This is a genomic window from Brevibacillus choshinensis (assembly GCF_016811915.1).
GTDB lineage: Bacteria > Bacillota > Bacilli > Brevibacillales > Brevibacillaceae > Brevibacillus > Brevibacillus choshinensis_A.
Map to the genome: position 1 here is coordinate 4,423,015 of NZ_CP069127.1, position 57,671 is coordinate 4,480,685.

48 protein-coding genes (2 of these 48 only partly in view) are annotated in these 57,671 nt (G+C 51.6%); 12 read left to right on the plus strand and 36 right to left on the minus strand.

Annotation, left to right across the window (positions count from 1 at the left end; genetic code table 11):
- On the minus strand, positions 1–2,891 hold the 5' portion of the coding sequence (locus tag JNE38_RS22275; protein WP_238933418.1) for a DNA translocase FtsK. Its footprint begins 289 nt before the window's first position; only the first 2,891 of its 3,180 coding nucleotides appear in the window; the start codon lies at positions 2,889–2,891; its stop codon lies beyond the left edge, outside the window.
- A 138-nt stretch (positions 2,892–3,029) separates the two neighbouring features.
- On the opposite strand from JNE38_RS22275, the gene JNE38_RS22280 reads away from it, so the two are divergent.
- Entirely contained in the window at positions 3,030–4,301 is a 1,272-nt protein-coding gene (locus JNE38_RS22280; protein ID WP_203353317.1) for a hypothetical protein, read from the plus strand.
- A gap of 145 nt (positions 4,302–4,446) precedes the next feature.
- Here JNE38_RS22280 and cysC read toward each other — a convergent pair whose 3' ends face one another.
- The 14 genes from cysC to JNE38_RS22350 form a co-directional block, all read right to left on the minus strand.
- Positions 4,447–5,052, minus strand: coding sequence for an adenylyl-sulfate kinase (cysC, locus tag JNE38_RS22285; protein WP_203353318.1), 606 nt, complete (start codon positions 5,050–5,052; stop codon positions 4,447–4,449).
- Positions 5,053–5,073: 21 nt separating this feature from the next.
- Positions 5,074–6,216 (minus strand): sulfate adenylyltransferase, encoded by a 1,143-nt coding sequence (gene sat, locus JNE38_RS22290; protein WP_203353319.1) that lies wholly within the window; start codon positions 6,214–6,216, stop codon positions 5,074–5,076.
- A gap of 41 nt (positions 6,217–6,257) precedes the next feature.
- Positions 6,258–6,977: a phosphoadenylyl-sulfate reductase gene (locus JNE38_RS22295; RefSeq protein ID WP_203353320.1), complete on the minus strand. Its 720-nt coding sequence runs from the start codon at positions 6,975–6,977 to the stop codon at positions 6,258–6,260.
- On the minus strand, positions 6,974–8,059 hold the full coding sequence (locus tag JNE38_RS22300) for a sulfate permease (protein WP_275296596.1): 1,086 nt from the start codon (positions 8,057–8,059) through the stop codon (positions 6,974–6,976). Before JNE38_RS22300 ends, JNE38_RS22295 begins: the two co-directional genes overlap by 4 nt.
- Positions 8,060–8,063: 4 nt before the next feature.
- A complete protein-coding gene (cobA, locus tag JNE38_RS22305) occupies positions 8,064–9,614 on the minus strand; it encodes a uroporphyrinogen-III C-methyltransferase (RefSeq protein ID WP_238933419.1) in 1,551 nt (516 codons plus the stop codon).
- Positions 9,615–9,624: 10 nt separating this feature from the next.
- On the minus strand, positions 9,625–9,864 hold the full coding sequence (locus JNE38_RS22310) for a DUF3906 family protein (protein WP_203353321.1): 240 nt from the start codon (positions 9,862–9,864) through the stop codon (positions 9,625–9,627).
- A 37-nt stretch (positions 9,865–9,901) separates the two neighbouring features.
- Positions 9,902–11,518, minus strand: coding sequence for a nitrite/sulfite reductase (locus JNE38_RS22315; protein ID WP_203353322.1), 1,617 nt, complete (start codon positions 11,516–11,518; stop codon positions 9,902–9,904).
- The gene (locus JNE38_RS22320; RefSeq protein WP_203353323.1) at positions 11,484–12,302 is read right to left on the minus strand and encodes a sirohydrochlorin chelatase; all 819 of its coding nucleotides are present in this window, start codon (positions 12,300–12,302) and stop codon (positions 11,484–11,486) included. Before JNE38_RS22320 ends, JNE38_RS22315 begins: the two co-directional genes overlap by 35 nt.
- Before the next feature lie 174 nt (positions 12,303–12,476).
- Positions 12,477–13,268, minus strand: a complete 792-nt coding sequence (locus JNE38_RS22325) for an ion transporter (RefSeq protein ID WP_203353324.1) — start codon at positions 13,266–13,268, stop codon at positions 12,477–12,479.
- Between the two features lie 40 nt (positions 13,269–13,308).
- Positions 13,309–13,746 carry a DUF350 domain-containing protein gene (locus JNE38_RS22330; RefSeq protein ID WP_203353325.1) on the minus strand — a complete coding sequence of 146 codons (438 nt, stop codon included), beginning with the start codon at positions 13,744–13,746 and terminating at the stop codon, positions 13,309–13,311.
- A 19-nt stretch (positions 13,747–13,765) separates the two neighbouring features.
- Positions 13,766–15,007: a glutathionylspermidine synthase family protein gene (locus JNE38_RS22335; RefSeq protein WP_238933420.1), complete on the minus strand. Its 1,242-nt coding sequence runs from the start codon at positions 15,005–15,007 to the stop codon at positions 13,766–13,768.
- 8 nt (positions 15,008–15,015) lie between these two features.
- Positions 15,016–15,294: a hypothetical protein gene (locus JNE38_RS22340; RefSeq protein ID WP_203353326.1), complete on the minus strand. Its 279-nt coding sequence runs from the start codon at positions 15,292–15,294 to the stop codon at positions 15,016–15,018.
- Positions 15,295–15,305: 11 nt separating this feature from the next.
- A complete protein-coding gene (locus JNE38_RS22345) occupies positions 15,306–15,752 on the minus strand; it encodes a hypothetical protein (RefSeq protein WP_203353327.1) in 447 nt (148 codons plus the stop codon).
- Between the two features lie 121 nt (positions 15,753–15,873).
- Positions 15,874–16,653, minus strand: coding sequence for an inositol monophosphatase family protein (locus JNE38_RS22350; RefSeq protein WP_203353328.1), 780 nt, complete (start codon positions 16,651–16,653; stop codon positions 15,874–15,876).
- 115 nt (positions 16,654–16,768) lie between these two features.
- Here JNE38_RS22350 and JNE38_RS22355 point away from each other — a divergent pair, with 115 nt between their 5' ends.
- Positions 16,769–17,146 (plus strand): hypothetical protein, encoded by a 378-nt coding sequence (locus tag JNE38_RS22355; protein WP_203353329.1) that lies wholly within the window; start codon positions 16,769–16,771, stop codon positions 17,144–17,146.
- Between the two features lie 62 nt (positions 17,147–17,208).
- Here the strand turns inward: JNE38_RS22355 and JNE38_RS22360 are convergent, their stop codons facing one another.
- Entirely contained in the window at positions 17,209–17,679 is a 471-nt protein-coding gene (locus tag JNE38_RS22360) for a PaaI family thioesterase (protein ID WP_203353330.1), read from the minus strand.
- A 221-nt stretch (positions 17,680–17,900) separates the two neighbouring features.
- Here JNE38_RS22360 and ilvD point away from each other — a divergent pair, with 221 nt between their 5' ends.
- The gene (gene ilvD, locus JNE38_RS22365) at positions 17,901–19,577 is read left to right on the plus strand and encodes a dihydroxy-acid dehydratase (protein WP_203353331.1); all 1,677 of its coding nucleotides are present in this window, start codon (positions 17,901–17,903) and stop codon (positions 19,575–19,577) included.
- Positions 19,578–20,238: 661 nt separating this feature from the next.
- Here the strand turns inward: ilvD and JNE38_RS22370 are convergent.
- Entirely contained in the window at positions 20,239–20,739 is a 501-nt protein-coding gene (locus tag JNE38_RS22370; RefSeq protein ID WP_203353332.1) for a C40 family peptidase, read from the minus strand.
- A 521-nt stretch (positions 20,740–21,260) separates the two neighbouring features.
- On the opposite strand from JNE38_RS22370, the gene trmB reads away from it, so the two are divergent.
- Entirely contained in the window at positions 21,261–21,905 is a 645-nt protein-coding gene (gene trmB / locus JNE38_RS22375) for a tRNA (guanosine(46)-N7)-methyltransferase TrmB (RefSeq protein ID WP_203353333.1), read from the plus strand.
- A gap of 57 nt (positions 21,906–21,962) precedes the next feature.
- On the opposite strand, the gene JNE38_RS22380 is transcribed toward trmB, so the two are convergent.
- The 7 genes from JNE38_RS22380 to JNE38_RS22410 all read right to left on the minus strand — a co-directional run bounded on the left by JNE38_RS22380 (position 21,963) and on the right by JNE38_RS22410 (position 29,601).
- Positions 21,963–22,688 (minus strand): response regulator, encoded by a 726-nt coding sequence (locus JNE38_RS22380; RefSeq protein WP_203353334.1) that lies wholly within the window; start codon positions 22,686–22,688, stop codon positions 21,963–21,965.
- Entirely contained in the window at positions 22,669–24,297 is a 1,629-nt protein-coding gene (locus JNE38_RS22385) for an ATP-binding protein (protein WP_238933421.1), read from the minus strand. Before JNE38_RS22385 ends, JNE38_RS22380 begins: the two co-directional genes overlap by 20 nt.
- A 116-nt stretch (positions 24,298–24,413) precedes the next feature.
- Complete coding sequence (locus JNE38_RS22390; protein WP_203353335.1) at positions 24,414–25,715, minus strand: CitMHS family transporter; 1,302 nt, start codon at positions 25,713–25,715, stop codon at positions 24,414–24,416.
- A gap of 308 nt (positions 25,716–26,023) precedes the next feature.
- Positions 26,024–26,887: an ABC transporter permease gene (locus tag JNE38_RS22395; RefSeq protein WP_203353336.1), complete on the minus strand. Its 864-nt coding sequence runs from the start codon at positions 26,885–26,887 to the stop codon at positions 26,024–26,026.
- Positions 26,859–27,821, minus strand: a complete 963-nt coding sequence (locus JNE38_RS22400) for an ABC transporter ATP-binding protein (RefSeq protein ID WP_203353337.1) — start codon at positions 27,819–27,821, stop codon at positions 26,859–26,861. The genes JNE38_RS22395 and JNE38_RS22400 overlap by 29 nt, the downstream gene beginning before the upstream one ends.
- A gap of 89 nt (positions 27,822–27,910) precedes the next feature.
- Positions 27,911–29,080, minus strand: a complete 1,170-nt coding sequence (locus JNE38_RS22405) for a zf-HC2 domain-containing protein (protein WP_203353338.1) — start codon at positions 29,078–29,080, stop codon at positions 27,911–27,913.
- Positions 29,077–29,601, minus strand: coding sequence for an RNA polymerase sigma factor SigX (locus JNE38_RS22410; protein ID WP_203357692.1), 525 nt, complete (start codon positions 29,599–29,601; stop codon positions 29,077–29,079). Before JNE38_RS22410 ends, JNE38_RS22405 begins: the two co-directional genes overlap by 4 nt.
- Positions 29,602–29,924: 323 nt before the next feature.
- Here JNE38_RS22410 and JNE38_RS22415 point away from each other — a divergent pair, with 323 nt between their 5' ends.
- A complete protein-coding gene (locus JNE38_RS22415; protein WP_203353339.1) occupies positions 29,925–31,346 on the plus strand; it encodes a L,D-transpeptidase in 1,422 nt (473 codons plus the stop codon).
- A 125-nt stretch (positions 31,347–31,471) separates the two neighbouring features.
- Here the strand turns inward: JNE38_RS22415 and JNE38_RS22420 are convergent, their stop codons facing one another.
- The 3 genes from JNE38_RS22420 to tkt all read right to left on the minus strand — a co-directional run bounded on the left by JNE38_RS22420 (position 31,472) and on the right by tkt (position 36,730).
- Positions 31,472–31,819, minus strand: a complete 348-nt coding sequence (locus tag JNE38_RS22420; protein ID WP_203353340.1) for a hypothetical protein — start codon at positions 31,817–31,819, stop codon at positions 31,472–31,474.
- A gap of 100 nt (positions 31,820–31,919) precedes the next feature.
- Positions 31,920–34,448, minus strand: coding sequence for a PBP1A family penicillin-binding protein (locus tag JNE38_RS22425; RefSeq protein ID WP_203353341.1), 2,529 nt, complete (start codon positions 34,446–34,448; stop codon positions 31,920–31,922).
- Between the two features lie 275 nt (positions 34,449–34,723).
- A complete protein-coding gene (gene tkt / locus JNE38_RS22430; protein WP_203353342.1) occupies positions 34,724–36,730 on the minus strand; it encodes a transketolase in 2,007 nt (668 codons plus the stop codon).
- Between the two features lie 134 nt (positions 36,731–36,864).
- Between tkt and JNE38_RS22435 the strand changes: the two genes are divergently transcribed.
- On the plus strand, positions 36,865–37,020 hold the full coding sequence (locus tag JNE38_RS22435) for a hypothetical protein (protein ID WP_203353343.1): 156 nt from the start codon (positions 36,865–36,867) through the stop codon (positions 37,018–37,020).
- 16 nt (positions 37,021–37,036) lie between these two features.
- Positions 37,037–37,495 carry an NUDIX hydrolase gene (locus JNE38_RS22440; RefSeq protein WP_203353344.1) on the plus strand — a complete coding sequence of 153 codons (459 nt, stop codon included), beginning with the start codon at positions 37,037–37,039 and terminating at the stop codon, positions 37,493–37,495.
- 58 nt (positions 37,496–37,553) lie between these two features.
- Here JNE38_RS22440 and JNE38_RS22445 read toward each other — a convergent pair whose 3' ends face one another.
- Positions 37,554–38,132, minus strand: coding sequence for a DedA family protein (locus JNE38_RS22445; protein ID WP_203353345.1), 579 nt, complete (start codon positions 38,130–38,132; stop codon positions 37,554–37,556).
- 279 nt (positions 38,133–38,411) lie between these two features.
- Between JNE38_RS22445 and JNE38_RS22450 the strand changes: the two genes are divergently transcribed.
- The gene (locus JNE38_RS22450; RefSeq protein WP_203353346.1) at positions 38,412–38,867 is read left to right on the plus strand and encodes a CBO0543 family protein; all 456 of its coding nucleotides are present in this window, start codon (positions 38,412–38,414) and stop codon (positions 38,865–38,867) included.
- A 181-nt stretch (positions 38,868–39,048) separates the two neighbouring features.
- Here JNE38_RS22450 and JNE38_RS22455 read toward each other — a convergent pair whose 3' ends face one another.
- Positions 39,049–39,630 (minus strand): DL-endopeptidase inhibitor IseA family protein, encoded by a 582-nt coding sequence (locus JNE38_RS22455; RefSeq protein ID WP_203353347.1) that lies wholly within the window; start codon positions 39,628–39,630, stop codon positions 39,049–39,051.
- Between the two features lie 256 nt (positions 39,631–39,886).
- Between JNE38_RS22455 and JNE38_RS22460 the strand changes: the two genes are divergently transcribed.
- On the plus strand, positions 39,887–40,786 hold the full coding sequence (locus JNE38_RS22460; protein ID WP_203353348.1) for an ArsR/SmtB family transcription factor: 900 nt from the start codon (positions 39,887–39,889) through the stop codon (positions 40,784–40,786).
- A gap of 22 nt (positions 40,787–40,808) precedes the next feature.
- Positions 40,809–42,068 carry an MFS transporter gene (locus tag JNE38_RS22465; RefSeq protein ID WP_275296597.1) on the plus strand — a complete coding sequence of 420 codons (1,260 nt, stop codon included), beginning with the start codon at positions 40,809–40,811 and terminating at the stop codon, positions 42,066–42,068.
- Positions 42,069–42,170: 102 nt separating this feature from the next.
- On the opposite strand, the gene JNE38_RS22470 is transcribed toward JNE38_RS22465, so the two are convergent.
- Positions 42,171–42,755 (minus strand): hypothetical protein, encoded by a 585-nt coding sequence (locus JNE38_RS22470; RefSeq protein WP_203353350.1) that lies wholly within the window; start codon positions 42,753–42,755, stop codon positions 42,171–42,173.
- A 160-nt stretch (positions 42,756–42,915) separates the two neighbouring features.
- Positions 42,916–45,357, minus strand: coding sequence for an EAL domain-containing protein (locus JNE38_RS22475; RefSeq protein WP_203353351.1), 2,442 nt, complete (start codon positions 45,355–45,357; stop codon positions 42,916–42,918).
- A 328-nt stretch (positions 45,358–45,685) separates the two neighbouring features.
- Here JNE38_RS22475 and JNE38_RS22480 point away from each other — a divergent pair, with 328 nt between their 5' ends.
- Complete coding sequence (locus JNE38_RS22480; protein WP_203353352.1) at positions 45,686–48,754, plus strand: ATP-binding protein; 3,069 nt, start codon at positions 45,686–45,688, stop codon at positions 48,752–48,754.
- Between the two features lie 9 nt (positions 48,755–48,763).
- Here JNE38_RS22480 and JNE38_RS22485 read toward each other — a convergent pair whose 3' ends face one another.
- The 5 genes from JNE38_RS22485 to JNE38_RS22505 form a co-directional block, all read right to left on the minus strand.
- Positions 48,764–49,897, minus strand: coding sequence for a response regulator (locus JNE38_RS22485; protein ID WP_203353353.1), 1,134 nt, complete (start codon positions 49,895–49,897; stop codon positions 48,764–48,766).
- A gap of 386 nt (positions 49,898–50,283) precedes the next feature.
- Positions 50,284–55,209: a collagen binding domain-containing protein gene (locus JNE38_RS22490; protein ID WP_203353354.1), complete on the minus strand. Its 4,926-nt coding sequence runs from the start codon at positions 55,207–55,209 to the stop codon at positions 50,284–50,286.
- A gap of 51 nt (positions 55,210–55,260) precedes the next feature.
- A complete protein-coding gene (locus JNE38_RS22495; RefSeq protein ID WP_238933744.1) occupies positions 55,261–55,863 on the minus strand; it encodes a class D sortase in 603 nt (200 codons plus the stop codon).
- 364 nt (positions 55,864–56,227) lie between these two features.
- A complete protein-coding gene (locus JNE38_RS22500) occupies positions 56,228–56,431 on the minus strand; it encodes a YqgQ family protein (protein WP_203353356.1) in 204 nt (67 codons plus the stop codon).
- Positions 56,428–56,826, minus strand: coding sequence for a hypothetical protein (locus JNE38_RS22505; protein WP_203353357.1), 399 nt, complete (start codon positions 56,824–56,826; stop codon positions 56,428–56,430). The genes JNE38_RS22500 and JNE38_RS22505 overlap by 4 nt, the downstream gene beginning before the upstream one ends.
- A gap of 187 nt (positions 56,827–57,013) precedes the next feature.
- On the opposite strand from JNE38_RS22505, the gene JNE38_RS22510 reads away from it, so the two are divergent.
- Positions 57,014–57,671: the 5' portion of an MFS transporter gene (locus JNE38_RS22510; RefSeq protein ID WP_203353358.1), read on the plus strand. 512 nt of this gene lie beyond the right edge of the window; the window shows 658 of its 1,170 coding nt (coding positions 1–658); its start codon is at positions 57,014–57,016; the stop codon falls past the right edge of the window.

The window sequence follows — 57,671 nt, forward strand, 5'->3', positions numbered from 1 at the left end:
TTTCTTTGTTTTTTGATGACTTGCGTGATTCGTTCAATCTCATCATCGGAGACGAAGTTCCCTTGCAGACGGACAGGAGTCGTGCCGCTTTCCAGGAAGAGCATGTCTCCTCGTCCCAAGAGTCGTTCTGCACCGGACTGGTCGAGAATCGTCCGGGAGTCCACTTGGGAGAATACCGCAAACGCCAGTCTCGTAGGCACATTTGCCTTGATGTTCCCCGTAATGACATCCACGGACGGACGCTGCGTCGCGAGCAACAGATGAATACCGCAAGCTCGAGCTTTTTGGGCGATCCGGATAATGCAATCCTCCACATCCTGCGGAGACACCATCATCAGGTCTGCCAGCTCGTCGATGACGATGACGATGTACGGCAGCGTATCATCCGTCGTCTGGTTGTAGCGGTCGATATCTCGGACCCCTGCATCCACGAAGAGCGCGTAACGCTTCTCCATTTCCTCCACCGCCCATTTGAGAGCAGCCGTCGCTTGCTTCGCTTCGGTAACGACCGGCGTCACCAGATGCGGCAGGTGATTGTAAGGAGCGAGCTCCACCATTTTCGGGTCGATCAGGAGCAAGCGGACTTGCTCCGGTGTTGCCTTGTACAACAGGCTGACGATGATCGAGTTGATACAAACGCTTTTTCCTGATCCGGTCGAACCGGCGATCAAACCGTGCGGCATTTTCTTGATGTCGGCGACGATCGGCTCGCCTCCGATGTCCATGCCCAAAGCGACTGCCAATGGGGAGCTGTGCTCCTGGAATTTGTCAGAGCCGATGATCGTGCTGATCATGACCGGACGGCTGGACAGGTTCGGCACTTCGATCCCGATCGCATTTCGTCCAGGAATCGGTGCCTCGATCCGGATGTCCTTGGCTGCCAGATTGAGCTTGATGTCATCGACCAATCCGGTAATCTTGTTCACTTTCACACCCGGTGCTGGCTGCAGCTCAAAGCGCGTCACGGACGGCCCTTTGACGATCCCGACCACTTGGGCGCTCACATTGAAGTTGGACAGCGTCTCTTCGAGCAACAGCTTTTGCAGCTGAGTATGCTCATCATCGTCATCGCTCGGGATCGGGCTCGGATTTAACAGATCCAGCTGAGGCAAGCTGTACGCTGGCTCTTCTTCTTTTGCCGGAATGACAGGCTCTGCCGGATCATTGGCGGATGGCGTGGCCGCCGCGGCCGGCTCAGGCGCCAACGGTTGGCGGATCGGCAAATCCAGCTCCTGAACCTTTGGCATATCCGCTTCTGCACGCTCCAATAGGCGGGTCAATGCAGGCTTGTAGGCTGCTTCTTCCACCGCATCGGAAGCTCCCTGAGAGACATTCGCTGCCGGGGACTCGGCAGTAAGATCATCGAGGTCTTCTGCAACGGCTGGAGGTTCTTCTGCAGCTGATAGAGGTTCTTCCGTATGGATATTGGACTCTTCCCGTTCTGATGGCTCATCACCATCCACCTGGTACTGCACAGCTTCCTCCTCGGTGAAGGAACTGATCACAGGCGATGGAAGAGGGTCATGTGTGTCCCCAGTTGCGATAACCGCCTCTTGCTCTGAATCCGGCTCGGGCGCGGAGTGTTCCTGAACTGACTCTGGCCCCGGGATCGACGATTGCTCCTGCGCCGATTCCTCCTCGGATACTTCCACGAGCTCCCGTTCGGCTGCTGACTCCAGAGCTGTTTTTGGCTCCTGTATTTCGGCTGGTTCCTGAACAGATTCATGGGCAGATTCATGGGCAGTTTCCGGCCCTGCTTCTTCTCCTACTGGCTCTTCCATTCCCTCTATTTTGGTTCCCTCGGCCTCTACTTCCTCAGCCATATCGGGGGCTTCTGCTTGGTCGCAGCTTTCAGCCGGGGTGTTCCCATCTCCAAGCGCAAGGGACTCCGTTGAAGATTCCAATCCCATCGCTAGCGGCTGCTTCGTGTCATTTCCCACTTCGGCATGCGCCGTAGCTGCTTCTTGCTTCAGTCCTCTGCCAATGGCGCTCCACCCGAACTCGTCCTGCTCGCTAGCACCGTCGCGCTGCTCCTGCTTCTCATCAGAAAGCACTGGGGCCTCATGATGGACGAACGATTCACTCGCGGCTGCTACTTCATCTTCCACGATCGCCGCAGGTTCTTCGACCGGCAAGGAGACAGCCGCTTTTGGCTCCACAGCTGCTGGCACAATCTCCTCCATAGCTGGTGCTCCTGCGGTGATTCCGCCTTCTTTTTCAAGGTTTCGCTGCTGTTCCCATTGCTTCAGCTGGTTGAGATGCTCTTCCTGCTCGAGACGTGGATACACGATCCCTGAAGTCGTGTGGATCCGATGCTCCTCTTCCCGCGTAGAAGACGTAATTTTGCCGTAGACGGGAGAGACGATCTCGGATGGCTTGTACACCTTTTTGGCGTCCTCCGCCTGACGGGGGCGAACAGGCTGCTCCGCGCGCGGCTCGGTTGGACGAACGGCTCGCTCGATTGGCTTGTCCGGCACTGCCTGAGGCTTCTGCTGCTTTCTCGGTGTTTCTATATTCCTGCCAGTGAAGGTTGCAGGACTACTCTCACGGACGGTAGAGCCCGTATCACGCGCCGTGCCTTGCTGACGCTCTCGCACAGACACCGCATCGTCCGCCTGCTTTTCTTTTCGTTTTCTTTCCGGATATTCATCAGGAACGACGGGAAAGCGAAAATGCCGCTCTTTTTCCTGTCGAAACTCGTCCCCAGACCTCGTGTATGCCCGCTCTTTCGGGTAGATGCTCTTTGTTTTCGCCTGGAGCTGACGGGGAGCTGATTGAACGGGGGGACGTACATCATTGTCTATCCGTTGCTCTTCTTCGCCCTGAAAAAAACTCATCAGCTTTTGAAGCCACGACCACATGCTGCCAACGCCCTTTCTTTCGCTTACCATCTTTACCCTCTCATCTTACCATGAATCACTCAGGAATTATGCGAGATTGTGATTTTTTTCCGTTTTTGCGAAACCTTTTTCCAATTCTTGCGTAATACAGAGAGGGACTGAAAAAGATACATAGGGGAGGAACAGCACATGTGGAAAAAAGGAAGCGCCCTGCTCGTTGCGGGGATGCTGGTGCTGACTGGATGTTCTGGTGAAGCATCTTTGGTACGCGATTCTATCGTAGCTTCTATCGAAAAGCCAAACTACGATTATCAAGGGACATTGAAGCTGACAGGTGACGTCGATAAGCTGCCGGCAGCATTCGGCGAAACCGAAACGGACAAAGAAGATGCTGCCGTGTTTGCAGCACTCAAAGCTGGCGTGACGATGAAAGGCTCCCAGCTTGACCTGAAAAATACAAAAGTAGCGTTTGAGGTAAACGACGACAAATTGCTTCGCGATAACAAGCTCTGGGCTGGCGACAAAAAGGCATCTGTCGAACTGATCGTAGCGGGTGACAATTTCTATGCGAAATCGCCGCTCGACAGCAAATACCTGAAAGTCAGCGCGGATACAACCGCTCTAGGCGGCTTTGGCGGATCCGATGCGGACCCTGCCAAACTGAAAGAGTATCAAGACAAAATGAACGACCTCACCATCAACTTCATGAAAAAATACATCGCGAAATACGGCTACACGCTGTCCAACGCGAAAAACCTGGGCGTAGAGACCGTCTCCCTGCCTAACGGCGAAAAGGTACAGGCCACTCACATCAACATCAAGATCGACGCCAAAGAATTGGTGAAAATGTTCTTCTTCACTGCAAATGATGCAGTAGCAAGCAAGGATGTGAAAAACTTTGCCATCGACATGATGGTTCTCGCCACCTCCCTCGAGGAAGAGATGAACCCTGAATTGGGCAAAACGACTGAAGCCGAAAAACGCAAGCTGGCAGAAACCACTGTAACGGAAGGAATCAAGTCCGCAAAAGAATGGCTTGATGAAACCACCAAAGTCTACACGCCTGAGAAAGTGGTGGAAGAACTGAAGAAGGAAGGCTTCCACGGCCTCGCCTGGAACCTCGACTTCTACATCGACAGCGCGAAAATGCCCGTGCACCAAAAGAGCGAGCTGAGCGTCACTTTCCAAACGGATGACCTGAGCCAGCCTCTGACTGTTGGTCTGGCTGCCGATCAATACGTATACAACTTCGGTAAAGCTACCAAGTATGACATCCCTGCGAAGGATGCTGGTTTGACTGTAGAGCAGCTTTATGAAGATGAAAAAGCAATCAACAACTTCAGCGACAAAGGCTTCATGCGCCCAATCGCAGAAAGCTTGCTGGAGCAGCACAAATGGCAAGTGGAATGGGAAGAAGAGCTGGAAGACGCTGATGCGACTGCTGAACCAGTAGCCCCTTAATACATGTGAAGACACAGCACACACCCATACGTGTCCTCTCACCATGAAGAAAAGCCCCGTTGAATGCGGGGCTTTTTGTTTTGCATGCTAGTAAAAAAGGCTAACCCTCACCATAGCTGCGGTGTGGGTAGCCCCTTGCCTACTGCTAGATAATCCCTTTTTGCCTCAAGTAATCGATAACCACCTGAACCGATTCCTCGACAGACAGCTCTCCGCTCTCAATCACCAGCTCCGGCGATGCAGGCTCCTCGTACGGAGACGAGATCCCCGTAAACTGACCGATTTCCCCGGCCCTCGCCTTTTGGTACAGGCCTTTCACATCACGGCGCTCGCATTCTTCCAGCGGGCACTTGACATAGACCTCTACGAACTCTCCGTCTTCTACCAGGCTGCGCGCCAGGTCGCGATCCTCCTGGAATGGAGAAATAAAGGCAGTCAGCGTGATGACGCCAGCGTCTACAAACAGCTTTGCCACTTCCCCGATTCGGCGAATGTTTTCTTTACGATCCTCTGCCCCAAAGCCCAATCCTCGGTTGAGCCCATGCCGGATATTATCGCCATCCAGCACGTAGCTGGCTAGTCCTCGCTGATGCAGCTCATATTCTACTGCATTGGCCAAGGTCGACTTTCCTGCACCTGACAGACCCGTGAACCAGATGACGCAGCTTTTATGCCCAGCCCGTTTTTGCCGCTCCTCTTTGTTCACGGTAGCCGCGTGCCATACGATGTTGGCGGTCAACTCTCTCGACATTCTGCACCCCTCCTTTCACCTTCAGACGGAAACGGTCTGTAAACCTTCGATCAGAACCCGAGCTACTTCATGGCGGCTGAATTCCGGCGGCGGCGCTTCCCCTCTCGACAGCATTTCTCTCACTTTGGTACCAGACAGGGCGACGTGGTGCTCGGCATCATGCGGGCACGTCTTGTTTGACGCCATGTTTCCGCACGTCCGGCAGTAAAAGCTGTTCTCAAAGAACAACGGTGTGATCCCCAGCTCCTCTGGCGTAAAGTTGCGGAATATGTGCTGCGCATCGTACGTCCCATAATAGTTGCCGACTCCAGCATGGTCCCGCCCAACGATAAAGTGCGTGCAGCCGTAGTTTTTCCGCACCATGGCGTGGAAAATGGCTTCACGAGGACCTGCATAGCGCATGGCAGCCGGGAACACAGCCAGTTGGACGCGCTTGGCAGGGTAGTATTTCTCCAGCAGGACCTGGTAGCTTTTCATCCGGACATCTGCCGGGATATCGTCTGCTTTCGTCTCACCCACGAGCGGGTTGAGGAACAGGCCATCTACGATTTCCAGAGCAGATTTCTGAATGTACTCATGCGCACGGTGCACCGGATTGCGCGTCTGGAAGCCAACGATCGTCTTCCAGCCCTTTTCAGCAAACCGTTCTCTCGTCTCGGCAGGATCGTAATGATGGCTGGCGAATTCCCCTTTGTCCGTTCGCTTCACGAGGATGATGGGGCCACCGAGATATACGTTTGGACGCTCGAGCAGCTTCTTCACGCCAGGATGGTTCACATCCTCCGTCCCATACACTTCACGCGCCTCTGCCGCTTTATCCGGCTGATAGATGTCTGAGATCGTGAGCAGGCCGTACACGGCGTCCTGGTGAACGAGGCGCACCTGTTCACCCACCTGCAGCCCACCAGCCACGGCCTCCGTTACCGGAAGCGTGATGGGAATGCTCCATACCGTACCGTCAGCCAGTCTCATCCGCGTCACGACGGACTCGTAGTCACGACGATCCAAAAATCCTGTGATCGGGCTGTATGCGCCGATGGCGATCAGCTCCAGATCGGACAGGGCAAAAGCGTCCAGCTCCACCGCTTTTGTCGCCTGCGTCAGATCTGCCTTTGGATCGTAACGATTGATCAGGATCCCTCCATGTGGCGTGCTTCCACTCATTGCTTCCACTCCTCATCCGTGTTAGTATCGTCGTATTTCCCTTATTTCGCCAAGTGAAGTCCGCACTCCGTTTTGCCAGAATGACCCGCCCATCTGCCAGCGCGGGAATCCTCCCCTGGCGCTACCGCACGGGTGCACGGCGCACAGCCGATGCTCGGATAGTTTTGATCGTGCAGCGTATTGTAGGGCAGCTCGAAAATGCGTATGTACTGCCACACCTCTTCTGACTTCCAGTGAATCAGCGGACAAATTTTCAAGGATTCAAACTTCTCGTCGCGGTTGACGAACTGGACCTGCGCGCGAGTCGGCGATTGCTCTCTGCGCAGACCGGACATCCAGGCCACAGCTCCGCGGAGTGCCTGATCCATGGGCTCTACCTTGCGGATCTGACAGCACAGATCCGGCTGACGGAGCCACAGCTCATCCCCGTGAGCAGCTGCCTGCTCGGCAAGTGTCAGCTCTGGTTCCCGTACGGAGATGTTCAGGAAGGGATATCGCTCACGCACTCTCTCAATCAAATCGTACGTTTGCTGAAAATGCAGATGCGTATCCAGGAACACGATCCGGGCATCCTTTTTCACATCGCTGATCATATCGATGAGCACCATGGCTTCCGCTCCAAAGCTGCAGGAATAGACCAAATCGTCCTGAAATGTCTGGTACGCCCATTTGATGACATCGAGGGTGTCCCCCTTGCCCAATTCCTGATTGATGACCGCGAGACGTTCATCTGATGCCGTTCTATAATTCCAGTTGCTCATATGCCCCCTCCTTGATCATTGATCGAACTATTTTCCCTGCGAATGAGACGAATCAGCCCTACGAAGCCCAGCGTCGCTACAAAAACACTGATCAGCACAACCAGCATGTACAGGTCCGAGCGCAGGAACACGTGCACGAAGGCAAAGGATACAACCAGCGAAGAAACGGGAGAGACAATCCAGACCATCAGGATCTGCTTGATAATCCCTTTTTGCCATAGCTTCAAGCCGTTTTCCGCCGTCCCCACTCCGAGAATGGCGCAGGTCGTTGCTTGCGTGAGCGGGACGGGTATGCCAAATATGGATGCCACGATGACCAAGGTCCCTCCGGTGGCCGACACCGCACTGCCCTGAAGCAGGGAGAGCGACGTAATTTTCTTCCCGTTTGTCTCCAACACTTTTCCACCCAGCAAAAGACAACCGATGGCTACTGCGACTCCACCCAGCCAGATGCCGGATGTCGTGCTCATCAAGCCTGCCCCCACCAAAGGACCAACCGCATTCGCCACATTGTTCATTCCTGCGGAAAAGGCTTCATAGACGCCACACGCAACCAGCAGCCAACGAAGCCAACGTTCACTTGCGGTGCCCGGTCTTTGCAAGTCGGGGTAGCGGTGGTCGACCCGATGGATCAGCTTCCCTATGAAATAGGCGCCGAAAAAGGCAGCGGCTGGCACGAGTATCCAAAAGCTCACGATGATGAGCAGTTTGACGAGATAGATCGATTGATAGGCAAGGCCGACTCCCACGATGGACCCGACCGTTACTTCACTCGTCGAGAGCGGTACGCCCAGCAGATTAGCTCCAAACAAGGTGATCGTAGCCGAAGCCAATACGATGACGACCGTCTCCACGATCATCAATTGGGACGGAATGATACCGCCACTGATGGTTTTGACGACTTCCCCGCCGCCTATGACCGCACCGAGAAACGCCGCTACGGCTACCAGCACCATCGCGATCCGCTTGTTCCGAACCGCACCACTCCCATAAGCTGCTCCCATCGAAGCGGCGGTTCCGCTTGCTCCGATATTCATGGCAAAAAACAAGGCGATAGCAATCGCGACATAACTCCATCCCACGGGATCAACCACCTCCCAACACGCCCGTCTGAAAATTACGAACAGAGGCTTCGCCTGATATATTTCGTTGCTCGAGTGCTTCTGCAAGATGCTCCGCCTGCTCACACTCGATTCTCTCGATCCATCCGAGCTCTCTTGCCCGCTCGCCCGTATCCGCACCTACACAAACGAGCCGCTTGCTTCTCCCATCCGGGCCGGCAAACTGTGCCAATGCTTCCAAGGCGCATGCGTCGTCGGCAGCAAACCAGTCAAAAGAATCGGGATGGAACCACTCCGCTGCCGGATGCGAACTGTCCCACTGCAGATCACCTCCCTGCACCGCATGAATCAAACTGCCATGTGCATGCCGCATGGCGGCGCTCGGACCACGGCTCACATGGAGGATTCTCTCTCCTTTGTTCAGATGCAAGACGTGCGGAAGCGCAGACGAAACAACGGGGGCTTCGAGTACTAGCTGCGGGTATAGGCCCTTCTGCTCGAGGGCGAGTGCTGCCGCCCGATCACCCCCTACGATTTTGGCTTGGAGCTGGCGCAGATCGAATCGTCTTGCCGCAAGCTCCCGGAAAAAGAACTGCACCTGCAGCTCGCCATCCAATACAAGCCACTCATACGCAAAAAAGTCGTTTGGAAATCCATGCCCTTCCGCCTCGTGTGAAGCGAGCGGAGGTTGGACCAGTGGAATCGGCCAGACTTCAGCGCCGAGCTGCTCCAATACACGCTCCAGGGACCGGCCCCGTGAAGCGACCGCGACTCTTTTCCCAAACAGCGGTTTGCTGTCGTACCAACGAAGAGACTCACGCAGTCGAACGACTTCGCCGACCACGATGATCGCCGGCGCTTGAAAACCAGCTTTCGCCGCCGCTTGATCAATCGTCTCCAGCCTGCCTTCCAGCGTTTCCTGCTTCCCGAGGGTGCCCCATCGCACGAGGGCGACGGGCGTGTCCGGGCTTTTTCCATGGCGGAGCAGCTGCCCTCGAATGTGCGGAAGATTTTTCACTCCCATGTAGATGACCAGTGTCTCCACTGATGCCAGAGCCCGCCAGTCCGGTTCTTTACCGGCATTTTTCTCGCATAAATGGCCCGTCACAAATGCGACCGATGAGTTGTACTCCCGATGCGTGAGCGGAATGCCTGCATAAAGGGGGGCCGCCATGCCGGAGGTGATTCCCGGAATGATTTCGAACGGGATACCGTGGTCCCGGCACATCTGCGCCTCTTCCCCGACTCGTCCGAACATGCTCGGATCGCCTCCTTTCAGCCGCACGACGATCTGCCCCTTTTGCGCTTCACGAACTAGGAGCAGGTTGATCTCGTCTTGAGGCAGCGTGTGCCGATCGGCTTCCTTCCCGCAGTAAACCAACCGCGCCTCTTGTCTGACGTGTGCCAGAAGCAGCGGATTGGCCAGGCGGTCATAGACCACGACGTCCGCTCGCTGGAGAGCCTCCATTCCTTTGATCGTCAATAATTTGGGGTCACCAGGTCCTGCCCCGACAAACAAGACGCTGCCTGTCTTCATCGTGATCGCTCCCTTGCTGCCAGTTCTTTTGTGCCACACGCCCAATCCCCTATTCGAAGCGGGATGTCTCGATGACGTATCCTACACCCTGCCTGCCGATCGGCTTCTTTTCCACCAGGCTTAGCTCCTTGATCACCGGCGGTGCCACTGTATGCCGCAGGATGTTGTTTTCCGCTGTGATAAATGCCCTCTCGTCTGACTTTGCGAGGACGACGGCTGTCAGCAGCCGCCCTCCCTCCAGTACAGCCTCCAGTTTGTACAAAAAGCTTTCCGCTTGCTCTTCCGCCATGGGGCTTCCCTCTTTTCTGATATGATCGTGCGTTTGATTAAGCGGTTTGCAAAATCGAATCCACCTGTGCCTGGATTTTTTCCAGACCGACCCGTTCTACGTAACGCCAGTACTGCTCTCCATCCAGACGATCCTCTTTGTAGAGGGTGATCAGTTGAGCAAGGAACGGCCCCAGCATGTCAACGGTAATGCGGGCGTTCAGCTTGCGGTTGAATTGCGCTTCTTCCAGCGTGCCTCCTACGTGGATGTCAAAGGCCTCGACCATTCCCGCAGGTGTTTTGACCAACGCTCCCTGGAGCCCGATATCCGCGATTTGCCGCTGTCCGCACGAGTTCGGGCAGCCAATCATGTGGATGCGCAGAGGTGTATCGAGCGTCACGGTGTCGTCGAGGTAGAGCGCGAGTGAACGCATCCGTTCTTTTGTCTCGACAATGGCCAGGTTGCAATACTCTGTGCCTGTGCAGGAGACGGCATAGCCCACAAATGTGTTCGGTTTGAGCTTGAAGCGGTTGACGATGATCGGTTCTGCCTGGAATGCTGCTACCCTATCCTGCGGAATGTTGCGAATCAGCACATTTTGCGTGTTGCACGTACCGATGGTTCCATCGCCGTACTCATCCGCGAGGCGCGCAAGCTCTACCAGCTCGCCGGCATTCATGCGCCCTACCGGTACGGATAGCCCTGCGTAGTAGAGTCCCTTTTGCTGCTGCTCGTGAATGCCGTAGAAATACCCGCCATTCCAGCCTTTCAAGAGGTCCTCGCCCTGCGTTTCCAGTTCTCCGACGAGATGGATCAGCTCTTCTTTAAACTTCTCCGCTCCCCAGTCGGCGACGAGGAACTTCAGGCGTGCGTGGGTCCTCTTTTGACGGTAGCCGAAGTCACGGAACAGTGTGGTGACACCTTCCGCCACTTTGACCACTTCTTCAGGACGGCAGAACACGTCGAGCTTTTTCGCCAGATGAGGCTTCGCCGACAATCCTCCTCCTACCCACACATGGAAGCCGATGACTTCCTCGCCTTCGATCGTCTTCTTCGCTGGGGTGAAGGCCAGGTCGTTGATTTGCGCGTGGGCAGCATTGTGAATATTGGCGGAAATCGAAATTTTATATTTGCGAGGGAGGTTGGAAAACTCCCGATTCAACAGGAAAAACTTCTCCAGCTGGTTTACGAGTGGGCGCGTATCCAGCACTTCATGCGGATCAATGCCTGCCAACGGGTTGCCCATGATTGTCCGCGGGCAGTCTCCACAAGCCTCAAAGGAAGAGAGCCCTACGGAAGCGAGACGCTCGAAAATGTCTGCCAGCGACTCTACCGTGAGCCAGTGAAACTGGACAGCCTGCCGGGTGGTTACATCGACCAGGTCACGTCCGTAATCTTCAGCGATTTTGGCCAGCACGCGAGCCTGCTCGCTGTTCAGGATGCCTCCGGGGATGCGCACCCGCATCATGAAATGTCCATCCTTTGGTCGCTGCTGATAGACGCCGGCCCATTTGAAACGGTCCATATCAGAAGATTCGATCGATTGGAAACCTTCTTTGGAATAGGTGTTTACGATCGTCTCGATGACGTCCAGTCCGTCCTTCTCCAGCTTGGTGAGCTCCATCTTGTTCAGAGATGGATCATCTGCCCATTTCCACTGTTTTCTCTCTGCCATTTGCATACACGCTCCTTTTGGTAAAGTGGTCGGTTACGATTGCCGCCCGTACCGATTGATTGATCCATTCGGCCATCAGCGGGTGTGGAAGGTACGCACTTCCGTCATAGCGATAGTCCATGCCCTCCAGCCTTTGCGGAATGGCCTTGCGCGTGAAATACCCCGTACTTACGAAAAGCGGCACGACGACAAGCTCTCCTTTGTCTGCCAGCATCTGGGCTTGTTCACGCAAGGTATCTGGCCGCAAGGTGCCGTAGCCGGCGGCAGCAAAGCCAAACCGGTTTTGCAGTCGGAGAGTCATGCGGTGCAGCAGTCTCACCCACCTCGCTTGGCCACCTTCCCTCTCATTCCCGTGCCCTACCAGCAGCAAAGCCTGCGCATGCGGATGATGGGCAAGTTCCTGCACGCGGTTTGCGACGATCTGCTCGACGACGGGGTGATCCTCCAGCGGAGAACACCACACGATCCTTGCCCGTACGGCGATCCGCGGTATCTCGATGTCCTCCCGCAGCCATGGATCCGAGGACAATCCCAGCATGGTGCGAATTTCGCCCACGTGTGAGCTCCCTGCGGTAACAAAGAGGGGGATCACGATAATCCGCTTGGCACCCGACTCCTCCAGACGTTTCCACTCCTGCTCGATACTGCGGCCTTCGACTCCACCGAGGAATGCAACCCGAATGGGCAAGTCAATTTGACACTGCCGAACCGCCGATTCTACCAACTCCAGCCATTTTGGATCAGGTGAACCGTGTGCAATTAACAGAACCGCGGTTTCTCCCACCGGATTTCCCTCCTGTCCACCTAATAAAATAAATCATATGCGTTTACTCGGAATTATAGATGGGTTCAATTACCCCGTCAACCAAAAAATGATATTTCCTTTCTGTATAGAATCGGCGAAATTTTATTCCGTCGATGACGAATGACAAAAAGACGAAAACCGCCAAGCATCCGCTTAACGGTTTTCGTCTTTACGATCTTTGTCCGCTTTTTCTTCCCTTGAGCGACGGTACAGCACATCGATCGTCTCTCGCAGCGTTTCGTATTCCTTTTCCGTCAACTGGTCGATATCCTGAATGTGCCGCACAGCCTGCTTTTTTAATTCCTGCGTCAGCCGGTCCTGCTCTTTCCCCGGCCTGGCATCGTGCAGTTCTGTCCAATGCGTGGCGAAATTCGCTGTGAGCGCCCCGAGCATGCCGATCCCGGTAAGCATCAATATCGTCGCCATGATTCTGCCGCCTGGCGTTACGGGCGAAATGTCTCCGTACCCAACCGTCGTCGTCGTCACGACCGACCACCACAGCGCATCGCCAAAGCTTTGGATATTGTCGTTGACGCCATATTCGAGCAAATAGATGGCAAGGGAGCTCCAGATCATGATCATCGACACGACACCGAATACGCGGCGCATCGAAGGAGATTGAACGATGCTCCACAGAAACGGTGACGCACGCAGAATACGGATCAGCCGCATAATGCGCATGAAGCGGGCCAAATAAAAATAATGATCCAATGGAATCATGGCGATCAGATCAAACCAGTTGCTGATGACAAACCTCTTCTTGTCTTTGGCTCTCCACAAACGAATGAGGTACTCCACGACCAAAAAGACGATGAGAAAAAGGTCCACCTGGTTCATCAATTCGTCCGTCAGCAAGGGATGAACGGAAAAATCGGCTGACAAAAGGATCGCATAGGTAATTACGAGCATGATGACAAAGATTTCATACAACACGCGCCAAAACACAAAGACTCCTCCCGAGGGCAAGCACCTGATGACCAGGTCTTCAGTAGCTGATGAGTGCAGCCATCAGCAAACCTGCCGCGATGCTCAGCCTCGAAGCGAAGATCCCGACCGATACGTTCCCGTTCGGAATTTCCGATACCACTTTAAATGGGGTGATCCATTCAAACAAATAGAAGACCAGCACTTGAAAAATCATCCCGACGACTCCCCAAATGGCGAGATCCCACAGACTCACGGAATGATACACAGCAGAAGCAAGCACAATCGCAAGACCGATGATCTTCCCGCCCAAATCATGAGCGGCCGCTTTGGCTGCTGCCATCTTCTTCGGATCGTCCGTCTGCGAGCCGTTCTTGATAAGCTCGAACTCCTTGTAAGGGGTCGTCAGTACGAAGACGAAAATGCCAATCGCTAAAATAGGAATCGTCACAACCAAATACGATAAAAAGTTCAGGATGTAACCAAATTGTGAATCCACGTCGTTCCCTCTCCTCTCGCTATCCTTTGATCCCTACCGGCAAGTAGTAGGACATGTTGTTGGTAATGGGTCCTCCGACACGGGCGACGATCGCGGACGGCTCTCCTCCGATCAAAAAGGAGCCCCACAGCAATCTTCCGTCATAGGCACCCGCTTCCGTGTTGACCGTTATTTTCGGAAGCTCCACCCGCTTTTGATAAATCATTTGCTGTTCCCAGTAGCTGTCCTCCTGATCTTTCTCCGCGATACCGCCATCCGCGTCAAATAGGACGACTCCTCCGCCCTCACGCCCAAACACAGGCTTGGTGACGTAGTCTGTCCGGCCCAAAAAACGGTTCTCGAAATAGGTCGGAAGCATGTACCTGGCTATGGTGTCGCGCTCCTCATCGTGAAAAAACTGACCCTGCTCGTGCAAATTCCAGATCAATGCCTGAAGGGCTTTGGTCTGAATCAGAAAAGCGCTCGGCGGGTTGATGATGGCGAGCTTGCGATCGGCTATGAGCGAGAGGACGTGAGCCCCTGTCTGGTAGCCTTCTTCGTCCTGCTCCTCAGCGAGCTTTTCCAAGGCGTGCAAGCGATAAAGCACATCGACGGGCTGCATCTCTTGACCGTCCAGCACGTACAGGCGATCGTTCCAGACACGCAGGTGTTCCAGCGGGGAAAACCTTGCCTGAAGACCTGACTCGCGCAGCAAATACAGTGTGGTTCCTTTGTCCTCTTCGTGCCAGTCCAGCGAACTGAACCAGATTTTCTCCGTCGGATATCCCCGCCGGCGGTAGGCTTCGATCACATTGCCAAAGGCACGCGCAAGCTGCGTGTTCATTCCCTCGTTGGGATCCTGACGATCAAAAAAGCGGCAGGCGCGCCCGTTTACGCAAAAGGCCTCTACAATCCCCGTAGGTGTATCGCTGTTGTATTCAAGCATTTTGAAGCCTTCATCGGTCTGGGCAAAATCAAAGCGCCCTATGATCGTGGGCATGTTCTGGGAAACGACGGTGCGGACTGCTGCCAGCGCCTGGCTTGGCACGCCCAATTCGAGAAGGAGTGCATCTTCTGCCTGCTGGAGCACCGGCACCACTTTCGCAAAAAGGCGGCCCAGCCTCTCGGTCGCATCTGCCAGCTCCCGGCGAAATTCCCGCGTAATGAGATGGATGTCAGCCAGGGCGTACTCTTCCCCGTACATCCTGTCCCACGTAAACACGCCTTCCTCGCGCATCGGACCGTACAGCTGCTCGCGGCTCGTCTTCATCGGATCTGCCATGTTCGCCGTCACCCCGAGCTTGATCCAGAGCTTCCAATGCCGCCCTTAGACCCACTGGTAAAACTGGAGGAGCCGGTACTCACTCCAGAGGAACTGCTTTTGTACCTTTTGCTTCCATTGGAATAGTAGGTGGATGAACTCCCCCCGGATCCACCGCCGCCATCGTCACAATATCCATCATTGTCCTGATCGTAGCAATCGTCATCATAGTCAGACGAACAACCGGTGACCGTCAATGTGGCAGCCACGAACAGCCCCACCATCTTGGCCGTCTTGGTTAGTGCCATTTTTCTTCCCCCTACACTGGCCGCGCGTAGTACACATACACGCGCCTGTCTTCATCGACTTCAGCAGATGTTTTCTCCCACTCGCGCCCATCCAGCAGCAGATAATCGCTTTGCAGATACAGCAAGGCGTCGTCATCGTCCTTGAAGTAGTACGTATGCACAAGCGGGTAGGTCATGGTCCCGTCCTTGTACTCCCGCAGTTCCATCTGGATACTGCCCCAACGCGTAGAAGCGGTGTGGGAGTAGTCGATTGCCTGCTCATCCGTTGAGCGCTTCACGTAGATCACGTAGCAGCCAGGCTCGACCGCGCAGGACGTCTTTTCATAGACGACATGTCCTTTCACGAGATAATCGCAGGCAAATCGCAGGGAGACCTCATCTTTGTCAATTCGGTCGTAGTAAAAAAGGACCGGATAGCCGTTTTTTTCGTCTAGCCACCGGTATTCCAATCGTGCCATTCACTCCACCTCAACTTCCCATCATACAGACTATCAATTTATACGCAAAAGGGAAATAATGGTTTCTCGAATAGGAACAAAAAACGGCAGTCCAGCAAACGGATTGCTGCTGCCGGGGGCTTTACGCTTCCTGAATCAAATCGCGAACCGTCTCATGCAAATGCCCGTTGCTCGCAAGCAGCGAACGGAAGGACTCCTGGTGGAACGGCTCGTGCTTGTACGGCTCGCCCTGCCAGTCTGTGATGGTCGCACCGGCTTCCTTTGCAATGACGATTCCTGCTGCCACATCCATGATGCCCGAGCGCTGCATGACGATGTAGTCCAGCCAGCCGTTCGCGAGCAGGCACCAGTCGAGAGCCGGTGCCACGTTCCGCAGCAGACGCTTGGTATGGATCATAAAGGGCTTGGTAAAATCCAGCTCCTGTTCTTTTGTCACCGTATTTCTCCCGCGGATATAGGTGCCCACTGCCCGGGTCAGATCGGTGCGGTCATTAATGGAGATGCGCTTGCCGTTCAAATAGGCGCCCTTCCCTTTTTCTGCCCAAAACATTTGGCCTGCTACCGGATTGTACACGACCCCGAGCACCAGCTCTCCCTTGTGCTGAAGGGCAATAGAAATAGAAAAGTAAGGAAATCCAATGAAATAGTTATTCGTCCCATCCAGCGGATCGACTATCCACATATATTCCTCTTCTCGGGACACCATCCCCACTTCTTCGGAGTAAATGGTATGAGTCGGGAAATGGCGGTGGATCACCTCGATGATCCGTCGCTCGCTTTCCTTGTCTTCTGGCAATTTCACGTCATTGTGCAGTTCTTCGTCCGGCACGAGCTGCTCCAGGAATCGTTCTCTCAAATACGCTCCCGCTACGCTTGCAGCCTCTTTTGCGATCTCCAGCATCGTCTTCCATCTCCTTCATTTCTCTGATGTACCATTGATTTCACTTGCACTCTTGTCTGCACCCTGCCTATGATAGAGAGACACCCGATCCGACTATTGAGACAGGAGGGGAAAAATGAACAGCGACTTTATTCGTCTAAAGAATATGGAAGGCGAATTGAAATTCACCCAGATGAACCATAGTCTCGGTTGCTCAGTCACAAGCAAGGAGCTGGTATTCTTCAAGCCGCACATGACATACCACCTGTTCTTGCACGACATCGTCAGCATGGTCCCGGTCAAGCTGGACACAGCTCCCGTATCCTTTCGATATCAAAGCGAAACGATCCATTCGACCTTTGGCTCCGATTATTACAAGCTGTCAGTGAAGTGGGCACGCATCGTTTCCCGTTCCGGGATCGTCGAGAGGGAGAACATGGAGTTCATCGTGCCACTCTCTTCCAAAGTGCTGTCGTACATCTCTCAATACAGCGGGCTTGTTTCCATTAAATGAGCGGGCCCGCACACATCGAAAAACCTCTGATCACGCATGCCGTGCCAAGAGGTTTTTCCTTTTCACCGCTTGCGCACAATAAACGTCCCTGTTCCATGGGCAATCCGTTTGTTCCGATCGTCGTAGACGCTGCTCTCCATCACGACCAGCGTCTGTCCGCGGTGGAGGAAAGTCGCCTCCGCTCGCAGCGTTTCCCCTCTGCCTGGGCGCAAGTAGTTGATCTTCAGCTCCGTCGTCACCGCATATTCTTCGGGCGGGAGCGAACGGTTAATCAGCGAGCCCATCACCGAATCGATGAGTGTTGCCAAAATGCCGCCGTGAACAGCCCCTCCGGAATTGTGCATGAACACGGTGAGGGGAATTTCAAAGCGATAGGTGCGTTCATCGACGAACTCCCCTTGCAAGCCCAGAAAACCCGACAGAAAGGCGCTTTTCCGCTCCCGGCGCTGGCGAATGGACGAAAGGGCAAGCTGCAGGATTTGCTGCTCCTCTTCACTGCCTTCCTCGCAAATGTTTTTTAATTCCTCTATCATTTTGTTCACTCCAACGTAAAAATTTTCGATTCCTCTATTGTAGCCCAAACGAGTTGGAAATTCTATTCTGCCCGTGATTATCACGGTCGTGAGCGGTGTTGCCCGCGGGCAACTCTGAACGAATGTTCAGACTTTTACGGTTGTTTCTATTAATAAAAAAGTGATAAGATAGTTCAAAACCAAAAGACAGGCATCATCTATATGGAAGGGAGATTTTTCAATTGGCCAGACAACGCAGTGATATGATCAAAAAAGGTTTCGACCGAGCGCCACACCGCAGCTTGCTGCGCGCAGCCGGCGTAAAAGACGAGGATTTCGATAAACCGTTTATTGCGATCTGCAACTCCTACATTGACATCATTCCGGGTCACGTGCACTTGCAAGAATTCGGAAAAATCGTAAAAGAAGCGGTTCGTGCAGCAGGCATGGTGCCGTTTGAATTCAATACAATCGGCGTAGATGACGGAATCGCGATGGGCCACATCGGGATGCGCTACTCCCTCCCCAGCCGCGAAATCATCGCGGACAGCTTGGAAACCGTAGTAGCCGCCCACTGGTTCGACGGGATGATCTGTATCCCGAACTGTGACAAAATCACGCCTGGCATGATCATGGGTGCCCTGCGCGTCAACATTCCGACCGTATTCGTCACCGGCGGCCCGATGAAAGCAGGCAAAACCAGCGACGGTCGTTCCATCTCCCTGTCCTCTGTATTCGAAGGGGTAGGCGCGCACCAAGCAGGTCTGATCGACGACAAGCAGCTGCAAGAGCTGGAGCAATACGGCTGTCCGACTTGCGGTTCCTGTTCCGGCATGTTCACCGCCAACTCGATGAACTGCCTCCTGGAAGCCATCGGTCTGGCCCTCCCAGGCAACGGTACGGTTCTCGCCGTTTCCCCAGAGCGCAAAGAACTGGTGAAATCCTCTGCTGAAAAATTGAAGCATCTGATCGAGCAAGACATCAAGCCTCGCGACATCGTGACTCTCGAAGCGATCGACGACGCATTCGCTCTGGACATGGCGATGGGCGGTTCTACCAATACCGTTCTCCATACACTGGCGATCGCTCAAGAAGCCGGCTTTGAATATCCAATCGAACGCATCAACGAAGTAGCAAAACGCGTTCCTCATATTTGCAAGCTGGCTCCATCCTCTGACTACCACATCGAGGATTGCCATGAAGCAGGCGGCGTTTCTGCCGTACTGAAGGAAATCTCCCGCAAACCCGGTGCGATCCACCCTGATCGCATCACCGTAACCGGTAAAACCTTGGCAGAAAATATCGCGGAGGCAGAAATCAAAGACGACAAAGTCATCCGTCGTCTGGAAAACCCATACAGCGAATCTGGCGGACTGTCTGTTCTGTTCGGCAACCTGGCTGAGAAAGGCTCCATCATCAAAACCGGTGGCGTCGATCCTTCCATCAAACGCCATGAAGGTCCAGCGATCTGCTTCGATTCTCAGGAAGAAGCCCTGGAAGGCATCGCTTCCGGTAAAATCAAACCGGGCCATGTCGTGGTCATCCGCTACGAAGGACCAAAAGGCGGTCCAGGTATGCCGGAAATGCTGGCTCCTACCTCGCAGATCGTGGGTATGGGACTCGGTAAGGAAGTTGCCCTCGTCACAGACGGACGCTTCTCCGGTGCATCCCGCGGAATCAGTATCGGTCACGTGTCCCCTGAAGCTGCGGAAGGCGGCCCGATCGCTTTCGTGCAGGACGGAGACATCATCTCGATCGACCTCGAAGAGCGTTCGATCCAGCTGCATGTAGACGATGCGGAATTGGCTCGCCGTGCAGAAGGCTGGCAGGAATTTGAACCGAAAGTGAAAACCGGTTACCTGGCTCGCTACTCCAAAATGGTTACCAATGCGAGCAACGGCGCTGTGTTGAAAATCTAATAGAAGAGAGCATATCCTCTCTAGCAAACGAACCCCCTTACGCACTGTAAGGGGGTTTTGCCGTCCGACTGTTTCGTTACATCGCCAGGATCCTACACCTGCGAGACATAGCACGATCTAAAGCCTCAGGGAAGGTCTACGCGTGCAGATTGAAATGACAGCCGTTTTGTAAGGAAGGATAAAAAATGCACCCCCTGAAGTTCATCGGTGAACCACGGGGTTTTCCAATGTCTACTTTAAGGGGTGCACATCAAAATGCCGCGACTCGATTTAACATGCTTTTCTTGTTTCGATGAATCAATGTGATGGCCATATAAAAAAAGAAATATGTAGGCAGTAGAATGGCTAAGAAATCCATAAAAAGATCGTTCATGCGCACGTACCCTATCGTGTTCCCTATTGAATTGATCCAGGTCAAAATTCACCAAAATCTACATCTATTATAGCTTGTATTAGCAATGATTTACCTGGATAAAATCCCCAACGAGATTCATCATTCCACTTGCCATTTAGGAGACGTTCCTGTAACTTTCTCACAAAAAAAGGAAGCTCCCTTTCTATCAACCGGGAACTTCCTAGGATTTACAAGATTTACTTTCTTCCCCTTCGCAACTAATGCGAAAGAAATACGTATAAGTAAGTAGAGAGCCAGACGAGATGGTTACAACATGCGGCGTGCGGAAACGAAGCGTTTTTCCCAGGACGTCCCTTTAAACGCCGAATACGTCACACCCGGTTTCCCGTACGTATGAAGAATCCTATTGTTTCCTGCATAAATGGCTACGTGCGTGATCCGCTTGTTGGTCGTGGTCTTGCTCGCTTTAAAGAAAATCAAATCTCCCTTTTTCAAATTACTCTTGGAGACACTGATACCTTTTTTCGCTTGATCGCGGGATGTGCGCGGCAAGGATTTGCCTACCGCCACTTTGAATACACGTTGGGTAAAGGAAGAGCAATCAAATACTCTTGTCGTACTGCTGCTCGCCCCAAATTTATAAGGTGTGCCTAAGTATTTATTCCCAGTGCTGATGACTTTGTCAGCTTTGGCTTGCGTCCAAGCTGCGTGTGCCACATTTTGTTCTCCTGGAAGCGGAGCTGCGATGGCTGTGAATCCGATTGCGAGACCCATCATTACCCCGATTAATCCTTTATGTAGTTTCATGCTGTTCATCCTCCCTTTTGATCGTGTAGGAATGTTCTGAATTTTTCATCTCATTCCGTTACGCATAAAAGCTTCTGCGAAATCGTACTTACTTCTTTTTCGATGACTTCGAGATGGGGCTTTTGATATGCAAAGTTTGGCTGACCTCTCACTTGTTCTCTACTTTACCATTGCTCTGGACTCTATTAAATTCCCAAATTATTACCAAATCCCGCAACCACTTCTGGATAACTTTTCCCCTTGACGCCTTCACGCCTGATTTTACGGGCATTCCTCAAATTTTCAGTTAATTTTCTTGCCAAGATGTTCCTCTCAAATCCCCCAATTTTAACCACCCGTTTTTTGTTCCCCTCCGCATTACATGCGACTTATGTCCTAGTTTCTTTTACATAAACTCCCTATTCCCTCTGCAAATTCTCTCATCTGACTCGTTTCTAGCGACTCTCTCTTTCTACGTGCTTGCAACCTCGCGAGAGTCATCGTAAAGTAGATAGGAGTTCGTTCGTTTAAAGGAGGCACATATGCGACTGCGCAACATCCCAGGTGCCGAATCGGCCCTGCGCGAATATCCCACGTTCGTGGACAACCCTGTATCCTTCAAGGGAAGATGGAGAGAGAAGTTCGGGAACGACAATCCGATCCACGTAGAGATTGGCTGTGGAAAAGGACGTTTCATTAATACACTGGCAGAGCGCCACCCTGATGTGAACTTCATTGCGGTGGAGCTGAAAGCGGAGGTCGTTCTGCGTGCTGTCCAGCGCACCGAGTACCGCGAGATTCCCAATCTGGCGTTCGTCCAGTTCAATGCTGCGGTATTGACAGACTTGTTCGCCGATCATGAAATTTCCCGCCTGTATCTCAATTTCAGCGATCCGTGGCCAAAGTCTCGCCATGCTAAACGCCGCCTGACTTACTCCAGCTTCTTGAATACGTATCGTCAGGTCCTGAAGTCAGATGGAGAGATCCACATGAAGACAGACAATGAAAAGCTGTTCGAGTTTTCCCTCAATCAGTTTGCCAGTGAGCGTTTTCAGATGCACAACATCACGTTTGACCTGCATCAGTCCAAGCTCGCTGCAGACAACGTCATGACTGAGTACGAAGAGCGTTTCTCTTCACGCGGTCAGCGAATTTATCGGGTGGAAGCAAGCTGCAGCTTTTCCTGAGCCACTTAAAAAGGAAGCCCGGCCTCGTCGCCGGACTTCCTTTTTTTAGTAATACCGTTATCCTTTTGCTTTGCTATCTCTGCGATAGACCCTCTCCGGGCGTCCAACCACCCCGTAGGACAGATCGGCACTTGCTTCGCCCATCGCAACCAAGTACTCCAGGTAACGCCTTGCCGTGGATCGGCTAATTCCCGTTTCCTTGCTCACTTGATCCGTCGTGGCTTCTTCTGTTTGCTGCAGATAGGCAGTGATCTTCTCCAATGTAATCCGGTCGATGCCTTTTACCGGTCTGTTCTCTTTGGCGCCCTTCAAGCCCGATCCATGAATCAGCTGATCGATTTCCTCCTGATTGATCGACTCCCCCTCTTTTTTCAGTGCGTACACCTTTTTTCGGAAGTCCTGATAACTGCGCAGCGTTTGCTGCAGCCGGGAAAAAATAAGGGGCTTGGTGATGAAATCAAAGACGCCATAGCGAATGGCATCAACGACAGCATCCACCTCCTTGGCAGCGGTCAGCATGATCACATCGCTAGTCGGGTGCTGATCTTTGATGTAAGTAAGAAATTCGAGTCCGTTCATATCCGGAAAGTACACATCCAGCAAAACGAGCTCGGGCTGCAAAAGCTCCAGCTGATCCTTTGCTTCTTCCTGATTGGCCGCGATTCCAACCACTTCAAAGCCGTTCACCTTTTCCACAAAGCGCCGGTTTACCTCTGCAATCCTCAGATCATCTTCTATAATAAGCACACGAATGTGGCCTCCTTCATCGCTCACGTGATTCATTGTATCGATCCTCCCCCTCCTTCACCGATTCCTCCCCTTGCGGAAGCATGACGGTAAAGATCGTACCGCCCTGGGGATTTCCCGCGTGCGAAATGGTTCCATGCAGCTGCTCCACAGCCTCTTTTACCAAATAAAGACCATAGCCGTGATTTTGCAATTGCTTAGTGGAAAACCCGCGCTCGTACACCCGCTGCGCAAGCTCTTCCGGGATCCCGGGTCCGCGGTCCTCCACCTCCACGAGCAGTAGCTCGTCCATCTGTCCCAGATAAATGGAAATTTCTTTGGCAATGGCTCCAGGTGCGCTGACTGCATCCATCGCGTTATCAATCAGATTCCCCAGGATCACGATCAGAAGAGATCGGTCAATCGCAGCGGAAAGATCGCGAAAATGACTGTCCGGATCAATGGTGAGCGCAATTTTTCTCTCATTGGCCTGATTCACTTTTCCAAGCAGCAGTCCCCCAATCAGTGGGTCAGGGACCATGCGCATGATCATCTGCGCATTGCTGACATGGACGTTGACTTCAGCAGAGATGAAATCCACCGCTTCCTGATACGATTCCAGCTGGATCAAGGCGGATATCAAGTGCAGCTTGTTGGAATATTCATGGGTCTGAGAACGAAGCGCCTCCGCGTATTCTTTGACCCGCGAGAGCTCCTGCGTCACGCGAAACAGCTCCGATCGGTCGCGAAAGCTCGCCACGGCACCCGTGACCCGGCGATCTTTACCCATGATTGGGACACGGTTTACGACCAGAGCCTTCCCACCGACAAACGTCTCTTGGTCAAACTCCGCCTTTCCCGTTTCCATGACTTCCTTCAGCCGCAGAGAGCGCAGCCACTCTGTATGCTCGCCGTCCGACAGATTCTGCTTGCCGGTTAGTCCGAGCAAGCTCATCGCTGTCGGGTTGGCCATCGTGATCACACCATCTGTCCCCACCGCGACGATCCCTTCCCGAATGGATTCCAGCACGGCATGGTTTTCCTGGTACATGCGACCGATCTGGACCGGTTCCAGTCCGAAAATGGACTCCTTCACATTCCGAGCAATCAGCAGGGTCCCGATGATCCCTACCACGAGGATTCCAGCCCCGATCAACACGATGCGATCGCGGTACAGCTCGATCGTCTCCTGAATATCCTCCAGCAAAAACCCTACGGAAACTACGCCAATCACGTTTCCGGCGTCATCTCGGATCGGGGTCTTGCCGCGAAGGCCGGGGCCCAGTGAACCGACTGTCTCTGAAATGATCGATTGACCGGCGAATACCGCTTCATTATCGCCACCGACCATCGGTTTTCCGATCTGTTCCGGGTCGGGGTGAGAATAGCGAATCCCTTGGCGATTTCCCACTGTGATAAATGCAGCCCGCGTCTCCAATCGGATGGGTTCCACCAATGGATTGATCGTATGGGCTGGGTCTGGCTCCGAAAAAGCTTTTTTGATCTCCGGCATCCGTGCGATCGTCTTCGCCGTATTGAGCGCCCTCGTTCCAATTTCCTTGCGCAGGGCGCCGTCCAGCATCTGTTCAAACGATACCCCGAGCAGCACGATCACCCCGAGCAAGAGCGATCCCATCATCATCAGCAGCTTTGTGTGAAACCGCACGGCCTTCCCTCCTCTTCTCCATTGTAGCCAAGCAAGGGATGATATTTCCACTTTCCTCCCTGCAACAAAAAGAGGCCTCAATCGGCCTCTTTCTCCAGAACACAGGAAGGATAGGATTACAACGTGATGACTCCCGTCAAGATGGCAATGACGATCATGACGATCGACGTCCCGAACGCCCATTTCAAAATGAAGCGCTGTGATTCACCGTAATCCACACCGACCATCCCGATCAGCAAATATTGTGCTGCAAACAAAGGGCTGAGCACGTGCAGCGGCTGACCCAGAATCGACGCCCGACCGATTTCCACAGGATCCACGCCATAAGCAGATGCCGCATTGGCGAGGATGGGAACGACACCGAAGTAATACGCGTCATTGGACATGAAGTACGTGAATGGCATGCTGGTCAGCGCGACAAGCACAGGCATGTGCGAACCGAGTGCATCGGGAATCAAGGAAACGATGGTATTCGACATCGCATCGATCATTTTGGTTTCTGTCAATATCCCAGTGAAAATACCCGCTGCGAACACCATGGATACGGTCGCCAAGGCATTCCCGGCGTGCGCCGAAATCCGCTCCTTTTGCTCCTCCATCTTGGGATAATTGACCAGCAGAGCCACGGCAAAAGCGAGCATGAACAAGATCGGCAACGGCAGAATGCTCATCACCAGACAAACCATCAGGACAACGGTCAAGAGCAGGTTAAACCAGAGCAATCGCGGGCGCTTCAGCGGATCGGCCGCTGCCGCTATTTCCCCTGCGGCGTGGCCAACCTGAAAATCCTGCCCCAAATCGATGATCCCGAGACGTTTTCGCTCCCGTTTGCCCAAGATGTAAGCAACGAAAATCACCCAGGCAAGTCCACCGATCATCGCCGGTACGACCGGTGTGAACAGCTGCGAGGCATCCAGATTCAAAACACTCATCGCGCGGGCAGTCGGACCGCCCCACGGCGCCATGTTCATGACCCCCAGCGCGAGCGTCGGAACAACGGCCAAAATCATCGGCTTTATCCCCAGCCGCTGATAGAGCGGCAGCATGGCGGAAACCGTAATCATGTAGGTGGTGGTTCCGTCTCCGTCCAATGCCACCAGGCTGGACAGGATAGCGGTTCCGACGATGACCTTCAGCGGATCGCCTTTGACTATTTTTAATATTTTGCCAACCAATGGTTCAAACAATCCGGCATCCATCATGATTCCGAAGTACAGGATGGCAAAGAGCAGCATGATCCCCGTAGGTGCAATCTGCTTGATACCGGTCAGCATCATATCTCCGATGTTTGCCCCGAAGCCGCCAATAAGCGCAAAGATGACTGGTACGACGATTAAGGCCACCAGAGCGGACAGCCGTTTGGACATAATCAGGTACATAAACAGTGCGACCATTAAAAATCCGAGCCATGACAGCATGATCAGTTCCCCCTTGGAAGAATACGCTTTCAAAACGTATGCGTTTTCATACGAATGCGCTTTCATCAATGTGCTGTCATTATAACAATGTTCAGTCAACCGGAATAGAAAATGGCCATAAACGACATTAGCCGCTTTATCGCTATTAACGTCATAAAAATCACGGGCGCATTTTGGCCAGTTTCAGACTGTAATGCTGGATAGGAAAAAGGAGAAAATGCTCCAGAGAAAAAAACGAAAAGCCGGACCCATTGATCCAGCTTCTCAAAGACCGAGAACGAAATTTCTGATTCGATTCTCTTTTTCATTTACACATCTCGTTTCTTGAACAACCGCAACGCCATCCATAGAGCCGCTGCGCCGTACAGGATCGTATAGATCAGCATGGCATCGCTCGGTGCGGAGGCACTTCCAAAAAAGCCTTGCGAAGCGAACGAAAGGGGATCGTCTGCCGTATCGAACAGGGAGATCGTCGTTTTGCGGAACAGCGAATCCGTCGGAAACAACAGACTGGAAACGATCCCGATGTTGACCAGGGAGGTCTCGCCTACCACCGTCCCTAGCTGCTCAATGAATCCGCCGATAAAGCTGATCCCGTACAGAATGATGAGGATAATCCCGCCTGTGACGGTCGTCGTGATACTGCTGAGCAAGAGGGATACGCAGACGAGAATGATCGGCATCAGCACAAAAAAGCCGAGCGCTGAAAAGACCTGCCCCATGCTGACATGCACCGCCAGGGCACCACCACCCACAAACTGATTGATCGATAGCAAGCCGACAAACATCAGGATCGCATAGAGGACAAGCATACTCGCCAGCCCACCAAACTTGCCGAGCAGATACTTGCTGCGCGGCAGTGAACGAGCCAGCCACGTATCGATCTGATGACTCTCCACTTCGGAAGCGATACTGCCGACGCTGCTCAAGATCGCAAGCAGGGCGGTAATGAAGGAGCCAAGGTACAGTCCCATTCCCAACAGCTGGGTCGAGAAAAAGCCTTGCTCTATGACCCCGTTCCCTCCCGAGTCGAACATCTCGTTGATTTCCCTGGACGCATACCAGGTCGCGACGCCGAACAACAGCAAAAAGGCGAGGGACATCAGGAGCGTGATCGTAAAAATTCGCTTCGAGATCATTTCCCTATACGTGATTTTCATGATGGGCCACATTCGCTTCCCCCTCCTTTTTCTGTACCCAGTACAAAAATACTTCTTCCAATGATTGCTGCTTCCGGACCACTTCATGGACAGCGGCTCCCCGAGCCATCAAAGTCTGCAAGAGAGCCGGCACGCGTCCCTCCTGATCCAGCGTGACCAGCCAGCGTTCCTGATCCGCATCCCGGCGCATGAGTTCGGTTCCTACTGCGAATGCAGGGAGGTCTTCGGCAAACCTCTGCCCTTTTATTTCCACGCTTATTTCCACCTGCGGCAATACCGCGCTGAGCTTGCGCCATTCTCCATGGACCACCAGCTCTCCCCGATGGATGATGCCTACGTAATCGCAGACAGACTCCATTTCGCTCAATAGGTGGCTGTTGAGGAAGATCGTCTTGCCTTGATCCCGCAAATCGGCAATCAGCTCCCGCACTTCCTTTCGTCCGATCGGATCCAGAGCAGACGTAGGCTCATCCAAAAAGATCAGTTCAGGATCGGACAGCAAGGCACAGGCGAGGCCGATTCGCTGCTGCATCCCTTTGGAAAATCCCCGGATTCTCTCTTTTTCTCTGCCCGACATCCCGACGCGAGCGACGACATCCCGAATGACCGTCTTTCGTTCTGCACGGGGCAAGCCGCACAGCTCTGCGTGATGCTCGAGCAGCTGGGTTCCCGTCAGCCAATCCGGATAGCGAAACAGCTCCGGCAAGTAGCCGACCTTTTGCCGTGATTCCTCGCTCCCAATCGGGTGGCCAAGCATGACTGCCTTTCCACCGGTAGGGTGCAAGAGGCCCAGCATGGTCCGGACGAACGTGCTCTTTCCTGCTCCATTTTGTCCCAGGAATCCAAATACAGAGCCTCGCGGGACTTGTAGGGTAATGTTTTTGCAGCCTGCCTTGCCGTCGTATTGCTTGGTCAAGTCCCAGGTCTCGATTACGTAATCTGCCATCGGTCGGCTGGCCTCCTTTTCTCTCCCGAAACGGTATAAAGCAGAGCATCCCCAAAAAGGGAGCTCTGCTGATCCATTCTATCTGGTTTTTACAGCTTCTTGGCAATGGCGAGCAGCTCATCGCCATTGATCTTGTCATAGCTCTCCAGCATGTGGATGTGGCCATCCTGCTGCCAGATGATTTGGCTGCTGTGCTCGTTGGTGATCAGCACTGCATCGCCGCCGTTTACTTTCACATCTTTCATTTTGCTGTTCTTGTCAGTCATGTATGGCATCGGGAGTGTGTGCTGCCAATCCTTGATGCTGAGCATTTGCTTTTTCACATTGTCTGGAATGAACGGCAGAGCCAGCATGGTGTTGCGCAGCTGCTCAAGGTCCACTCCTTCTGGCGCTTTCAGCTCTGGTGCATCGACAACCAGGTAATTCAGGCTGTTTTCACCGGTTCGCAGCCAGATGTTTTTCGAGCTCGGTACTTGCAGCGAAAAGCGTTTGCCGCTCAGCTTTTCATCGAATTGCTGATCCACCTGCATCTGTGTCAGCAGCTTGTTCGCCTTCTCTACGTTGATCTCCAGCTGCAGGGTAAAGGCAGGACTGACGTCTACGCTCTCGAAGTCCAACTCTTTTGGCAGAGCAGGCAGCTTCACGCCAGCTTTTTCTGCTGCCTCGCGACTGTTGTAGCTGCGGTGTTCCTTGACTTTTTGCCCTGACTCGTCAATCCACAGCTTGCCGATCCCTTTCAGCTCCATCTCACCTGCACGGCCACTGGACATCCAGGCTTCGACTTCCCTCAGATCTTCCGGCGTTACCTTGACGAATTCGACTTTATCCATGCGGAAAATGGAAAGGAAATCGTTTGCGGCTGCTTGCACTTGAGGGAAGGAGAGCGATACGACCAGCACGGCCGCTGCCGAAGCTCCCACCACCCAATTTTTCGTCTTCTTATTCATGTCCTTCCAGCTCCTTTTTCTTACCTGATTTCGTGTCACAAGCGGCGTGGATCCACCTGTTCCTTCACTCTGTCCAATCTTGCGGGAGAAAGCTTGCCAGGCTGCCTCCGTATCGACTTTGATCTTGTCTGCCGGACGAAACAGCTCCTTCTCCAATGTGTTCGCCGTCCAGGCCTCCAGCGCAAACAGCTCCTCCAGCTTCAGGCGACACGGGGCACACTCCTTCACATGCTCACGGAACTTTTCGCTTTCCTCGGCACTGCACTCTCCATCCAGATACGCTTGAATCAAGCCGGCATCTGCACATCTCATCCTTCTTCCCCCCTCATCCGCGCATACAAGCTGCGAAATTTGGTCTTGGCCCGCGCGAGCAGCGTCCCGACCGAGCCTACTTCCGTCCCCGTGGCTTTTGCCAGCTCCCCATACGCAAATCCCGAGTATTTCATCAGAAGCAAGGTCCGCTCTCGTTCATCCAGCTTGGCGAGCACATCGCGCACGTCCTCGATCGCTTCCTTTTCCAGCCACATGTCTTCGGAAGAGGGAGCGACCAGCTCTTTATCGGCTGCTTCCTTCTCCTGCCTGTTTTGCCTGCGCTTTTCCGAACGCAGGTGATTGTAGGCGGCATAGACGGACGCTCGGGATAACCACGCCGGAATATTTTCGATCACGCTACGATCCGTATGGTAGAACGATAAAAACACATCCTGGGCGATATCCTCAGCGGTTTGCTGCTCTTTGACGATCCTCATGATCTGTCGCACGACGAAGGGATAATACGTCGTAAACAAGTCACGAAAGGAATCCGTTTCATCCTGGACAAGTATGGAATTCATCGCCAGTTTTGCTTGCACCTCCACTGTTCTCCCTCCATCCTGGTGGCGCCTCGTTTCGTCGCGACCGCGAGGAGCCACATGCCGGTCTCTTCGGGTCCTTTCGCTTCGTTCATCTGATAGAAACCGCCGATCCATGTTTTGTGACAGGGAAAACAAAAAAAATTTCATTTAGTCGATCCAGTAACGCTCCCCATTCTCCAAGAAACGGCTGCGGGAAATTGCTCGCGCAACAAACGGATCGTTCGCAGGTAAACCATCTTTTTTTCCTCCGAGCTCACTATTTTCTCCTCTGCGTCCGATACATCCTAATAGGGGGGAGTATCGTGGACAAGGTTTCCTTTCTGCAGGAAAAAAGCACATTCCATATGAAACATCCAGATCAGAGTGATCTTTCTTTTTACCGCTGGTTTACCGTGCAGCATCCCGATGAGGCCATCGGCTGGTATCATCTCGGGCGAGAACGAGCAGCGCACGGAGACCGCGAGCAGGCTCTTGCTGCCTTTCGGAAAGCCTTGCACACAAAGCCTGGCCCCTACTACAACGAGGCCAGAGAAGCGTACCAGGAATTGCTGCGCGAGCGAAAACAGGAAGAGTGGCGAAAACGGGCCAGACTCCTCTTTGCCTCACTGCTCTTTCTCTATGTTCAGTTCGCGTTTTCACCTGGCCCTTTGACTGAGCCACCGAGGTCCTCGACAGCTGCTGCCCTGCAACCGTCTCCAGCCAAGGCGCCTTTTTTGCCGCATGTAGAAGTCATCGCCGTGCCAGCGAATCTGAGTGCAGCTCAGCGGGAGGTTCAGGTGCGGAGGTATGCGGAAAGCCGCCGCCCTTCTCTTGCGCAACCGTACACGGTCATCGCGGTTCCAGAAGTGGCGGGAGCACCGCTCTACACGCCCTTGCTCTTTTACCAGCCAAAAAGCGTGCTCGGCGTGATGCGCTATCATCCACTCAACCGAACGGTCATTCAGCAAAAATGGTTCGATCGTCCGGGTACCTATGATCAGGATCAAATGCTTCGACAAGCACGTGCTGCATTGACAAAGGAACAGCTGGTCCTAGAGCACGTCCTGACCTTGCGCAATGCACTGTATCGCTATTATCAACAAAAAGGAAGCCTGCCCGCAGGCCTGTCCCATCTGGCCGGTGCGTATCCGGGCAATTATCTGCCTCAGATTCCCGTACCGCCGCCGGGACTGGGCATCCTAGCTTATTCTTATCGCCCTGATTTATTTTCTCCAGAGTCTGCCTGGGAGAGCATGCGTGACGTCCTGCCGCTGCCGGGCTATCCTGAGCCGCTCATCCCGCTTGAACCTTTGCAAATTCATTTGTCGGAGTCGACCCATACCCTGCGGCTCGTCAGCGGCACACAGGTGATTCGCAGCTATCCGGTCGGGATCGGGAAAAACGGTTCCACACCCGAGGGGTATTTCACCATCCTGCAAAAGATCAACCATCCGCGCGGGCACGACAATATTTACGGAACCAGGGGAATGGTTTTTCAAAGCAGCGGCTATGCCATCCACGGCACCAATCATCCGGAGAGCATCGGGACTTCCGTCTCCCTCGGCTGCATCCGCATGCTCAACGCGGCAGTCGAAGAGCTGTACTCCTTCGTCTCTCTCGGAACAGAGGTCATCCTCTCCGATTCTCAGGCACCCGTCTACCCTTGGAGCAACCCTTCGCCGTTTGTTCTCGAGGCACGGCCAGAGGAAGAGACACCGCAGGTCATCTATCAATGGCTGCACTGAGGCTGCATGATAGTAGAAAAGACGAATAACCCGCTCAAAATGTTACGATCCATTCTTTGCTAGCCCAGTCAAAATACCTGCTAAAAAGCGCGCTCCCGATGGGAACGCGCTTTACTTTGCTTCATTTATTGTTCTTCCAATTGGCTGATCTTTTCTTCTTGTTCTTCTTCCGGGTTCCAATGATCGAGCACTTTGCCTTGGAGCACTTTACCCTTGATGAATTCAACTTGCTGCTCGGTAAAATCCTGTGCCCACTCGATCTCCAATTCCTCAGCCAGTCTCACGACGGTCAGCAGTTCTGACCAAGCGACATAGCGTTTGTACCAGAAAAACTGAGGCTGCTCATTCATGTATGGGTAGAGATCATCAAAATCGGTGTGTTTACAGTCGAGAGCTCGCTCAAAATTCACTTTGGTTTGGCGCAACTGATCTTTAAAGAATGTGGGTAAATCCTTTTGTGCGTAGTCAGACATGGACTGTCCCCCCTGTCTCCCGATTTATTGGTATTGTACCACGCGAAAGAAGATGTGCAAATAGGTGAAACTGTTTGAGTTGTTCATCTTATTCCAGTCATTAGCCATTGGTACCATTTGAATCTGGATTTTGGCCTCCCTGATCGGCTGGTGGCGGAGGCAATTCAATGCCTTGCGATGGCGTTCCAGACTGTCCTTGGCCAGGATTTACGATATCTGGCGGCGGAGAAGGTGAGTCGCCAGGATTCGAATGGTTCCCTGAATTTCCCTGATCCTGCCCGTTTTGGTAGCCGTTATCACCATTCCCTGAATCGGAAGGCTGCCCCTCGGAGTTTTCATCTCCATGATCAGAAGGATTGCTGCCGTCCGTGCTATGGTCGGCATTCTCGCCCGCGTTTAGCAGGTTCTCCAGTTGCGTGCTGTTGATTTCCACCACCTTGGACGGCGCCTCTTCCTGACCTTCTGCATTGCGGGGGACGACCATGTATTTGTAAGGTGTCGTACTATCCAGTTCATCGACAAACACCATTTCTTTCAGACCGGAAGCAATCTGCTGCCGCTCTCCGTTTGGCAGGATGCGGTACACATCATAGGTGTAATCCGGGGATCCTCCGATCCAGCTCAGGACCGCCTTCAGCTTGCCGTTGTCGAGTGTCATGTCTGCTGCCAGCTGAATGGGAGATTCCGTTGTTTCCTCCGGTTTCTCCTCCTCTTGCACTCCGCCCGGTTTGACGAAGTCGCCGGATTTTACGCCTTTGAGACCGTCCGCCAGTACTTTGGAGAACATCTGCGCCGTCAAGCTGCTGCCTTGGCGCATCAAGTGCTGTTTGTCCTCAGGGTCAAAGCCCATCCAGACCGCACCGACGTACTCCGGTGTGTAGCCAACGAACCAGGCGTCTTTGTTGACATCGCTGCCGCCTACAATCGACTGGGTCGTACCCGTTTTCCCTGCTACATGACGCCCAGAGATTCGCGCTGCCTTACCGGTACCCTCCTGAACGGCACGCTCCAGCATGGAGTGAACTTCCCAAGCAGATTCCGGCTTCAGCACTTGCGTTTGTTTCACCTCATAGACGCGATCGATTCCCACGCTTTTATTGGTGAGTTTCGTGATCGAGTGCGCCTCCGACATCAAGCCGCCATTCGGGAATGCCGTGTAGGCCTGCGCCATTTTCAGTGGAGATGTCCCTTTGCTGAGTCCGCCCAGCGCGATAGCCAGGTTGCGGTCCTCTGGCGCGAGATCGATGCCGAATTTGTTCAAGTAATCCAATCCCGTTTTGACTCCGATTTCGTTCAGCAGCCAAACCGCCGGGACGTTGAGTGAGTCGATCAACGCACGGTTCATGCTGACAGAATCACTGTATCGGTTGTTGTAGTTGCGCGGCTCATAGCCATTAAAGCTTTGTCGCTTGTTGCTCAGGGACGAGTTGGATCCCCACTTGCTGTCGTAATCGATAGCCGGCGCATACACCGCCAGGGGCTTAAACGACGACCCCGGCTGACGCTGCATGTCAGTCGCGTAATTGAAGCCTTTCGCCGCGTAATTGCGACCTCCGATCATGCCCGCAATTCCGCCGTTTTTGGCGTCAACGACGATCATTGCAGATTCCACGCCTCTTTTTGCTCCGTCTTTGGGGAAGTTTTTCGCGTTGGCGTATTGCTCGACCATCGCGTCTTGCAATTGCGGATCAAATGTCGTGTGGACTTCCCAGCCGCCGCGGTACAGCTCTTCCTCTGTCACGCCGTAGCGCGCTTCCGCTTCATCCACCATGTGGTCGAAGAAGGCGCGGTAGCCTTTTTTCAGGCTGGCACCCGCGGTTTCTGTCGGTTCTGTCGGCAGGGGCTTAGCTTGCTCCTGTTCCTTTTGCTCCTTCGTGAGGATCCCTTCCTCCATCATCAGACGAAGGATCGTGTCTCTCCGCTCTTTTGCCCGATCAGGATAGTTGAACGGGCTATAATAGGTCGGCGACTTCGGAATCGCTGCCAGCGTCGCCGCATCCGCTGCAGTAAAATTCGGATCGCTAACGGACTTGCCAAGGTAATAATTGGCTGCGTCCTCGACACCGAACTCCCCTTCACCCAAGTACACGCGATTCAAGTACATCTCGAGGATCTGATCTTTGGAGTATCTGCGTTCGAGACCGATAGCAATACTCATCTCTTTTGTTTTTCTCCAAAAGGTTTGATCCATCGTGAGGAATACGGTTCTGGCCAACTGCTGAGTGATGGTACTTCCGCCTTCAGCCAACGATCCTTTTTTGATGTCATTAATGATGGCGCCACCAATCCGGATCATATCTATGCCTTTGTGTTCGTAGAAGCGTTGGTCTTCGACAGTAAGGAAGGCGTTGATCAACACTTTCGGCATTTCATTGATCGGCTTGTAATGACGGTTTTTTTCACGAATGAGACTCGTCATCTCATTCCCGTTTTTGTCGTATATGACCGTTGGTTCTGCTTTCAGATCCTTCAGTTTCTGTTCATTTTCGGTAATCATCCGATCTCCGGCGTAAAGAAGGGCAAAATACCCACCAATGACGCTGAGAATCAGGAAGATTGCGAACGATACGGCAATCATCAGCAAGCTGTTCTTTTTCTTCCTGACTTTCTTCTTGGCCTTTGTTGCCATTGCTTACCTCCTGGTTTTCTCTCTCCCCCACATCTTATAGACGGATGCATTTTAAAAAAGTTTCTGGGTTTTGGCACGTGTCTATCATTCCACACTCGCCCTGGTTTGACAAGCGATTAGACCAGCAAAGCAACAGCTGAACGGCAAGTTGACTAGCCTCCCCGGCTGCCAATGGTACCTATAGTACCATCCTTTGGGTGATTTGTGGCTTCATAGTACTGGAAAAAGCCTATCCCCGTTCATGGGAGATAGGCCTTTTCTTCTATAGAAGCGTATTACTTAAGCAGCTCTTCTGCCTGCGCGACGACGTTTTCAACAGTAAATCCGTATTCTTTCATGATGCGTTCGCCAGGTGCGGATGCGCCGAACTGGTTGATGGCAATCACTTTGCCGCCATCTCCCGCGTAGCGCTCCCAGCCCATCGGAGAACCCATTTCTACCGCGACACGTGCTTTCACGCCGGACGGAATGACAGACTCGCGATATTCCTGGGATTGACGCTCAAACAGATTCCAGCTCGGCATGGAAACGACGCGCGCTTCGATGCCTTTGGACAGAAGCTGTTCACGCGCTTGCATCACCAGGGATACCTCGGAGCCTGTTGCGATCAGGATCAATTGCGGTTTGCCGCTTGGAGCATCGGCCAACACGTACGCACCTTTGGTTACGCCTTCTGCCGCTTTTTCCATCGTTTCCGGCAGGACGGGCAGGTTTTGACGGGTCAGCACGAGCACAACCGGCTCATCTGTACGGGATACCGCATATTTCCACGCTTCGTTCGTTTCAACTGCATCGGCTGGGCGCAGGATGGTCAGGCCTGGCATCGCACGCAGAGAAGCCAGCTGCTCGATCGGCTCATGCGTAGGTCCATCCTCACCGACTGCGATGGAGTCATGCGTGAAGACATACACGACTGGTTGCTTCATTAAAGCGGACAGACGAATGGCTGGACGTACGTAGTCGGAGAACACGAAGAAGGTTCCGCCGTATACTTTTACGCCGCCATGCAAAGCCATCCCGTTCAGAGCTGCGCCCATCGCGAACTCACGAACACCAAACCAGATATTGCGGCCATCATAGCTGCCCGGGAGGAAATTGCCCGCCTCTTTGATCACGGTGTTGTTGGAGTGAGCCAGGTCAGCGGATCCCCCGAGGAAGTACGGAACGGTTTTCGCAAGCGCATTGATCGCATTACCGGAAGCCACGCGCGTAGCCAGCTTCGCACCTGCTTCATATGCCGGCATGCTGCTGTCCCACCCGCTTGGCAGCTGTCCTTCTGCCGCTGTCTGGAACTGCTCCGCCAGCTCGGGATAGGCTTTTGCGTATGCAGCAAAGAGGTCGCCCCACGCCGCTTCGGCTTTTTCGCCCTGGTCAGCCAGGCTTGCGTACAGCTCGGCCACTTCAGCCGGTACGTGGAATTCGTTTTCATGGGTCCACGCGTAGTTCTGTTTCGTCAGCTTCACTTCTTCTTTACCCAGCGGCGCTCCGTGAGAGGAACTGGAGCCGCCTTTGTTCGGGCTTCCGTAACCGATGACGGTTTTCACCTCGATCAGGGCTGGGCGATCCGTATCCTGTTTCGCCTCTTCGATCGCCTTTTCGATCGCAGCCAAGTCGTTTCCGTCTTCTACACGCAGGTATTGCCAGCCGTACGCTTGGTAGCGCTGAGCCACGTTTTCCGAGAAGGAACGGGAGAGCTCGCCGTCGAGAGAAATGTCATTGGAATCGTAGAGTACGATCATTTTACCCAATTTGAGATGTGCCGCCAGAGAGGAAGCCTCGCTGGATACACCCTCCATCAAATCACCATCACCGCAGATGACATAGGTGTAGTGGTTGACGATGTCAAAGCTGTCACGGTTGTATACAGCTGCCATATGCTTCTCTGCCATGGCCATCCCTACTGCCATCGCGATCCCTTGTCCCAAAGGACCCGTGGTCGCATCGACACCGGCCGTATGTCCGAATTCCGGATGGCCAGGCGTTTTGCTGCCCCATTGACGGAAATTATGTAAGTCTTCCAGTGAAACATCGTATTTCATCAAATGCAACATCGAGTATAATAGCATAGAGCCATGTCCAGCCGAGAGTACGAACCGGTCACGGTCTATCCATTTCGGGTTGCTTGGATTCACTTTCATAAAACGGCTCCACAGGACATGTGCCATCGGAGCAGCACCCATCGGCATTCCCGGATGGCCGGAATTAGCCCTTTCGATCGCATCAATAGCCAGTGTGCGAATGGTATTAATCGATAGTTGATCAACAGACGCTTGCTGAGTCATCTCGCAAAATCCTCCTTGCTTTTTTGAAAAAGCGATTTGTGATACGTGAGAACGGATTAAAACACACTGCCCAATTATAGCATAGTTCCCCATTACAAGCATGCCCTGCTCTTGAATTTAGGAGGTACCTCCCTATGTCATCTACCATGTATCTGATCATCGGAATTGTACTGGCTTTGGCTGGCTTCGGAATGCTTTTCGCCGCGATGTCCAGCTCGCCTATACTGAAGAAAAATCGCGAGCAACGGCGTAAGAAAGCTGCAGAAAACCATCGCCCCGACGAAGGGTAACAGAGCGGAGGATCCGATGAGAAAAAACTGGCATACCATGCCTGTCGCTGTACACCTATTCTTCATGAAAGGCGCGGAGATCCTGCTGCTGCGCCGCTACAACACTGGCTATGAGGACGGGAATTACAGCGTTCCGGCAGGTCACGTCGAAAGCGGCGAGGAAGTCTCAGCCGCTGCGATCCGAGAGGCGTACGAGGAATGCGGAATTGTGATCGATCCAAAGGACCTGCACGTCGTCGGTGTCATGCACCGCAAATCCGACGAAGAGCGTATAGATTTTTTCCTGAAAACGACGAGCTGGTGTGGAGATATCATCAATGCAGAGCCCCAGAAATGCGATGAACTGCGCTGGGCAGACATGGATAATCTGCCGGACAATGTCATCCCCTATGTGCGCAAAGCAATTGAGAATGCCCGAGACGGTCAATGGTTTGACAGCTTTGGATTTGAACCAGTCCCAGCTCCATCGCGTTAAACTTCGCGAAAAAAACAACCGTCCAGAGGCCTTGTTCCTCGAGACGGTTGTTTTTTGTTTATGAGTGAAACCAGTTCCTCGACCGACGAAGCTGTCGGAATGCCGCATAAGCCAATGCGATGAGGAACATCCCTGTCAACGCAATCTTACTGTAGCTGTACACGCCCGCCGCCAGCCATTCCATTTTGTCAGGAAACCAGTAGCCTGCTAAAAAGTAGTGAAGCGTCCATACAAAGCTGCTCGGCAAAATAACAAGCAAATAGTGATGAGGACGAAACCGGTATGCACCCGCCAAAAAAGGAGCCAGATACCGCACACCCGGAATGAAAAGACTCAGGCACAGCAGCCATCCCGCATGCTTGAATCCCTCCCTCCCCTTGTTCTTCCCAGTCAAAGTGCCACGGCGCTGCTGGACCCGAGAGACGATCACCGAGCCCAAAAGAGCACCTGCGCAGTAGCAAGTCGTCAAAACGATCAAGAGCGCCAGATGAACGGCCACAAAGGCAGTTCCTATGTAGACATCCGAATGCGCGGCCGAAGCCCCTGCGTTCATCACGACGATTTCATCCGGAATCAGCTTACTCGTCATTTCCTTTCCTATGCGGACGAATAACCCGAAGAAACTATGCAATTCCACGAATTATCCCTCCCTCGGTTTCTTCCTCTCTATGCTAACGAAGAAACCTTTCAAAAAGGGAGAGAAACGTTTAAGAATTCCTAAAGGATTTCTGAAAAATTTCTTACGAATAGGCTCTGTTCAATCAGGCACATCGATTTTACAAAACGTATGTTGAGTTTGACCCGCTCTATCATAATCCTCCTCGATTTGGGGATAATTGGGTGTATACCCCAATGCTAAGGCTCGAATAAACTGATTGCAGTAACCATGAACGACTAAAGACCACTGGGAGACTCTATGCTGGTAAACATTTTGTTCGGCTTCCTGATACCATGGTTTTTTGGCATTTGGTTGTTTTTCAAAAATCCCAAAGTCGTATTAACCATCGCCCCTTTTAGTTCAGCGATTTCATTCATTGTGAATATATGGGGGACATACTATAACTTCTGGCTGTTTACTCCTCTTTTAGAGCCGAAAACAGCTTCTATGCTTCCAGCAGATATAGGTCTCTTTCCGGTTGCAGCCTGCTTCAATATCCATTTCATTCAGAAAAAAAGCAGTAACCCTTTTTTACTGATTTTGATGTTTTCAATCGGACTCACTCTAATTGAAACAGGTTATTTCTACCTTGAAAAAGTGTCTTATTATAATGGGTGGAATTTTATCTGGACCTTTTTTTCCTATTTGACTCCCGCTTTACTTACATACGGCTTCTTCTACCTTTTAAAAACGAAGGGAGTTTTGGAGAAGTAATGTCCCAACATTTACCCATCACTCCGGCTTCTTTTCATCTAATACGTTTGTAAATACCCTTCGATTTTCCGCCTTCTTGCCCATGAATGCTTTCATTTCTTCACGCCGCACTGTTGATATGGATTACAGCAAGGGCACGATCGTCCTCCGAAGACTACTGTCATTTCGTTATTCCAAAGATTTATCGGATTTCATTTGGGGAATTGATAATTCTCCAGCCGAGGTCAGGAATCAACTTAACTGTCACGAATACTTCCTCGCTCTCACCTGTATCTCCAAGAGGGACGGACAGTTGATACGTTTTTGCGCTCGGGCGTTCACTGGAGAGCACCGCTGTTGCTTTGTCCCATTCTAGCAGACTGCCGAAGTCTCCATCGACAACCGTTACCTTGTCTTGGTACAGTTCAAAGCCTGCCTGATCGAAGTAGAAGTTGCTAGCCTCTTTCGTATAAACCTGTTCAAACGCAGATACGATTTTTTCCTTGGTGGAAAACGTATCGTTCAAATAAACATACGGAATTTCCTTAAATTCAAAGGCTTTCTTATCGGTCTTTGCCGTTTGTACCTGCCAGAAAAGATTCTTTGCTTGGGTGACAAGATTCACGATTTGCTTTTCATCCATTTGCGGCACAGGGGTAGCGGTCTTTGCAGTACTGACTTGAGTAGTCTGCACTGTCGGCAAGGACGCAGCAAAGGAAGTGAGTGGAGTCAGAGCAAAAATCGTAGAAGCGAGTAGTGCAGTTTTGATTACAACATTTCTCATCAAAATAACCTCTCTTTAGTAAAGGGAATCAATCATTTAGTTAGACGCAGAAAAAGAGAGTTTGCTACACGAAAGAGAAAAAAATTTCCAATCGGGGTTTTCCATCCCGTTCAGTCGAAGTATAGAGCCTACGCTATACGAACATGATGGACAGTCTATGCATTGATTTTGTAGAAATTGACATCCCGTTTCAGTTCGAATATTATAAAACTAATTTAAGTTCTATATTTTTCGAACAATAGGGATGTGCGAAACAATGACCCTCACTTTGGAAATCGATTTTGCTCCGGCGCACGAGTTAGCTTCCAGCTTTTATGCGTTCACCCACAAAAGCAGCCACAAAGTGCTGGAGCTTGGGGCCTCTTGGGTAAAATCAGTTAAGAATCGTTTACCCGAGAATTTCCTTAAAGAGATCGCCAATGACCCAGAGGTTTGTGATCTGAACTTACTGGTGTGGGCTTGTCCCGGAGAACGATCTCCCGAAGGATTTCTCGCTTGGCTCTCGGGACTCTCTTCTGGCGATTTGTTTGATTTGTTTTCCCGTTGGAGTGCCCAGGTACCGGCCGATCTCAGCACGAAGCGTGACAAATTGGTCTGGATGCTGAATGTATGGAACGAGCAGTATTTTTCCCAGGTAGAGCATGCGATCCTGGAAGGACTCCAGCAAAATGCCGAAGCGATGCGATCGTTGATGCCACTGATGCCTCCATCCGATTTGATGGAAAAGGCAACCAATGGATTCCGCCTGAATCCCGACGACAAACTGGAGAAAATCATCCTGATTCCGCAGTACCATTTTCGACCTGCGAACACGTCCTCACACTATGAACGAATCAGCTTTACCAAATACCCAGTCGACGCACTGCCGGTCGGGATAGATGAACCGTCCCCTTCTCTGCTGCGCTTTACCCGTGGCCTCTCTGATGAGAATCGATTGCATATCCTTCGCTTTATCGCGAAAACGCCCCAAACCTTCAGCGATATTGTCCGCCATTGCGGATTATCGAAAGGGACAGTCCACTACCATCTCATGCTCCTGCGTGCAGCGGGTCTAGTACGGGTCAGCATGACGGGCAACCTTGTCGAGTACAGCGTTCGGCGTGAAGCATTGAAGGATCTAAACTCGCAGCTAAATCACTATCTGGTTGAGTTGTAAGCGGGAAGGTCGTGAATCGAGAGTGTCATTGAAACCTAAGAGCTTCTTTATCATGGCCGCGGCGTTAACGATCTGTAGCTTAGGAGATACCTTCGGATTGCTTGCTCTTGAATGGATGGTCTATCTGCTGACTGGCTCGAAGCTGTCTATGGGAACTCTTGCCCTTTGCAGAGGAATCCCCGAAGTTGCAGGACGGCTTTTGGGAGCGCCGCTCATAGACCGCATCGACAAGAGACACCTGCTGACTGGTCTTAATGTGATCCGTTTTACAGCTATCGCCGTTCCGGTGTCGTGCGCATTCCTCGATGCCCTGCAGTTGTGGCAATTGTACGCAGCTGCCGTCATCACTGGATTATGCAATGCCCTTTTTGATCCGGCTGCGTTGGCGACTGTACCAATGCTTACCAAAAGGGATCGCCTCGTGAAAAGCTACGCGATTCTCGACGGCTTCAGAAACGGTGCCTCTCTTGTAGGTCCAATAGCAGCAGGGACAATGATCGCGGTTATCGGGGTAGACTTCACATTGGCCGTAAATGCTGCCTGTTATCTTCTCTCGGCGGCTTTCATTTGCTTTTTACCCCGAATGGGTGGCAAGCGTGAGAAGGCATCCGCACGTGATAGCAGTTATCTACGCGAGATCGTAGAAGGTTTATCGTTCTTTAAGCAGTATCCACCGATGCTTGTCATCATGATTCTCGTCGCGATATCCAATATGTGTTCCATGGCGGTTTGGACCATGATGGTGCCCTTCGTCCAGGATACGCTTCACAAAGATGCAAGCGGAATGGGATTACTTGGGACGTCCGTATCAATCGGAACTTTGGCGGCATTGCTCATCATATCGCTGATCGGAGATGTGAAAAAAAGAAGAATTCCAATGCTGGGGAGTTTAATCTGCATCGGCCTCCTATACATCGTGTTAGGTTCCAGCTCCCATTTTCAGACGGCTCTAGTCGTATCGGTAATGCTGGGAATGGCCGGCCCTTTTTTCAGCTCGTTCAGCACTGCCTTATTCGGGGGCTTGGTCTCCGACGGGATGAGAGGCCGAGTGATGGCTGTACGGTATCTCGTAGGGGGATCTCTTGCGCCATTGGGCGGATTTCTAGGCGGAGCGGTCGCACAAGTGCTTGGAGTCCCATTCATGTTTTCTCTAGCGGGATTGTTACCGTTACTTGCAGGTTTGAGCGGCTGCTTCATCCCTTTACTTAAAGAACTGGATGGAGAAATCTCAGAGGTGGCCGCGAGGAAAAGAGGGAGTGACAACCATACAGTTGCCACCTGAATATTCGGGGTTTACAGACGTTGCGCTAAACTTCCCAATCGTATTACGAGGTCAGCCAGTTTTTTACTGGTTGACCACTTTCTCCACCCGACACCCTTTTTCTTACCCTCCACGAACATGCCTTCCTAATCTTGCTAATAACCGGAGGCTGATTTCCGTCCATATCCCACTATAAAACAAACAAAAAAGAAATATATACATGATCATATCGACATGAAAGGTCTCTGAAACCGACGGGCCGAGCAGACGAAAGCGAAAGCCGTATAGCACCAGCGCTATTCCAGCCCATAGCACCACTGAGGAAAACAAGACAACCTGAATCCGGTTTTTGAAGTGCACAATGCAAAAGCCAAGTGCCAGCCCAAGCGGTCCTGTAGTAAACGAAAAGACGATAAGCTCACTCGGTTGAATGAGCAGCAATAGCATGATCGCAAGTGCATAAGCGGTTGCGCCCGAGCGCGGGGAAATGAGAGTCGCTACTACAATCGGCGCGGTAGCAAGAGGGCTGATCAAGTATCCTGGTCCCGGCATAAGGCCTCCCGCTAGTTGGAACAGCGTGGTCAGAGTACTGAGCAAGGCAATGGTGACGAGCGTTATGGTACGGTTTCCACTCAGCCGCGCTATCAGTGATGTGAATTCCATTTTCGGCAACGGTTTTACCCAATAACCCAGGAACTTCTCACGCATCGTTCAGAAGCCTCCTTCGACGCCATCACAACGACTTATGGTGAATCCAAAACACGTTACCACTTTATTCGGGTAAACATAAGATCATTCGACTCGAGCCCACCCAAAAGATCCAAAAAAGAAAAGCCTCCCAATAAATCTCTGGGAGGACACGTGTCGTTCAGTTATTTATCGTTGCTCTGCTAGGGACAAAAAAACTATCTTCTACATCTCTCGCGCTTAATGGCTTACTAAAATAGTATCCTTGGATCTCCATGCAATCACTTTTCGTAAGGATGTCCAGCTGATCCTTGGTTTCAATCCCCTCAGCTATCACATCCAAATTCAAGTGCTGTGCCATCGAGATGATCGTTGCCACAATGGCTTTATCGCTATTGTTTAGGGAAATATCCTTTATGAAGGAACGGTCGATTTTCAATTTGTGGATCGGAAATTTTTTTAAATAGCTCAAGGAACTATAGCCAGTCCCAAAGTCATCTAAACTGATCCGAATACCAAGACTGTTCAGATCCTGCAAAATGCTGATCGATACATTGGGGTCCATCATCATGCTCTCTGTTATTTCCAACTCCAAGTACTTTGGCTCCAACTGCGTTTCTTCGAGGATACTTTTTACATAGTCTACTAAATTCGGTTGGTGAAATTGCTGCGAAGACAAGTTTACGGACACGGGAACTAACGGTCCCCCCTCATCATGCCACTGCTTCATTTGTTGGCAGGCATTGCGCAAAACCCAAGTTCCCAATTCGAAAATCAAGCCTGTTTCTTCCGCTATGGGAATAAATAATCCGGGAGACAGCAGACCTTTCTTGGGATGATTCCAGCGAACAAGCGCTTCTACTCCGATCATGCGATTACTCTGGGCATGGAACTGCGGTTGATAGTATACCTCCAGTTCGTTCCGTTCGATAGCTTTTCGAAGATCGCTTTCCAGTTCGATATTCGTCATCAACTGAATATCCAATTCTTGAGAGTAAAATCGATGACCATTTTTCCCCTGTTTTTTTACTTCGTACATGGCCGTATCCGCCTTTTTCAACAATTCCACCGCGTTTTTTCCATGTAGGGGGAACAGTGCCGTACCTATGCTTGCCGAAATATAAAATTCATTATCTTTTAGGTGGAAGGGATACTTTAGCTCATCGATAATCCGTTCAGCCAATCGTGCAGACTCCAACCCGTCCGCTCCGGTTCTGCAAATGATGGTAAATTCATCCCCTCCCATTCGAGAGACTACCGCATCAAACCCAGCAGCGCTTTTTACAATGCGATTACCTACCCCTTGCAAAAACATATCCCCATAAGTGTGCCCGAGTGAGTCATTGATCATTTTAAACCGGTCAATGTCGATAACCATGACGGCGAAGAAGCCATCCCGTTCACATCGTTCAATCGACTGGGTAAGAAGTTCATTAAAATGTCTCCGATTGGGCAAACCTGTTAACTCATCATGGTAAGCCTGCTGTTTGATTTTCTCCTTAACCGCATTTTCTTCAGTGATGTCTTTAATAATGATATGATTGCCGACCACTTTCCCTTGAATGTCCACCGGGACGTTCATCACGCTTAATTCTACACGGCGCCCCTCCGGGTGAACGATCGAGGTCTCAAAGCTTCTGATTGATTGCTCAAACGATTGAACATATAATTCACTCGTTTTTTGTCTGACCTTTTCGTCTATCAGCAGCGAGATTTTTGAAATAGGTTGATTGATATACTCACCAGCTTGGATTCCGCTAATTTTGACCGCAGCCGGATTGATGTTTATGATGATTCCTTCCGTATCGATGGATATAATTCCATATTCGTTATTTTTGTACAAAGAACGATACCAGCTTTCGTTCTCCTCAATCACGGAATCCTTTTGGGAAAACCTTTTGTTGATGAATACGCCAAATAAAGTCACACCTAAAAGAATGAATGTAGCGACAACAATGATATAGGCCAGAGACTCCGTTTCTATCTGAAACCCGACATCGCTTTGTCCTGCTTCGATCACATGAAATTGGGCAGCAACCATTCCCGTATAATGCATTCCAGCGATCGCAGCGCCCATAATGAGCGAGCTTCCCAGCTTGTACAGATACGCCAATCGGGTTTTATCTTTGCGGAAATAAAATAAAAGCCATAATGCGGCAACCGAAGCCGTCAATGCAATGATTCCTGATAAGAGGACAAGCAAAGGATCATACGTGATCTGAATGATCATGGCAGCCATACCTGTGTAATGCATGCCGCATATTCCGATGGCCATCAAAATGCCCGCTACAAGGAGCTGTTTTTTGTCCAGTTTGTTTCTAGTAACAGTCAACAAGGCTATGCCTGAAACAACCACGGCAAAAAAAACGGAAATAACAACCCACTTGCTATCATAAAAAACCTTTATCGGTAACGTGAGCGCCAGCATTCCAACAAAGTGCATGGACCAAATGCCCAACCCCATGGAAAGCGCTCCGAATATTAACCATAGCATCCGGTGTTTTCCCTTGCTGGTGCTAATTCTCCCCGCTAAGTCTAGTGCGGAATACGAAGCCATTACAGCGATTAGATAGGATAGAATGACCAGAAACTGGTCATAAGTTCCATGTAAATGATGCTCCATGTATGATTCACCTGACTTTACATTAATTAGTAGTGAGCGAAAAACCTTGCTAGCGCTCCGCTCCCTTCACAAAGCCGACCTGCTGAAAATGACAAAGAGGATGGCGATCCAAGCCGGATACTTTCTTTCACTTTGCAAAAAAAGATTATATCCCTCTCTTCTGAAAGATTTCTGAACAAGGGAGGGTTATCCTTTTACAAGCATGAATGCCTATAGCTGCATCCCGACTCAGCTCTCCTCCTTTTTCTATCATAACGTCAAACTACTGGAAAAATAGTGTATGATTTGTTTATATTACGAAAATATACGAAAAAGCGTGAGAGTGCGAATGAAAAAGAAGACATTCCTCATTGTTCTACTATTCTTAATCGCCATTACCGGCATACGACTTTCGGTGCTCAGCATCCTAAAGCCAATCGACCAGCCCTTCGCCGTAAATGGAAAACTGGACCTGCGGGGTTTTCCCATACCCGAAAAAGATGTATTGCATTTGAATGGGGAGTGGGAGTTCTTTCCCTCTCAGTTAGTAAAGCCAGGTATGGGCGCGATGAATTCCATAGCAGATAAAACGAATATACAGGTTCCTGGTGCATGGGAGGGAGCATTTTCAGGAAATCACGATCAGACATTTCTCTATGGAACCTACCGATTGCAAATCATCCTTGATAAAGCCGTAGAGCAGACATTGCAATTGAAGATGAGTGAAATACGAACGGCTTCGGCTGTGTATATTAACGGCCATTTAGCAGGGAGTTCTGGGCACCCATCAGAACGAGTGGGACGTCATCTGGCCAAGAATGTGCCTTATTCCATTCTCATCCCCCCCAAAAGCAGCGCCATCGAAGTGATGATCCACGTATCCAACCATGCAGGTGAGGGTGGCATTACTCAACCTATTTATTTTGGAACGTTAGAAGCAGTCAATCAACACTCCCTGCTTTCAATGAGCCTTCAATTTTTGTTAAGTATTGTTTTTATCGTACACGCAGCCTATGCCGTTATGCTCTATTTCCTGGGAGCAGCGAATAGAAGCTTACTTTATTTTTCACTGTTGATCCTCAGTGCGATTGTCAGTGTCCTGACTGTCGATGAAAAATTGCTTCTAATTTGGTTTGATTTTCCCTATGAGTTGACGGTGAAGATCGCCATATTATCCTATATTGGGGTTGCCTCCTTTCTACCGCCGTTTCTATACTTCTTATTCCCTGAATATGGAAACCTACGGGTCATCAGGTGGTTTGGAGTCTTTTGCCTGGTATATGGCACTTTTATCATTCTCGCGCCGTCTGTTTACGCGGCTCGTTTCGCTCTCAAATTTCTCGGGCTATTCTTGTTGGGTTCCATCGTCATATCCGTCTATATTCTCCAATCCGCTTTCAGGAAGGAAAAGGACGTCATTTATTTGCTCTTGGCCTGTACCAGTCTTGCGGTTAACATCATCTGGACGAGTGCTAAAAATAGACTTGGTTTTGAGATGATGCATTACCCGTTTGATTTGATCATCGCCATTTTCTGCTTTGCCGGATTCTGGTTCAAACGCTTTTTTCGGGCGAATACGCAAGCCACCCAGCTTGCTGAAAAGCTCCAGCTTGCCGATAAGCAAAAGGATGAGTTTCTGGTAAATACATCCCATGAATTACGAAACCCGCTACACGGCATTATCAACATTACACAGAGCGTTTTAGACGATAGATCCACCCCAGTATCGGAAGAGCATCGAAAAAGGCTAGAGATCCAAATTACCGTAGCGAGAAGAATGGCCTTGATGCTAAATGATCTATTGGATGTCACACGACTGAGAGAAAAAACCGTTAGCCTGCAAATCAGAAGCATCCGCCTTCAGTCCATTGTTACCGGGGTCCTGGAATTGCTCCGATTCATGCTTGACGGCAAACCGCTTCAATTACATATCGACATTGCTGAAAACTTCCCCGCAGTCAAGGCAGATGAAAACAGACTGATCCAAATCCTATTTAATTTGCTGCATAATGCGATCAAATTTACGGAGAAAGGACATATCACCATTCATGCCTCCATCGAAAATGAAAGGGCCAGCATTCAAGTGGCAGATACGGGCATCGGTATGGATAAAGAGACCCAGCAGCGGATCTTTTTCCCCTACGAACAAGGCCACACCGAAATGACGATGTATGTCGGCGGATTTGGTCTCGGGCTTAGCATTACCAAGCAGCTGGTCGAGCTGCACAGCGGAACCATCAGCGTGAAATCTTCACCCGGTGAGGGCACTATTTTCACCTTTACTTTGCCTTTATCCGGAGCGGAAGCACTTCCATCTGAAACAGAGCTGTTACCTGCTGCCAGTAGTTATGGTGGTGAAGCAGCGGCAACGAAATATCTGCTAGCTGACGAAGCGATGTCTGAAAGTACAGTCGTCGCGACGAATAAACCGAACATATTAATGGTGGATGATGATCCCATCAACCTGAAAATATTGGTCGATATTCTGGGTACCGTACCATACAGCATCTCAACCGCCACTAGCGCCGCGGAAGCACTTGCGAAGCTAGAGTTTGGTCACTTTGACCTGATCGTATCGGACGTGATGATGCCCCATATCTCCGGCTATGAATTAACACGCATCATTCGAGAACGGTATGCCATTTCCGAGCTTCCGATCTTGCTGTTGACTGCCCGAAATCGTCCCGAAGATATTTTTGCTGGGTTTCAATCAGGCGCCAATGATTATGTGACCAAGCCGGTTGATTCGATGGAACTGAGATCACGCGTGCGTGCCTTAACCACTCTGAAGCTTTCGATCGAAGAACGGCTTCGTATCGAAGCTGCGTTCCTGCAAGCCCAGATACAGCCTCATTTCCTTTTTAATACGTTAAATTCGATCGCCTCTCTCGGAACGATGGATACTTCAAGAATGCTATCCTTGCTGGAGGAATTTAGCCAATACTTACGAATCAGCTTCGACTTCCAAAATTCCGAGCGCGTCATACCTCTTGAACGCGAATTAGCTCTTGTACGATCGTATCTGTACATCGAGAAAGAAAGATATGGGGAACGAATCGATATACACTGGAAACTTGACTCAGGCATCTCCATTTCTTTGCCGCCTCTTTCCATACAGACCTTAGTGGAAAATGCCTTGCACCACGGGATTCTAAAACGCGCTTCAGGAGGAAGGATCGATATTCATATCACTGACAAAGGGGATTCTATCGAAGTCTGCATTTGCGATAATGGCGTTGGGATGAGCGAAGAGAAGCAAAACCAAGTGTTCGAAAAGCAAGCGGGTGCAGCCGCTAAAGGTATTGGTTTGCGTAATACGGACAGACGCCTAAAGCAGCTGTACGGCACAGGATTACGTATGGATAGTTTCCCTGGCCAAGGGACTGCCGTTTCCTTTCATATCCCAAAAAAGGAATGAGCCCACAGCTCATTCCTTTTTTTCCTGCTTCCACTGGAGATACCAATCCGTGATCATTTGACTCGGCCGCTCATCCAATTCATTTTCCAAAACGGTTGCCAATGCCTGGTATTGGCGATGCACAGCTGGGGAGTTATTCAGTGAGGCATATAGCTTCATCAACTCAAAATGGGCTTCTTCCTCTTGCGGATAACGGTTGCATACGTCCAGATACTTCGCGATCGCCTTCTCTTCTTGTCCCATCTCTACGTAAGAATTTGCGATTTGAAAAGAGTAGTTCTGCCAAAGCATTTTCAGGCGATGGCGTTCACTCTCCGCCCACCAGTACTCGTAATCCTGCAGATAATCCCCTGTGTATGCCGCCAAGGCTTTTTCATACTCATCGATTGTTTCATCGGACAGGGAAGGTAACGCACTTATGTGCATTTCCCATTCATCCACATCAACCATAGCCTTTTCGAGATTCAATATGTATCCGTCCATGACATTCTCTAATTTGATATGAGGTTCAAAGCGCTGCAGGACTTTACGAATCAAATAAACGGTCGTGTACAATTGAGAATACGCCTTGCTCATATCGGCATCCGGCCAAAGAAGATCAACGATGACGGATTTGCGAACGAGTTTTCCTCGATATTGGAGTAAATACAAGAACAGCTCTTGTGCGCTGCTGGTTCGCCAACGAAGCAGCGAAGATTGGTGGTCTTCCACTTCAATCGATAAATGCTGGAGCATTTTTATGTGAATCGGTTGAATCGATGATACACTTGTTTGCGTTTCTCCATCCGCACGATCCTTTATTCGCTCCCATGTTTTCAATAATCGTTCTGTTCCGAAGGGTTTTAATAGGTAATCAAGCGCGTTCAGTTCAAATGCTTGAACGGCATAATCGTCATGGGCTGTTACAAATACGATCTGCAGCTTAGGCTTTTTTTCTAGCAATTGTTCTGCCAGCTCTATACCATTTACTTCTGGCATATGAATATCCAAGAACACCACATCTACATCTTCCTGAAGAATCGCTTCTCTCCCTTCGAACGAGTCCATATACTTCCCTACAATCTGGGCGTTTTCCATTTTTAGAAGTAGTTTTTCTAGAAAATTCAAAGAAAGATATTCATCGTCTATTAAAATGATTTTCATTGACTGCTCCTATTTACCACTAATATATTTTCATACATAAAAATATAATGGAAAACTATACTTTATGTAAGGATTTTCCACCACTCTTCTTATTCCTTTCACAAAAAGCAGCCTCCCTTTTTGGAAAACCACTTTCTCTTCAGGAAACAAACTATTTCATACGCTCCTCTTTTTGCCGATGCAATCTTTTTAGGACTTGCGTTACCTATGCTTGTTTCCCCATTGTCCTACTCATAGCGAATGAAGTCAAAATGAAAAGGCTTGAGTCCAGTACAAAACCGAACTCAAACCGTTCTGATTGCTGAAACACTTCAACAGGCATCCAATGAAAAAAGCCCTCCCGGAAATAGCCGTGGAGGGCTTTGATCAGTCAGCAGAAGCTGGTGTTACGCTTTTTGTTTTCTACGAGAAAGCAGGATGTTGATCCCGACCAGTATGGAGGCGATTCCCGCATAGAGTGTGCCTGCGTTCGCTTCCTCCCCGGTCTTGGGTAAAACTGCTCTGGATTCCTGACCTAACACTTCCCCGTTGTTGTTCGCCTGGCTGTCATCTACCGCACCAGCAGGATTGCCGGAGCCTGAAACAGGATCAGTTTGCCCGGCGTTGTCCATCTGTCCTGCATCTGCATTGCCGGTCGATCCTTGGGTGCTTGGAATTGTCGGTGTGGTCGGAACAGTCGGTTGTACAGGGTTACCCGTTCCACCTGTACTCGATCCACCTGTGCTTCCGGGCTGCGTCGGTTTGACTGGCTTGTCAGGCTCGTCCTTGTCTGGCCTGTCCCCATCGGATCCTCCGCCGTGGTCACCTCCGCCATTGTCGCCTCCGCCGTTGTCACCTCCGCCATTGTCGCCTCCGCCGTTGTCACCTCCGCCGTTGTCGCCTCCGCCGCTGTCGCCTCCGCCGTTGTCGCCTCCGCCGTTGTTGCCGCCTCCGCCGTTTCCGCCTCCGCCGTTTCCGCCGCCTCCGCCTCCGGAAGCTACCCTGTTCTCTGCTACGACTTCCACGATCTCTGTCTGGCTTCTGACAATCTCAAAAGGTACAGGTTTCCCGCTTTTGACGTATCCGGTCGGAGCCTTTGTCTCCACGAACTGGTATTTACCCGGATTCAGTCCGTTCAATTCAAGCTCCCCGTTTTCATTCGTGACCAGATCGGTCATCTCGTTGCCGTCTTTGTCTTTGATGATGTCACCGTTTTCATCCTCGAGAGAGAATACCGCGCCTTTCAGCTTATGGTTCGGATAGCCCTCTCTCACCTTGATCAGCTTGACCGAGCCCGGGATCAGCTTGTTGGTGATCGTCAGCTCTTTCAGGCCTTCCTCGGTAAGCTCGAAGTCATACGGCGCAGCTAGCTCGTAGTCGGCTAGGGCTTTCTTTTCAACGAATCGGTAAGCTCCCGCCTTTAGTCCATCTACGCGCAGTTTGCCGCCGCTTCCTGTCGCCCCGGTGTACACGACTTTTCCGTCAGCATCCACAAGATCGAATACGACGCCATCCAGAGGCTCTTTCGTGTAGTGGTCAACCTTTAGCAGCTCGACAGAACCGACATTGATCGTGTTTTCGATGTCCTGTTTCAACACTTGTGTCTGGTTCGCCGCAATCGTGAATTCGATCGGTGCTGGGTCAAGCTTGTATCCCTTCGGCGCTGTCTTTTCTGTCAGTAGATACTTGCCTGGCTTCAATTCCCCTTTGGAAATCTTGCCGTTCGCATCCGATGTCAGTTCCGCTACATTCTCAAGTGATCCGTTTCCGTTCTCAAATTGCAGCTGGAAGATCGCGCCCGCAAGCGGAACCGCGTGATTCTCCGCATCGACTTTGGTAAATTCGAATCCTTGGCGCAGCAGCTTGTTGCCGACCGTAAGTTCGCATTCGGAGGTCGGTGCAGCGTCCGGATCGGATGGAGCAGGTGCCGCGCAGCCAACGATTCCTGCTGCCGGATCAGATGCCCCTTGCTTCAACGTGATCTTTTTCCCACCCTGGTAGTCAGGACCGATCACATAACCGGCAGGAGCCGCCACTTCCTTCAATACGTACGTCTTGAGCTTCAGATTCGTGAAGAGTGCTACCCCGTTGCTATCCGTTTCCACTTGCTTGATCAGCGTAGCGCCTGACTTGTCGTACAAGGCGAAAACCGCTTTCTCCAACGTCGTCGCCGGATTGTCGGCATCTACCTTGACCACCTTCAGATCGCCGGACGGGGTCGTCCCGCCGCCTCCAGCCCCCGACAGGATAACGCGAATTCCTTCGCTGCCGTTTTCATCGACTCCTACTACGGTGACACCGTGGAAAGCGGCCGAATTGCTGATGATTTCGCCGTAGCTCGCATTGATAAACGATTTGTACTCCAGGATGTACGCCCGACTCAGCTCATTTTTGAAAGTGAGAGTAAAGGTGTTTCCCGCTACATCCAGTGCGTAATCGTCACTGTCCATTTCTTCCCCTTTGGACAGGATCCCGTTGGCCGTCACTTTCGTGGTATAGAGCTTGAAGGAATCCGTGATGAGGATTTGTTTGTCAGACAGCGTGTCGGTCAGCACGGCCCCCGCACCTATGGTAGACTGGCTGGGGTTGACCGTCACTGTCCAGAAAGCGAACTCCTCATCCTCACCGGAGCCTTGCTTGCCCGATTTGAGAAGGTACTTGCCGCCGTGAGTCGGTCTAATGGTCGTAGAAGCTTGGTACAACGGCGCGCTTGCAGGATCACCATAATGCAAGGTCGCGTTGTTTTTGTATTCAGCTAACACATCATGGCCTTCGAGGCTCGTCTGGTACGTGATGCGATGAGCGGCATCGATGTTCCCGAGCTCCAGAATGAAACCGTCGCCCTCAGCATTTTGGATTTTCTCAAAGTGCTTGGGTTCGATCGGATCCCCGACGATTTTTACCCCGTTGGCCCCGCCTGTCAGCTCCAGTTTATTAACGGTCAACGAGCCGTCCACAAACGTCTGGTCGCCTGTATACACATCTTGGATCACCGCGTTTTCGATCTCATACAGATTGTAGTTGATGTCAATGGTCCACGTGATGATCTTTTTCTCGGCGTCATACCAGCCTGTTTTGCTTCCGTTGTTCGTGGTGTAGCTGTCTGGAGTGACCGAAGCAGCTTTGACGAGCGTATGCCCCACGCTCTTATGGTCGTCCCACGTCAGCGTGGCATCGTTCGTGTAGCTTTTGGGACGATCGGGAATGCGAGGGTCAAAGGAAGTCTGGTAGGTGATTTCATAGGCACCAGATATCGTTCCTTTGAATGCAATGGTAAACCCTTCACTGTCCGCATCCGCTACGACGGTATAATCGTCTTCCTTTTTCAGCCCGGAGATTTCCAGGCTTCCCGGCAAGAACCGCAGTCCCTGGTTTTCAAAACGGTCTTTGATGACGACATTGCTCATGTCCCATGGACCTGAGGGAGCGTCCATGTTCAGGCTCATGCGCCAATCGATCGTTTTGCTCGCGTAGTCGATCTTGCTTACGTTTTTGGCGAAAATGTTCTCCTGAATCTTTCTCTCCCAGGTCACAGTCTCCTGATTGTACATTTTCACTTCGTTCGATAGCACAGCATTCGCGTAGACGCGATCCTTTGGTTTGGTCTGATAGGTGATTTCATAGGCGTTGTCTATGCCGCTGGCAGCAATGAACTCCAAGCGGAAGCCATTTGACAGCTTGGCGAAGGAGTAGTCTGTCCCAAGAGTAAGCTTGTCCCCGACTCTGGTGCCCTTCCCGTCGTCGCCGATCGCCACTCGATAGACCGTCAAGGAGCTTTCAATCAACTCCTGGCTGTCGTCCAAAAAAGCGTCCTCGATCCACGCATTGCCAAGATCCAGATGCTGTTCGTTGTAATTGTAGTAGATCGCCCAGTCGATCGTTTGGGTTTTCGAATTGTAACCCGTCGAATCTTTTGCCAAAGGCTTGCTGTATTTGGCAGAGACACTCGCCGTATCCTGCCAAGGCAAAGGCAGATCGTCGGATTCGACCTTGGCTTTGTTGGCAAAGCTCTGGTCGGTCTTGTCCGTGATGCTGGTGGTGTACGTCACCCGGTAGGCGCTGTCGATGTCACCGAAGGGAATGGTAAAGCCGTTGGTTTCCGGCAGCATCGCAGCTGTCTTGCTCACCGTTCCTGCTTCCTTGACCGAGCCATCCAGCTGGACCTCGAGCGCGGTTACCTTGACAGAATTCAGATCCAATTCCAAGCCAGCTGGCAGTTCATCCGTAAAGATAGCATTCTTGATCGATTTTTCTCCGAGGTTGAAATCCACGGTCCAGTCAATCGAGCCGGGATTCATGCTTTTGTTCGCTCGGCCACCCTTCTCGATGTCGCTGGTATTTGTGCCTAGGAAGTGAACTTGAATGGGGTCGATTCCGTCCAGCTCAAATTTGATTTGCTGCTTCGTGCCGCCCTCGAATTTGCTTTCGTCAAACTGGCGCCATACGTAGAAATTGCCCGTTACTTCCGTCCCATCATCAATGGAATCGTTAAAAGTGAGAGTAACTGTCCCGTTCCCTGTCACTTCAAACGTTCCTACATCACCATCTAGCTCACCTTCCTCCGAATTCGCCAGTTCAAACCTGTCCGGCAGATCGAAGGTAAAGGTGGCGCCGTCCGAATAGCTGTGCCCCACAGGGAGCTTCCACGTAAAATCGATTTGCACGCGCGACCCTTGCTCCGGGCGAAACTCCTCGATGCTGGTGCCATTCTCGCCCTTCATGACCACGCTGGTGATGATGTTTTCTTCGATGACGGTTTCTTCCGGGTCTGGGACTACAACCGGCGGGGCATCGGGCAAGGGTTCTGTGGGAGGGGGGACCGTTTCTTCAACTGGGCTAGTCGTCCCTCCGCCTGGAGTGCTCGTGTCTCCGTCTGGTGTGGGCGTCCCGTCTGGTGTGGTCGCCCCTCTGTCTGGTGTGGTCGTCCCTCCGTCTGGTGTGGGCGTGTCTCCGTCTGGTGTGGGCGTCCCTCCGTCTGGTGTGGGCGTCCCTCCGTCTGGTGTGTGCGTCCCTCCGTCTGGTGCGGTCGTCCCTCCGTCTGGTGTAGTCGTCCCTCCACCTGTGGTCGTGTCCCCGCCTGTGGTCGTGTCTCCACCTGCTGTCGTGTCTCCACCTGTGGTCGTGTCTCCACCTGTGGTCGTGTCCCCACCTGTGGTCGTGTCTCCTCCCGTGGTCGTGTCTCCTCCCGTGGTCGTGTCGCCACCTGCTGTCGTGTCTCCACCTGTGGTCTCCGTCTGCCCGGTAGTCTCGGCGTGCACGGCCGATGCCATCCCGAAAAAGCTGTGGATGATCAGCATGAATGCCACAGCTATACTCCAATATTTCCTTTGCATACACTCCTCCTGAACTCTTTCAAACTCCTATGTTTCCTAAAAGGAACATTGTCAGCCGAAATTCTTCAACTTCGCTTGCACGATCAGCCGATCTGTCGGATTCTTCTTTCCAATGGGAGTACAGGTAACTAGCGTGAGCAAAGGTTCCTTCTGATCGGCAAGGACCTCTACTTTCGTACGGTCCACTACAAAAGCTTTGATGACGACAAATACATATCTCCCGGTTTTCGTCTCGATCTCGATCTCGTCATTCGGCGCGAGCTCGTTTAGACGATTAAACTGTTTGCCGTAGGTGACAGCACGGTGTCCTGCCAAGCCGACGTTGTTCCTGCCGAATTCCTTCTCCGGCTCAATCATGCCTACGCCTTTGCGTAGAGCCGACTCGTCCGAACCTTCGAAAATCATCATGTTCAGATCGATCCTAGGAATCCGGATTACGCCCCTCGCGCCATCGAGCAGCTCGACTGCGTCTTGCCGCACGCTTGCTTGTTCAGCAATAGGCGACTCGGCTTCATCGATTTGCGTGCCTACGTAGCTCAGTTGCTCGAAAGCCTCAATCAATCGCTCTTGCTTTTGATCAGCAGCTTTCTTTTCCACTTGGGGATACATTAGGAGAAAAATGCCTGCCAGGATAAAACCTGCTCCCCAAAGCATGCGCAACTCCCTCTCCCCTTCCCGCACCGTTTTTTCGTTTCACTTTCCTCCTCCCTGTACTGTCTCGTTATGAATGGGGATATCATCTGTCTCTGTTGGATGGCTATTTCGGACGTATGTATAACAAATGAAAAATACCCCAAATGATCATAAATTTCTGACCTATACAAATTCTGAACAACCAGCCAAAAAAGGGGTGTCCTGATCAGCGCTGTCTCGCTTCAGGACACCCCCCACACTACATGGGCATATTCGGCTCTATTTCCATCTCATCTGCTGATCTTCGTCCGCTGGCTCGAATGAACCACAAAAAGCGTGCCCACCGCCATCGCATCCGCCACGGTCAGTAAGCACGCCTCCCACATCATCGATCGTCCGCTTTACGCTTGCTGCGCACAGCTGACATCGCCTCCATAAATTCTTCCTTGTCGATGACGTTTAATTCGTAGAGCTCCCGAATCTCATCTTCAATCAAAAGCAAGTCCCCCTCGGGGTCCCCGGTATAAATAAACAGTCCGAAGCGGTGCAGAAACGCCTTTAAGTCGAAATCACTCGGGCGAGAATTCAATGGGCTCCCTCCAGATCGATTTCCATCCTCGCGAGGACGGCATCGTAGTCAAACTCGACAGCAAAGCCGGTAATGACGATGATCTTCGCGTTCGGATACGCTTCTTGCCACGCCTCCTCTTCATCCGGTTTCAGGCCGACGATGTACAGCGGATCAGTGGACAGCTGCGGGTCAGTCTTGCAGAGCTGTAAAAACTCATGCGTCCGCTCCTGCTCCCCTGCTGCATTCAGCACCATAACGGCGCGCTTTACCTCGCCTGACTTTCTTTGCCCAGCCAACATTTCAAACGTTTTCGCCGTCGGCACCAAAGCGTTCACCTCAGGGAAACGGTCGAGAACCTCATCCAGCCAGTCATCCTCTTGCCAGGCCAGGTAGTACAGCATTGCAGTAGACATGTTGATAAACACCTCATGGATATATACTTGACAACTTTCTGAACGATTCTTCTTTCTTTTCTATTATAGCACGGAAGTCGGCAGCCTGCCCATTTCGCTCGCTTGACTTCGCTCGACCCTTCACGTAAGGTGGAAAAAGTAAGCAAGTTACACCCCACTTATCTTCGTGTGAAAAGAGGTTTTCCCCGTGAATAAGAAGCACCTTGCCCTCTTGTTCTTGATTGCTTTTCTCACCATGCTGGGCTTTGGTATCATCATTCCGATCTTGCCGTACTTTGCGGAGAAGCTGGGTGCATCATCCTTACAAATAGGTATACTGTTCGCCAGCTATAATATTATGCAGCTGATCTTTGCCCCGATCTGGGGCGCGCTTTCTGACCGCATCGGACGCAAGCCGCTGGTCGCATTTGGACTGCTGGGCTTTTCCATCACCTTTATCCTGTTTGGATTGGCGGAGAGCTATACAGCCATGCTGGCCTACCGGATTATCGGCGGAATTGTCTCTGCTGCAGCCATGCCAACCGTAACCGCGATGGTAGCTGACCTGTTCCCACCTGAGGAGCGCGCGAAGGGGATGGGCGTGATTGGAGCCGGCATCGGACTGAGCTTTGTGTTTGGCCCTGTCATCGGTGGACTTTTGAGCAGCTACGGCTTTGCAGTCCCTTTCTTTGCTTCCGGGACCGTCGCCCTGCTCACCTTCTTCGTTATTTTGTTCGCCCTGCCGGAAAGCTTACCCAAGGAAAAACGTACGGGACATGCTTCCAAACGGGCGGGAAATCCGCTGGTATCGCTCTTCGGCTCCCTTTCCCTGCTGTACGGCATCCTGTTCATTGTCTCGTTCGCCT

Excerpts from the sequence above, each read along its gene's own strand:
- JNE38_RS22280 (WP_203353317.1), top strand. The coding sequence starts at position 3,030 with ATGTGGAAAAAAGGAAGCGCCCTGCTCGTTGCGGGGATGCTGGTGCTG.
- cysC (WP_203353318.1), bottom strand. The coding sequence starts at position 5,052 with ATGTCGAGAGAGTTGACCGCCAACATCGTATGGCACGCGGCTACCGTG.
- sat (WP_203353319.1), bottom strand. The coding sequence starts at position 6,216 with ATGAGTGGAAGCACGCCACATGGAGGGATCCTGATCAATCGTTACGAT.
- JNE38_RS22295 (WP_203353320.1), bottom strand. The coding sequence starts at position 6,977 with ATGAGCAACTGGAATTATAGAACGGCATCAGATGAACGTCTCGCGGTC.
- JNE38_RS22310 (WP_203353321.1), bottom strand. The coding sequence starts at position 9,864 with ATGGCGGAAGAGCAAGCGGAAAGCTTTTTGTACAAACTGGAGGCTGTA.
- JNE38_RS22315 (WP_203353322.1), bottom strand. The coding sequence starts at position 11,518 with ATGGCAGAGAGAAAACAGTGGAAATGGGCAGATGATCCATCTCTGAAC.
- JNE38_RS22335 (WP_238933420.1), bottom strand. The coding sequence starts at position 15,007 with ATGGCAGATCCGATGAAGACGAGCCGCGAGCAGCTGTACGGTCCGATG.
- JNE38_RS22340 (WP_203353326.1), bottom strand. The coding sequence starts at position 15,294 with ATGGCACTAACCAAGACGGCCAAGATGGTGGGGCTGTTCGTGGCTGCC.
- JNE38_RS22345 (WP_203353327.1), bottom strand. The coding sequence starts at position 15,752 with ATGGCACGATTGGAATACCGGTGGCTAGACGAAAAAAACGGCTATCCG.
- JNE38_RS22350 (WP_203353328.1), bottom strand. The coding sequence starts at position 16,653 with ATGCTGGAGATCGCAAAAGAGGCTGCAAGCGTAGCGGGAGCGTATTTG.
- JNE38_RS22355 (WP_203353329.1), top strand. The coding sequence starts at position 16,769 with ATGAACAGCGACTTTATTCGTCTAAAGAATATGGAAGGCGAATTGAAA.
- JNE38_RS22360 (WP_203353330.1), bottom strand. The coding sequence starts at position 17,679 with ATGATAGAGGAATTAAAAAACATTTGCGAGGAAGGCAGTGAAGAGGAG.
- JNE38_RS22370 (WP_203353332.1), bottom strand. The coding sequence starts at position 20,739 with ATGAAACTACATAAAGGATTAATCGGGGTAATGATGGGTCTCGCAATC.
- trmB (WP_203353333.1), top strand. The coding sequence starts at position 21,261 with ATGCGACTGCGCAACATCCCAGGTGCCGAATCGGCCCTGCGCGAATAT.
- JNE38_RS22380 (WP_203353334.1), bottom strand. The coding sequence starts at position 22,688 with ATGAATCACGTGAGCGATGAAGGAGGCCACATTCGTGTGCTTATTATA.
- JNE38_RS22390 (WP_203353335.1), bottom strand. The coding sequence starts at position 25,715 with ATGCTGTCATGGCTCGGATTTTTAATGGTCGCACTGTTTATGTACCTG.
- JNE38_RS22395 (WP_203353336.1), bottom strand. The coding sequence starts at position 26,887 with ATGTGGCCCATCATGAAAATCACGTATAGGGAAATGATCTCGAAGCGA.
- JNE38_RS22400 (WP_203353337.1), bottom strand. The coding sequence starts at position 27,821 with ATGGCAGATTACGTAATCGAGACCTGGGACTTGACCAAGCAATACGAC.
- JNE38_RS22405 (WP_203353338.1), bottom strand. The coding sequence starts at position 29,080 with ATGAGATGTGCAGATGCCGGCTTGATTCAAGCGTATCTGGATGGAGAG.
- JNE38_RS22410 (WP_203357692.1), bottom strand. The coding sequence starts at position 29,601 with ATGAATTCCATACTTGTCCAGGATGAAACGGATTCCTTTCGTGACTTG.
- JNE38_RS22420 (WP_203353340.1), bottom strand. The coding sequence starts at position 31,819 with ATGTCTGACTACGCACAAAAGGATTTACCCACATTCTTTAAAGATCAG.
- JNE38_RS22425 (WP_203353341.1), bottom strand. The coding sequence starts at position 34,448 with ATGGCAACAAAGGCCAAGAAGAAAGTCAGGAAGAAAAAGAACAGCTTG.
- tkt (WP_203353342.1), bottom strand. The coding sequence starts at position 36,730 with ATGACTCAGCAAGCGTCTGTTGATCAACTATCGATTAATACCATTCGC.
- JNE38_RS22435 (WP_203353343.1), top strand. The coding sequence starts at position 36,865 with ATGTCATCTACCATGTATCTGATCATCGGAATTGTACTGGCTTTGGCT.
- JNE38_RS22440 (WP_203353344.1), top strand. The coding sequence starts at position 37,037 with ATGAGAAAAAACTGGCATACCATGCCTGTCGCTGTACACCTATTCTTC.
- JNE38_RS22450 (WP_203353346.1), top strand. The coding sequence starts at position 38,412 with ATGCTGGTAAACATTTTGTTCGGCTTCCTGATACCATGGTTTTTTGGC.
- JNE38_RS22455 (WP_203353347.1), bottom strand. The coding sequence starts at position 39,630 with ATGAGAAATGTTGTAATCAAAACTGCACTACTCGCTTCTACGATTTTT.
- JNE38_RS22460 (WP_203353348.1), top strand. The coding sequence starts at position 39,887 with ATGACCCTCACTTTGGAAATCGATTTTGCTCCGGCGCACGAGTTAGCT.
- JNE38_RS22470 (WP_203353350.1), bottom strand. The coding sequence starts at position 42,755 with ATGCGTGAGAAGTTCCTGGGTTATTGGGTAAAACCGTTGCCGAAAATG.
- JNE38_RS22475 (WP_203353351.1), bottom strand. The coding sequence starts at position 45,357 with ATGGAGCATCATTTACATGGAACTTATGACCAGTTTCTGGTCATTCTA.
- JNE38_RS22480 (WP_203353352.1), top strand. The coding sequence starts at position 45,686 with ATGAAAAAGAAGACATTCCTCATTGTTCTACTATTCTTAATCGCCATT.
- JNE38_RS22485 (WP_203353353.1), bottom strand. The coding sequence starts at position 49,897 with ATGAAAATCATTTTAATAGACGATGAATATCTTTCTTTGAATTTTCTA.
- JNE38_RS22490 (WP_203353354.1), bottom strand. The coding sequence starts at position 55,209 with ATGCAAAGGAAATATTGGAGTATAGCTGTGGCATTCATGCTGATCATC.
- JNE38_RS22495 (WP_238933744.1), bottom strand. The coding sequence starts at position 55,863 with ATGCTTTGGGGAGCAGGTTTTATCCTGGCAGGCATTTTTCTCCTAATG.
- JNE38_RS22505 (WP_203353357.1), bottom strand. The coding sequence starts at position 56,826 with ATGTCTACTGCAATGCTGTACTACCTGGCCTGGCAAGAGGATGACTGG.